At 72.9% G+C, this 45,672-nt stretch carries 51 protein-coding genes and 6 pseudogenes; 32 read left to right on the top strand and 25 right to left on the bottom strand.

Translation table 11 applies throughout. From position 1 onward, the window contains the following. Positions 1 to 79: 79 nt before the first annotated feature. Entirely contained in the window at positions 80 to 589 is a 510-nt protein-coding gene (locus ACZ7IF_RS28155) for a RidA family protein (RefSeq protein WP_470976762.1), read from the bottom strand. A 202-nt stretch (positions 590 to 791) separates the two neighbouring features. Here ACZ7IF_RS28155 and ACZ7IF_RS28150 point away from each other — a divergent pair, with 202 nt between their 5' ends. Continuing rightward, positions 792 to 2,027 carry an MFS transporter gene (locus ACZ7IF_RS28150; RefSeq protein WP_470976759.1) on the top strand — a complete coding sequence of 412 codons (1,236 nt, stop codon included), beginning with the start codon at positions 792 to 794 and terminating at the stop codon, positions 2,025 to 2,027. A gap of 155 nt (positions 2,028 to 2,182) precedes the next feature. Beyond that, positions 2,183 to 2,584: a hypothetical protein gene (locus tag ACZ7IF_RS28145; RefSeq protein WP_470976756.1), complete on the top strand. Its 402-nt coding sequence runs from the start codon at positions 2,183 to 2,185 to the stop codon at positions 2,582 to 2,584. Between the two features lie 70 nt (positions 2,585 to 2,654). Here the strand turns inward: ACZ7IF_RS28145 and ACZ7IF_RS28140 are convergent, their stop codons facing one another. Together ACZ7IF_RS28140 and ACZ7IF_RS28135 are read right to left on the bottom strand one after the other, a co-directional pair. After that, the gene (locus ACZ7IF_RS28140) at positions 2,655 to 2,927 is read right to left on the bottom strand and encodes a hypothetical protein (RefSeq protein ID WP_470976754.1); all 273 of its coding nucleotides are present in this window, start codon (positions 2,925 to 2,927) and stop codon (positions 2,655 to 2,657) included. Further along, entirely contained in the window at positions 2,927 to 3,163 is a 237-nt protein-coding gene (locus ACZ7IF_RS28135) for a hypothetical protein (RefSeq protein WP_470976751.1), read from the bottom strand. The genes ACZ7IF_RS28140 and ACZ7IF_RS28135 overlap by 1 nt, the downstream gene beginning before the upstream one ends. 232 nt (positions 3,164 to 3,395) lie before the next feature. Between ACZ7IF_RS28135 and ACZ7IF_RS28130 the strand changes: the two genes are divergently transcribed. Beyond that, the gene (locus ACZ7IF_RS28130) at positions 3,396 to 4,115 is read left to right on the top strand and encodes an HAD family hydrolase (protein WP_470976748.1); all 720 of its coding nucleotides are present in this window, start codon (positions 3,396 to 3,398) and stop codon (positions 4,113 to 4,115) included. A 187-nt stretch (positions 4,116 to 4,302) separates the two neighbouring features. Here ACZ7IF_RS28130 and ACZ7IF_RS28125 read toward each other — a convergent pair. Continuing rightward, positions 4,303 to 4,635 (bottom strand): annotated as a pseudogene (locus ACZ7IF_RS28125) (integrase core domain-containing protein); the annotation flags it as partial. On the opposite strand from ACZ7IF_RS28125, the pseudogene ACZ7IF_RS28120 reads away from it, so the two are divergent. Further along, positions 4,636 to 5,193 (top strand): annotated as a pseudogene (locus ACZ7IF_RS28120) (IS5 family transposase); the annotation flags it as partial. 233 nt (positions 5,194 to 5,426) lie between these two features. On the opposite strand, the gene ACZ7IF_RS28115 reads toward ACZ7IF_RS28120, so the two are convergent. The 4 genes and pseudogenes from ACZ7IF_RS28115 to ACZ7IF_RS28100 form a co-directional block, all read right to left on the bottom strand. Next, complete coding sequence (locus ACZ7IF_RS28115; RefSeq protein ID WP_362237157.1) at positions 5,427 to 5,849, bottom strand: TipAS antibiotic-recognition domain-containing protein; 423 nt, start codon at positions 5,847 to 5,849, stop codon at positions 5,427 to 5,429. Between the two features lie 153 nt (positions 5,850 to 6,002). Further along, positions 6,003 to 6,203, bottom strand: coding sequence for a hypothetical protein (locus ACZ7IF_RS28110; protein WP_470976915.1), 201 nt, complete (start codon positions 6,201 to 6,203; stop codon positions 6,003 to 6,005). A gap of 16 nt (positions 6,204 to 6,219) precedes the next feature. Beyond that, a pseudogene (locus ACZ7IF_RS28105) lies at positions 6,220 to 6,393 on the bottom strand (transposase); the annotation flags it as partial. Between the two features lie 45 nt (positions 6,394 to 6,438). Next, the gene (locus ACZ7IF_RS28100) at positions 6,439 to 7,077 is read right to left on the bottom strand and encodes a PadR family transcriptional regulator (RefSeq protein WP_470976744.1); all 639 of its coding nucleotides are present in this window, start codon (positions 7,075 to 7,077) and stop codon (positions 6,439 to 6,441) included. A gap of 174 nt (positions 7,078 to 7,251) precedes the next feature. Here ACZ7IF_RS28100 and ACZ7IF_RS28095 point away from each other — a divergent pair, with 174 nt between their 5' ends. From ACZ7IF_RS28095 to ACZ7IF_RS28070, 6 genes are all read left to right on the top strand, one after another. Further along, on the top strand, positions 7,252 to 8,190 hold the full coding sequence (locus ACZ7IF_RS28095) for an ATP-binding cassette domain-containing protein (protein ID WP_470976741.1): 939 nt from the start codon (positions 7,252 to 7,254) through the stop codon (positions 8,188 to 8,190). Then, entirely contained in the window at positions 8,187 to 8,996 is an 810-nt protein-coding gene (locus ACZ7IF_RS28090; protein ID WP_470976738.1) for an ABC transporter permease, read from the top strand. Before ACZ7IF_RS28095 ends, ACZ7IF_RS28090 begins: the two co-directional genes overlap by 4 nt. Positions 8,997 to 9,115: 119 nt before the next feature. Continuing rightward, on the top strand, positions 9,116 to 9,763 hold the full coding sequence (locus tag ACZ7IF_RS28085) for a DUF5701 family protein (protein WP_470976910.1): 648 nt from the start codon (positions 9,116 to 9,118) through the stop codon (positions 9,761 to 9,763). Between the two features lie 417 nt (positions 9,764 to 10,180). Further along, a complete protein-coding gene (locus ACZ7IF_RS28080) occupies positions 10,181 to 10,786 on the top strand; it encodes a helix-turn-helix domain-containing protein (RefSeq protein ID WP_470976735.1) in 606 nt (201 codons plus the stop codon). Positions 10,787 to 10,993: 207 nt separating this feature from the next. Beyond that, the gene (locus tag ACZ7IF_RS28075) at positions 10,994 to 11,569 is read left to right on the top strand and encodes an ImmA/IrrE family metallo-endopeptidase (RefSeq protein WP_470976732.1); all 576 of its coding nucleotides are present in this window, start codon (positions 10,994 to 10,996) and stop codon (positions 11,567 to 11,569) included. Further along, positions 11,562 to 12,776, top strand: coding sequence for a DUF6545 domain-containing protein (locus ACZ7IF_RS28070; RefSeq protein ID WP_470976729.1), 1,215 nt, complete (start codon positions 11,562 to 11,564; stop codon positions 12,774 to 12,776). The genes ACZ7IF_RS28075 and ACZ7IF_RS28070 overlap by 8 nt, the downstream gene beginning before the upstream one ends. Before the next feature lie 160 nt (positions 12,777 to 12,936). Here ACZ7IF_RS28070 and ACZ7IF_RS28065 read toward each other — a convergent pair whose 3' ends face one another. Together ACZ7IF_RS28065 and ACZ7IF_RS28060 are read right to left on the bottom strand one after the other, a co-directional pair. Next, the gene (locus tag ACZ7IF_RS28065; protein WP_470976726.1) at positions 12,937 to 14,268 is read right to left on the bottom strand and encodes an FAD-dependent oxidoreductase; all 1,332 of its coding nucleotides are present in this window, start codon (positions 14,266 to 14,268) and stop codon (positions 12,937 to 12,939) included. Between the two features lie 195 nt (positions 14,269 to 14,463). Then, on the bottom strand, positions 14,464 to 14,727 hold the full coding sequence (locus tag ACZ7IF_RS28060) for a hypothetical protein (protein ID WP_470976723.1): 264 nt from the start codon (positions 14,725 to 14,727) through the stop codon (positions 14,464 to 14,466). A 359-nt stretch (positions 14,728 to 15,086) separates the two neighbouring features. Here ACZ7IF_RS28060 and ACZ7IF_RS28055 point away from each other — a divergent pair, with 359 nt between their 5' ends. Beyond that, a complete protein-coding gene (locus ACZ7IF_RS28055; protein WP_470976721.1) occupies positions 15,087 to 15,458 on the top strand; it encodes a peptidase inhibitor family I36 protein in 372 nt (123 codons plus the stop codon). 192 nt (positions 15,459 to 15,650) lie between these two features. Further along, a complete protein-coding gene (locus ACZ7IF_RS28050) occupies positions 15,651 to 16,352 on the top strand; it encodes a 2-phosphosulfolactate phosphatase (protein WP_470976718.1) in 702 nt (233 codons plus the stop codon). A gap of 381 nt (positions 16,353 to 16,733) precedes the next feature. Here ACZ7IF_RS28050 and ACZ7IF_RS28045 read toward each other — a convergent pair whose 3' ends face one another. Further along, a complete protein-coding gene (locus ACZ7IF_RS28045) occupies positions 16,734 to 17,279 on the bottom strand; it encodes a GNAT family N-acetyltransferase (RefSeq protein WP_470976715.1) in 546 nt (181 codons plus the stop codon). A 307-nt stretch (positions 17,280 to 17,586) separates the two neighbouring features. Between ACZ7IF_RS28045 and ACZ7IF_RS28040 the strand changes: the two genes are divergently transcribed. Both ACZ7IF_RS28040 and ACZ7IF_RS28035 read left to right on the top strand, forming a co-directional pair. Beyond that, a complete protein-coding gene (locus ACZ7IF_RS28040; RefSeq protein WP_470976712.1) occupies positions 17,587 to 17,721 on the top strand; it encodes a hypothetical protein in 135 nt (44 codons plus the stop codon). A gap of 161 nt (positions 17,722 to 17,882) precedes the next feature. Beyond that, a complete protein-coding gene (locus ACZ7IF_RS28035) occupies positions 17,883 to 19,355 on the top strand; it encodes a hypothetical protein (protein ID WP_470976709.1) in 1,473 nt (490 codons plus the stop codon). Positions 19,356 to 19,363: 8 nt separating this feature from the next. Here the strand turns inward: ACZ7IF_RS28035 and ACZ7IF_RS28030 are convergent, their stop codons facing one another. Then, a complete protein-coding gene (locus ACZ7IF_RS28030; protein ID WP_470976706.1) occupies positions 19,364 to 20,188 on the bottom strand; it encodes a helix-turn-helix transcriptional regulator in 825 nt (274 codons plus the stop codon). A 138-nt stretch (positions 20,189 to 20,326) separates the two neighbouring features. Here ACZ7IF_RS28030 and ACZ7IF_RS28025 point away from each other — a divergent pair, with 138 nt between their 5' ends. Continuing rightward, on the top strand, positions 20,327 to 21,106 hold the full coding sequence (locus ACZ7IF_RS28025; RefSeq protein ID WP_470976703.1) for an NAD(P)H-dependent oxidoreductase: 780 nt from the start codon (positions 20,327 to 20,329) through the stop codon (positions 21,104 to 21,106). Positions 21,107 to 21,222: 116 nt separating this feature from the next. Here the strand turns inward: ACZ7IF_RS28025 and ACZ7IF_RS28020 are convergent, their stop codons facing one another. Further along, entirely contained in the window at positions 21,223 to 22,227 is a 1,005-nt protein-coding gene (locus tag ACZ7IF_RS28020; protein ID WP_470976700.1) for a LuxR C-terminal-related transcriptional regulator, read from the bottom strand. Between the two features lie 168 nt (positions 22,228 to 22,395). On the opposite strand from ACZ7IF_RS28020, the gene ACZ7IF_RS28015 reads away from it, so the two are divergent. Beyond that, positions 22,396 to 22,602, top strand: coding sequence for a hypothetical protein (locus ACZ7IF_RS28015; RefSeq protein WP_470976697.1), 207 nt, complete (start codon positions 22,396 to 22,398; stop codon positions 22,600 to 22,602). A 116-nt stretch (positions 22,603 to 22,718) separates the two neighbouring features. On the opposite strand, the gene ACZ7IF_RS28010 is transcribed toward ACZ7IF_RS28015, so the two are convergent. Then, positions 22,719 to 23,198, bottom strand: coding sequence for a GNAT family N-acetyltransferase (locus ACZ7IF_RS28010; protein WP_470976695.1), 480 nt, complete (start codon positions 23,196 to 23,198; stop codon positions 22,719 to 22,721). 114 nt (positions 23,199 to 23,312) lie between these two features. Here ACZ7IF_RS28010 and ACZ7IF_RS28005 point away from each other — a divergent pair, with 114 nt between their 5' ends. Then, the gene (locus ACZ7IF_RS28005; protein ID WP_470976692.1) at positions 23,313 to 24,341 is read left to right on the top strand and encodes a phosphotransferase family protein; all 1,029 of its coding nucleotides are present in this window, start codon (positions 23,313 to 23,315) and stop codon (positions 24,339 to 24,341) included. Between the two features lie 24 nt (positions 24,342 to 24,365). Here the strand turns inward: ACZ7IF_RS28005 and ACZ7IF_RS28000 are convergent, their stop codons facing one another. Further along, positions 24,366 to 24,626 (bottom strand): hypothetical protein, encoded by a 261-nt coding sequence (locus tag ACZ7IF_RS28000; protein WP_470976689.1) that lies wholly within the window; start codon positions 24,624 to 24,626, stop codon positions 24,366 to 24,368. Between the two features lie 431 nt (positions 24,627 to 25,057). Between ACZ7IF_RS28000 and ACZ7IF_RS27995 the strand changes: the two genes are divergently transcribed. After that, positions 25,058 to 25,234: a hypothetical protein gene (locus ACZ7IF_RS27995; protein WP_470976686.1), complete on the top strand. Its 177-nt coding sequence runs from the start codon at positions 25,058 to 25,060 to the stop codon at positions 25,232 to 25,234. Positions 25,235 to 25,243: 9 nt separating this feature from the next. Here the strand turns inward: ACZ7IF_RS27995 and ACZ7IF_RS27990 are convergent, their stop codons facing one another. Then, positions 25,244 to 25,552 carry a hypothetical protein gene (locus tag ACZ7IF_RS27990; protein WP_470976683.1) on the bottom strand — a complete coding sequence of 103 codons (309 nt, stop codon included), beginning with the start codon at positions 25,550 to 25,552 and terminating at the stop codon, positions 25,244 to 25,246. Between the two features lie 110 nt (positions 25,553 to 25,662). Here ACZ7IF_RS27990 and ACZ7IF_RS27985 point away from each other — a divergent pair, with 110 nt between their 5' ends. Continuing rightward, the gene (locus tag ACZ7IF_RS27985; RefSeq protein WP_470976680.1) at positions 25,663 to 26,184 is read left to right on the top strand and encodes an NUDIX hydrolase; all 522 of its coding nucleotides are present in this window, start codon (positions 25,663 to 25,665) and stop codon (positions 26,182 to 26,184) included. Positions 26,185 to 26,274: 90 nt separating this feature from the next. Continuing rightward, positions 26,275 to 26,541, top strand: coding sequence for a DUF6225 family protein (locus ACZ7IF_RS27980; RefSeq protein WP_125817431.1), 267 nt, complete (start codon positions 26,275 to 26,277; stop codon positions 26,539 to 26,541). A gap of 51 nt (positions 26,542 to 26,592) precedes the next feature. Here ACZ7IF_RS27980 and ACZ7IF_RS27975 read toward each other — a convergent pair. Continuing rightward, positions 26,593 to 27,379, bottom strand: a pseudogene (locus ACZ7IF_RS27975) (hypothetical protein); the annotation flags it as partial. A gap of 104 nt (positions 27,380 to 27,483) precedes the next feature. Here ACZ7IF_RS27975 and ACZ7IF_RS27970 point away from each other — a divergent pair. The 3 genes from ACZ7IF_RS27970 to ACZ7IF_RS27960 all read left to right on the top strand — a co-directional run bounded on the left by ACZ7IF_RS27970 (position 27,484) and on the right by ACZ7IF_RS27960 (position 29,812). Continuing rightward, the gene (locus ACZ7IF_RS27970; protein WP_470976677.1) at positions 27,484 to 27,963 is read left to right on the top strand and encodes a DUF2975 domain-containing protein; all 480 of its coding nucleotides are present in this window, start codon (positions 27,484 to 27,486) and stop codon (positions 27,961 to 27,963) included. Further along, positions 27,963 to 28,202, top strand: a complete 240-nt coding sequence (locus ACZ7IF_RS27965) for a helix-turn-helix domain-containing protein (RefSeq protein WP_470976675.1) — start codon at positions 27,963 to 27,965, stop codon at positions 28,200 to 28,202. The genes ACZ7IF_RS27970 and ACZ7IF_RS27965 overlap by 1 nt, the downstream gene beginning before the upstream one ends. An 83-nt stretch (positions 28,203 to 28,285) precedes the next feature. Next, entirely contained in the window at positions 28,286 to 29,812 is a 1,527-nt protein-coding gene (locus ACZ7IF_RS27960) for a serine/threonine protein kinase (protein ID WP_470976673.1), read from the top strand. On the opposite strand, the pseudogene ACZ7IF_RS27955 reads toward ACZ7IF_RS27960, so the two are convergent. Then, a pseudogene (locus tag ACZ7IF_RS27955) lies at positions 29,751 to 29,984 on the bottom strand (helix-turn-helix domain-containing protein); the annotation flags it as partial. The gene ACZ7IF_RS27960 and the pseudogene ACZ7IF_RS27955 sit on opposite strands and share 62 nt — an antisense overlap. Before the next feature lie 93 nt (positions 29,985 to 30,077). On the opposite strand from ACZ7IF_RS27955, the gene ACZ7IF_RS27950 reads away from it, so the two are divergent. Further along, entirely contained in the window at positions 30,078 to 30,584 is a 507-nt protein-coding gene (locus ACZ7IF_RS27950; RefSeq protein ID WP_470976670.1) for a GNAT family N-acetyltransferase, read from the top strand. Between the two features lie 103 nt (positions 30,585 to 30,687). On the opposite strand, the gene ACZ7IF_RS27945 is transcribed toward ACZ7IF_RS27950, so the two are convergent. Both ACZ7IF_RS27945 and ACZ7IF_RS27940 read right to left on the bottom strand, forming a co-directional pair. After that, positions 30,688 to 31,680, bottom strand: a complete 993-nt coding sequence (locus ACZ7IF_RS27945) for an alpha/beta hydrolase family protein (protein WP_470976667.1) — start codon at positions 31,678 to 31,680, stop codon at positions 30,688 to 30,690. After that, positions 31,677 to 32,600, bottom strand: a complete 924-nt coding sequence (locus ACZ7IF_RS27940; RefSeq protein WP_470976664.1) for a zinc-binding dehydrogenase — start codon at positions 32,598 to 32,600, stop codon at positions 31,677 to 31,679. Before ACZ7IF_RS27940 ends, ACZ7IF_RS27945 begins: the two co-directional genes overlap by 4 nt. Before the next feature lie 89 nt (positions 32,601 to 32,689). Here ACZ7IF_RS27940 and ACZ7IF_RS27935 point away from each other — a divergent pair, with 89 nt between their 5' ends. Continuing rightward, on the top strand, positions 32,690 to 33,619 hold the full coding sequence (locus tag ACZ7IF_RS27935) for a LysR family transcriptional regulator (protein WP_470976661.1): 930 nt from the start codon (positions 32,690 to 32,692) through the stop codon (positions 33,617 to 33,619). A gap of 28 nt (positions 33,620 to 33,647) precedes the next feature. Here ACZ7IF_RS27935 and ACZ7IF_RS27930 read toward each other — a convergent pair whose 3' ends face one another. After that, positions 33,648 to 34,274: an SRPBCC family protein gene (locus tag ACZ7IF_RS27930; RefSeq protein WP_470976658.1), complete on the bottom strand. Its 627-nt coding sequence runs from the start codon at positions 34,272 to 34,274 to the stop codon at positions 33,648 to 33,650. A gap of 161 nt (positions 34,275 to 34,435) precedes the next feature. Between ACZ7IF_RS27930 and ACZ7IF_RS27925 the strand changes: the two genes are divergently transcribed. From ACZ7IF_RS27925 to ACZ7IF_RS27910, 4 genes are all read left to right on the top strand, one after another. After that, complete coding sequence (locus tag ACZ7IF_RS27925; RefSeq protein WP_470976655.1) at positions 34,436 to 35,089, top strand: TetR/AcrR family transcriptional regulator; 654 nt, start codon at positions 34,436 to 34,438, stop codon at positions 35,087 to 35,089. 55 nt (positions 35,090 to 35,144) lie between these two features. Next, the gene (locus tag ACZ7IF_RS27920; protein ID WP_470976652.1) at positions 35,145 to 36,236 is read left to right on the top strand and encodes a PP2C family protein-serine/threonine phosphatase; all 1,092 of its coding nucleotides are present in this window, start codon (positions 35,145 to 35,147) and stop codon (positions 36,234 to 36,236) included. Positions 36,237 to 36,310: 74 nt separating this feature from the next. Beyond that, positions 36,311 to 36,862, top strand: a complete 552-nt coding sequence (locus ACZ7IF_RS27915) for a hypothetical protein (protein ID WP_470976649.1) — start codon at positions 36,311 to 36,313, stop codon at positions 36,860 to 36,862. A 177-nt stretch (positions 36,863 to 37,039) separates the two neighbouring features. Continuing rightward, a complete protein-coding gene (locus tag ACZ7IF_RS27910; protein ID WP_470976647.1) occupies positions 37,040 to 37,738 on the top strand; it encodes a DUF4232 domain-containing protein in 699 nt (232 codons plus the stop codon). On the opposite strand, the pseudogene ACZ7IF_RS27905 reads toward ACZ7IF_RS27910, so the two are convergent. The 3 genes and pseudogenes from ACZ7IF_RS27905 to ACZ7IF_RS27895 form a co-directional block, all read right to left on the bottom strand. Further along, positions 37,735 to 38,350 (bottom strand): annotated as a pseudogene (locus ACZ7IF_RS27905) (DoxX family membrane protein). The gene ACZ7IF_RS27910 and the pseudogene ACZ7IF_RS27905 sit on opposite strands and share 4 nt — an antisense overlap. Before the next feature lie 148 nt (positions 38,351 to 38,498). Further along, entirely contained in the window at positions 38,499 to 39,551 is a 1,053-nt protein-coding gene (locus ACZ7IF_RS27900; protein ID WP_470976644.1) for a hypothetical protein, read from the bottom strand. 97 nt (positions 39,552 to 39,648) lie between these two features. Next, a complete protein-coding gene (locus tag ACZ7IF_RS27895; RefSeq protein ID WP_470976641.1) occupies positions 39,649 to 41,265 on the bottom strand; it encodes an FAD-binding oxidoreductase in 1,617 nt (538 codons plus the stop codon). Between the two features lie 70 nt (positions 41,266 to 41,335). On the opposite strand from ACZ7IF_RS27895, the gene ACZ7IF_RS27890 reads away from it, so the two are divergent. Then, positions 41,336 to 41,965 (top strand): TetR/AcrR family transcriptional regulator, encoded by a 630-nt coding sequence (locus tag ACZ7IF_RS27890; protein ID WP_470976638.1) that lies wholly within the window; start codon positions 41,336 to 41,338, stop codon positions 41,963 to 41,965. A gap of 10 nt (positions 41,966 to 41,975) precedes the next feature. Here ACZ7IF_RS27890 and ACZ7IF_RS27885 read toward each other — a convergent pair whose 3' ends face one another. Further along, complete coding sequence (locus tag ACZ7IF_RS27885) at positions 41,976 to 42,401, bottom strand: subtilase-type protease inhibitor (RefSeq protein ID WP_470976635.1); 426 nt, start codon at positions 42,399 to 42,401, stop codon at positions 41,976 to 41,978. Positions 42,402 to 42,739: 338 nt separating this feature from the next. Here ACZ7IF_RS27885 and lanKC point away from each other — a divergent pair, with 338 nt between their 5' ends. Both lanKC and ACZ7IF_RS27875 read left to right on the top strand, forming a co-directional pair. Beyond that, the gene (gene lanKC / locus ACZ7IF_RS27880; protein ID WP_470976632.1) at positions 42,740 to 45,337 is read left to right on the top strand and encodes a class III lanthionine synthetase LanKC; all 2,598 of its coding nucleotides are present in this window, start codon (positions 42,740 to 42,742) and stop codon (positions 45,335 to 45,337) included. A 37-nt stretch (positions 45,338 to 45,374) separates the two neighbouring features. Further along, positions 45,375 to 45,521 (top strand): SapB/AmfS family lanthipeptide, encoded by a 147-nt coding sequence (locus ACZ7IF_RS27875; protein ID WP_401238381.1) that lies wholly within the window; start codon positions 45,375 to 45,377, stop codon positions 45,519 to 45,521. Positions 45,522 to 45,672: the final 151 nt, after the last annotated feature.

Genomic DNA, 45,672 nt, shown 5'->3' with positions numbered 1-45,672 from the left:
AAACCAGACGGCGCTCCTTCGGGGGTGCTTGCGTTGCTCCCCATCGCCCGCTTTTCCTCCCCCCCCCCCCCCCGCTCGGTCAGGAGCGCGGCGAGACCTTCACGATGGCCTCGATCTCCACGAGCTGCTCGGGGACCGACAGCTCGGAGACGCCGACGATGGTGTCGGTCGTGCGGTGCTTGCCGACGTACTCCTTGTGCAGCCGTGCCGCCGTGTCGAAGTTCTGGCGCAGGTCCTTGGTGAAGATCTTGATGCTGATGATCTGGCTGCGCGGCACCTTGTAGTGCGCGAGGACCTTGTCCAGGTTCTCGAACGACGTCCGCACCTGCTTCTCGAAGTCGCCGGCGCCCACGAAGTTCCCGGCCGCGTCGTGGGACACCTGCCCCGAGATGTAGATCTCGTCCCCGGCTCTGATGCCCTGCGAGTACCCGTAGGACTCCTCCCACGGCACTCCGAAGGTGAAGTGGTCCCAGCCGCGGCGTGCCTGGTCCTGCGCGCTGGCTCCCTGCAGGCCCGTGAAGGTGATCATCGTGGCCACGACCGCGGCCACCACGGCGCCAATGCCGAACCTGCGCCTTGACTTGGTCATTCCTCTTGTCCTTTCGTCCCCAGTGGAGCCCGGAGCCCTGACGCTGTCAGAGCAGAAGGGAGAACACCTCGAACGGGAATCGAGTGGACGTGAGTCGTGAGGGGCGGAAGCGGCCGGCGCCGCCGTCCGGGCCGTGGCAGGGCCTGGCCTGATCCGGTTCCCTTGGCTGCCGGGGGCGGAGCAGGGCTGGCAGCATCTGCGGATGCTCGGAAAACGTGGTGTTGTCCTGACCGTGGTGGCGGCCGCGTACGGCATGTCCTCCATGGGGGACCAGATGGCGATCGTCTCCCTGACCCTGCGCCTGCACGACCAGGGGCGCTCCGGCGTCGCCATCTCGGCCCTGGTCATCGCCGGTGTGCTGCCGCTGGTCGTGGTCGGACCGCTGGCCGCGCCGCTCGTCGACCGGGTCGAGAGCGGCCGCCTGGTCGTCGCGGTGACGGTTGTGCAGGCTCTGGTCAGCGCGGGGCTCGTGTTCGTGACCGACCTGGTCGTCACGCTCGTACTGCTGGTCCTGCTCGGTGCGGGACTGGCCCTGGCGTCCCCGGCCCTGCTGCTGCTGGTCCCGCGGATCGTCGGTGCCGACGACACCGCTCGCGGCTACGCCCGGCTCGATGCCTTCCGGTCCGCCGGCAACGTGGCCGGGCCGGCGCTGGCAGGTGCCCTGATCGCCGTGTTCGACGTACGGGTCGCGCTGCTGGCGAACACGGCCACCTTCGTGGGCATGGCGGTGGTGCTGTCCTGCCTGGGGGTGCGGCGCGAGCCCGTTCAGGGGCCGGGAGGGAGCTGGCCGGCGCAGGTCCGCGAAGGGGTGCGGGTACTGGGCGGGGACCGGTTGCTGCGTACCGCGATCCTCGCGCTGGCGTCGGCGATCGTGTTCACCGCCGTGCTGAGCGTGGCCCGGGTCTTCTTCATCCGGGACGATCTGAACGTGTCCGGCACCGGGTACGGCTTCCTGGTCAGCGCGCACACCGTCGGGATGCTGGCCTCCTCCACGCTGATCGCCCCGCGGGTCCCGTTGAAGTGGCAGCCGCGGGTCCTGGTCGGGGCCGGGGTGCTGATGGGGACCTCGCTCGCGGTCGGGGCCGCCGTGCCGGTGTTCGCCCTCGCGCTGGTGTCGTTCGCCCTGACCGGCGTCGCCAACTCCCTCCAGGGCCTGGCGATCCGCAACCTCATCCATGCCCGGGTCCCCGAGCAGGTACGGGGCCGGGCCTTCGCCACCTCGGGGGCGACCCTGAACGGAGCCAACCTGCTGGGGACCGCGCTCGGCGGGCCGGCCACGGCGCTGCTCGGCGGGGCCGGGGCCCTGGAGCTGGCGGGGGCGGGGACGCTGCTCGTCACCCTGGCGGGCAGTCCGGTGCTCCTGCGCAACCGCGTCGACGCGGATGTCCCGAAGCGGTCCCGGGCTCCGGAACAGGCCGCCGATCCCGCGCAGGAGTAGGCGCAGGAGCAGGTGGCCGGTTCCCGCTCCTCCGCGTTGACGGGTCGCCGAGGCGTCCCTAGCGTCGAAATTCGACCAGGAATGGTCGAGTACGTCGTGTCTCTGATCTCAGAGGGGGCCAGGCAGGCCCTGCCGCCCGTCAGAGGGGGAAACCCATGTCCAGCACGATCCTTCCCGGCAATCCCGTAATCCGAGAACTGGTGCTCCTGGGCGACTCCGCGCCCGGACGCCGGGGTGAGCGCACCATCGTCGCCCAGTCCCACTGCGAAATCGACCTCGGCTCCGACGAGGCGCTGGAGCGGTGCGTCCAGGCGTTACGCGCCTCCGACGAGCGTCTCGCCGAGCAGTCGGACGGCCCGTACGACTGGCAGCGGACCTGGGTGGAACGCAACGGCCAGGCCGGAGGCAAGGTCATCTTCGACGTGGCCTGGTACAACGAGGAGTTCTTCCAGCAGAAGAAGGACACCTTCCTCGCTCCCGAACACCTCGCGATGTACGCGAACATCGGCGCCGAGGACGGAGCGGTGCAGGTCACCCACTGGCACAAGGTCGACTGACGCACCGCCATGAGCTCGGGGTGGGCCGTCCGCCACAGCCGCGGGCGGCCCTCCCCGACCGCCGTCGGGGTCAGACCTCGATGTACGCGACGACCACCACGGTGCGCAGGGCGGTGACGAAGTACAGGACGCGGACGGCTTCGACTTCGTCGGCGTACTGGCGCAGCCGGGGGCCGAGTGTGTCTCCGGGGATCGGTTCGCCGGCGTCGGGGTCGACCGAGATGACGACCAGGGCACGGTCCAGGGCGTGGAGCTCGGCCTCGCTGGCGAGGCTCTCCAGTTGCTTGGCGGCGGCGTCGGAGAAGGCGATCCGCGCACGGCGACGGTCGTGCGGGGGCGCCATCAGGCGACGGCCGGGCGCTGAGCGACGAGACGGGCCAGCTGGGCTTCGCGCAGCTCCTCCCAGGGGCGGCATTGCGCCGGGTCGGGAAGGCCGTTGGCGGCGATGTCCTCCAGGGCGGCGGCGAACTGGTCGGCCTGGGCGCGGGTCTTCTCCGCGTAGGCACGCACCGCGTCGGCGGCCGCGGGCTCCAGCTGCTGCCGGGCTGCCGTGCCGCCAGGAACCGGCTGGTCGCTCATCATGGCCTCCCTCGCGTGGAACTAAGGTCTCCCCCAACGGTATCGGCCGAGCCGTCCCTGCGGGGAGCACTCCCGGCGACCGTACGGCCACCGCGTGGTGAACGAGTCACCGGTGGCTCAGCGACGACCTCTTACGCCAATCGGGTAAGGGCGGAGGGGCGCGCGCAGTGGGCGGACGGGGCGTGGGCAGAGGACGGAGAGGGAACCCCCACACACTTCGGAGGCGCTTCACATGTCCGTGCTCTTCTTCGACATCGGGGCCACTCTGGCGGATGCCCGGATGGAGCCCGACGGCTCCCTGACTCTGAGGCCACGGCCCCGGGTGGTGGCCGTCCTCGATGCCCTCCGCGGCGTACGCAAGGGCATCATTTCCAACCCCGGACCGGGCGACGGAGCGGCCGAACGGGCGGCGGCGGCCCTCGACGAGGCGTTCCCCGGACGCTTCACGGACGCGGGTCTCGTGCACTGGGGCGTGAAGGACGGCCGCGGGCTCTTCGATCTGGCGGTAGCGAGCGCCGGGGGCGTACCGGCCGACGGCTGTGTGTTCGTCGGCGAGGACGCCCGGGAACGGGGCTTCGCGCGGGAGGCGGGGATGCGTACGGCTCCCCATCCGGTGTTCGCCCTCGCCGCGATGGAGGACCGTCCCGTGCTCTTCGCGCGGATCGGCCTGCCGGACGGGCTCGGCCTGCCGGAGCTGGCCGCGGTGGCGGAGACGACCGAGGCCGTTCCCGTGCACGCGGCCTCGGAGCGGCTCGTGCTGGTGATGGCGAGCGCACTCGGCGCCGAGGTGCTCAAAGGTGCCGGGTTCACGGTGGACCTGCGGGAACCGGTGGAGGACAGGCCGGCCTTCCTGATCCGCGACGACCGTCCGGTCGCGGAGACGGGGCCGGTCGCGGGCTCCGCCGACACCGCGGAGTCGGCGACCGGGCCTGACGGGCGCGGCCTCCGGTAACGGACTCCCGTTCCCCGGGGTGATCGCCCGGCCGTCGAGGCGCCGGCCGGCCGGTTCCGGGAGCTCGGGCGGCAGGTCCGACGACCTCGTTCTCCACCCCCGAGGGCTCGGCCGGGACCGGCACCCGGCGGTGCCACACCCCGGGGGACACGCTCCTCGACGTTCGCCGGGCTGTGGACACGACGGCCTAGGTGTATTGACCCGTAGCGTTGTTCACGCGGCTGATGGGTGGGTGTCCGTCGAGTGCGGTGTGGCAGCGGTGGTGGTCGTAGGTGTGGAGGAAGTCTGCCAGGGCCGCTGTCCGCTCGTCGTTTGAGGTGTAGGGCCGCAGGTAGGCCCATTCCTCGAGCAGGGTGCGGTTGAAGCGTTCGACCTTGCCGTTGGTCTGGGGCCGGTAGGGCCTGATCTTCTTGTGGGCGATGCCGGTCGCGGTCAGGGTCCGGGTGAACAGCTTGGACTTGTAGCAGGCGCCGTTGTCGGTCAGGACGCGTTCGACGGTGATGCCGTGGGCCTGGAAGAACAGCATGCGGCCGGGGCCCGCAAGCAGGGTGAACTACAGAAAGAACCACCGGGTGGCGTGTTCACCGAGCCCGGGGATCACGGGCTGGGACGTTCGCGCGGCGGGTTCACCACCAAGCTGCACCTGGCTGTCGAGCACGGTCAGAAGCCCATGGCGATCGTGGTCACGGCCGGTCAGCGCGGCGACTCGCCTCAGTTCGAGCCCGTGCTGGGGAAGATCCGCGTGGCTCGCATCGGGCCGGGCCGGCCACGCCTCCGCCCCGACCGGGTTCGGGCCGACAAGGCGTACGCCTCCCGCAAGAACCACGCCTACCTGCGCCGACGCGGGATCCGCTGCATCATCCCAGACACAGCCGACCAAAGGCGCAACCGCCGGAAGCTCGGCTCCCGCGGCGGCCGGCCACCGTGATTCGACCCGGCCGACTACCGCGAGCGTCACGCGGTCGAGTGCGGGATCAACCGCCTCAAGAGACATCGCGCTGTCGCCACGCGATACGACAAGCTCGCCGTCCGCTACGAGGCGACCATCCTCGTCGCGACCATTAACGAGTGGCTGTGACCCGTGGTCTCACCCAGCGGGATCCACGTTCCACGCCGCGGGCAGATCGCTCCCGCAGAAGACGCAGACGAAGTCGTCCTCACGCACGATGTTGCCTCGGCACCAGCCCGAGACCCCGGTCTCTGCTTCCTCCTCCCAGGGGTTGCGACAGCCCTTGGGCCTGAACCCGCCCATGCATGTGACCAACAAGCGTTGCTGACTCTCGCTGACAAAGCCAGGCCCGTGTCGCCCGACTACGCCGAAGTCTCGGCCCCTGCGCTGGGGGCGAACCCGCTCCCCTGCTCGGCGAACACCTTGATCGCGGCGCCCAGGAACTCCACCATCCCGGGGTGGTAGGAATCGTGGAACGCCCTCATGGCCTCGTCCTCGGCATAGAAGAGCGACATGCCGACGTAAGCCTCCCTGGAGGGAGTGTAGAACCGGCAGACGATGTCGAAGTGCCTGCGGACGAGCTCCTGGATCTGCTGGTCCCCTGGCAGGGAGCCACCGTCCAGGAAAGCCGTGATCTCCCGGTACAGGACGTCCCAGTCCTGGTGGACCCGCTCCCTGTCCACATGTTCCCAGTTGTTGGTCCCTGCAAGGCTCTTCGCCTGCTCCTCGGCCAACGACCGGCGACACTCGTCCTCGTAACTGTTCCCCACGGCACCGGTTCCCATCGTTTCGTCACCTCTCCGGTGGATCCCCGAGAGGCCGCCGACATGTCGACATCGACCGACCGCTGATGATCAACTGCCAGTCCAGGCCGAACGGTGACACACAGCCACCGGGTCGGCAAACCATTTCTTGGACCCTCCGACGCTCCGTCCCGGTCAGCCGGCGGCGGAAAGGCGCAGCTCGAACGGCGAGCCGCCGGAGCGGGGCGTCCAGCCGCTCGACCGCGCGGCCCGGATTCCCGCGGCGACCTCGCGCGCTAGGACCAGCTCGGCCGGCACCAGGTCCGATTCCATGACGGCCGGTCGACCGGTCTCCACGACGAGTGCCGTCCCGGGTCGGGCCGCGTCCTCCACCACGCAGCCCAGGGTGTCGAGGTCCGTACCCGACGGGCACGTCCCGCCATGGAACACCGGTCCGGCCCCGGAACCGTATGCCGTCGATCAACTGCCGCCGAGGCCAGACGGGTGGCCGCCCGGCCCTCGTGCCCTTCGGCAACAACGGTTCCAGCACCGCCCACTGTTCGTCCGTGAGATCTCCCCGGCCCATGAACCGAGATCATTCACAGCTCAAGATCCACTTTCGATACACGGCCTAGTGGGCGTCCTCGGGGTGGGGTCCCGGTTCGTACGGGTTCGGCCGGCCTTCCGCGAGTACGCCCACGAAGGGTTCGCCCTCCCCCGCGAAGGTGTACGCGCCGCTCTCGATCCGCTCGATCAGGCCGCGTGTCCATGCCGCTTCGCTGTCGGCCGAGTGCACCCACATGTTCATGATCTCGCCGATGTGCCCGAGCTGTTCGGGGCCGCCCTCCGGCGTGTAGTACTCCGTGACCGAGGCGCGCCACTGCCGGAGCCTCTCGGTCCTCTCCTTGAGGAGCGCGACGGCCTCGTCCCGCGGCAGGTCGACGATGAATCCGATGCCGGCGGAGAGGACGTCCATCTTCTGGTCGTACGAGGTCAGCGCCTGGCGCAGCAGGGTGAGGTACTCCTCGGTGCCCCGGCCGGTGATCTCGTACTCGACGCGGGGCGGGCCGCCGGCGGTGCTCGGCGCGACCTCGTGGGCCAGCAGGAGGCCTTCCTTCGCCATCTGCTTGAGCGCGTGGTAGATCGAGCCCGGCTTGGCGCTGGACCATTCGTGGGCGCCCCAGAACTCCAGGTCGTTGCGTACCTGGTAGCCGTGCGCCCGTCCGTGCTGGCGGACCGCGCCGAGGACCAGCAGCCGGATCGCTGACATGGGCGTCTCCCTTCAAGACAACTTTGACTAGCTTATGGCCGCGCGCGTTGGACCTGACGGTCGGGCCATCGGGCGGCCGTCGGCCACGAGCCCCTGTAATCAAGTTTGACTAATCGGGGCCGGCATCGTACGGTTCCGGGGTAGTCAAGTTTGATCAGTGAATCGGAGGGTGTTTTGTCCGACCGCGATTCGGCGATCGTCATCGAAGGGCTGCGCAAGAGGTACGGCGACAAGCAGGCCCTCGACGGCCTCGACCTCACGGTCCGTGCCGGGACCGTCCAGGGGGTACTCGGCCCGAACGGCGCCGGCAAGACCACGGCCGTGCGCATCATGGCCACGCTGCTGCGCCCCGACGAAGGACGTGTGGAGGTGGCGGGGGTCGACGTACGGACCCGGGCGGGCGAGGTGCGCTCGCGGATCGGACTGCTCGGCCAGAACGCCGCCGTGGACGAGGAGCTCAGCGGCCGCCAGAACCTGGAGATGTTCGGCAGGCTCCACCGGCTCGGCGCGCGCCGCGCCGGCGCCCGGGCCGACGAGCTCCTGGCCCGGTTCGGGCTCGCGGACACCGGGGGCAAGGCCGTCGGGCAGTACAGCGGCGGTATGCGGCGGCGGCTCGACCTGGCGGCGTCCCTGATCGCCCAGCCGGAGGTGCTCTTCCTGGACGAGCCCACGACCGGGCTCGACCCCCGCGGCCGTACGGAGGTGTGGAACGCCGTGCGCTCACTGGTGGACGGCGGCACGACCGTCCTGCTGACCACGCAGTACCTGGAGGAGGCCGACCAGCTGGCCGACCGGATCGCGGTGATCGACCACGGGAGGGTCATCGCGCAGGGCACGGCGGACGAGCTCAAGTCCGCGACGGGCGGCGACCGCATCGACGTGGTGCTGCACGACCCGGCCCAGCTGGCGCGGGCGGCCGCCCTGCTGCCCGGCGAGGCCGTGGTGGACGAGGACCGGCGGCTGGTCAGCTCCTCGGTCGCCGACCGGATGTCCGCACTGACCCAGACCGTGCGGGCACTGGAGGCGGCCGGAATCGGGGCACGGGACATCGCGGTACGCCGGCCGACGCTCGACGAGGTCTTCATCCATCTGACGAAGGGGGACGCCGCATGAGTGCGACGCTCGGTGTGGGTGCACGGTCGCAGCTGGATTGGGCGGCCGCCGACTCGTGGACGATGACCAGGCGCGAGCTGGCGCACTGGGCGCGCCGGCCGGCTCAGGTGGTGGTCGGGCTGGTGTTCCCGGTGATGATGCTGCTGATGTTCGGCTACCTGATCGGCGGCGGACGGGGGGTCGACGGGGACTTCAAGGCCTACCTGGTGCCCGGCATGCTCACCATGACCATGGCCTTCGGCCTTGAGGCGACGATGCTGTCGGTCACCCAGGACCTCGGCAAGGGGGTCATCGACCGGTTCCGGTCGATGCCGATGAACTCCGGCGCGGTCCTCGTCGGCCGGAGCGTCGCCGACATGCTGCAGTCGGCGGTCGGCCTGGCCGTGATGACCGGGGTCGGCTACGCGATCGGCTGGCGCTGGCACAACGGGCTCCTCTCCTTCCTGGGGGCGATGGGGCTGCTGTTGCTGCTCAGGTTCGCGATGCTGTGGGCCGGCATCCACCTCGCGCTGATCGCGGGCAAGCCGGAACTGGTGCAGGCCGTACAGATCCTGGTCTGGCCCGTCGGCTTCCTCTCCAACGCCATCGCCTCGCCCCAGTCGATGCCTGCCTGGCTGGGCACGGCCGTGGAGTGGAACCCGCTCTCGGCGACGGCCACCGCGGTGCGCGGCCTCTTCGGCAACCCGGGCGGTGGCGACTCCTGGGCCGCCGCCCACGCGGAGCTGCTCGCGGTGGCCTGGCCGGCGGCACTGATCGCGGTGTTCTTCCCGCTGGCGGTGAAGCGGTTCCGGGACCTGAGCCGCTAACGATCCCCTCCCGGCATCCGACCTCTGACCTCTGTCCCCTGACCTCTGGCCTCCGGCCTCCGGCCTCCGGCCACGACTGTCCACTGCTTCGATCACGCACCGATGGAGTATCCGTGCCCCTGCCCGAAACCGTTTCCGGTGATGCCGCCACCGCGCTTCCGCCGCTCGCCGTCCAAGCCGAGCGCCTGATCGAGCTCGGGGTGCCCGAACTCGCCGGGATTTCCGCCGCCGAATTGCGGACCTTCGCGGGCGGGGGCGGCGACGATGTCCTGCTCGCCGTCCACCCGGACCTGGCACCCGCCTCCGCCCTCGCACCGCTGCTCCGCCGGGAGGGGAAGCCCGGTTTCGTCGTCACCGACATGCACGATGTCGACAGGTTCGCGCCCCACCAGGTCGAACTGCCCGACGCGCCCCTCTACCTCGTCGCCGGCCTCGACCGCGGCGACCGCATGGCCAACTGGAGCCCGGACGAGGCACTTCCCGCCCTCACCGAGGAGGGCCGCACCCCGCTCGTGCTCACCGAAGGCATCCACTGGGTCCTCCAGCAGCCCGCCGCGCTCGACCGCAACCACTGCTTCATGACCATCGGGTCGCGCCTGCTCAAGGCCAACGGCACTCTGGACGCCCGCACTCCGGCGATCTGGATCAGCAACGGCACCGGGCGGGACGGCCGTGAACGGCGCAACGCGCCCAAGGTCGGATGGTGTTGGTGGAACAACCGCCACACCTGGCTCGGCTTCGCCTCCGCCACAGGCCGCCGGCCGTAGCCCCGCGGAATGCATGCCGTGCGCCGCCCGCGGGCGTTGGCTGGGCAGCGGTTGTGCTGCCCATGACCAAAGTTGCGACCCTCCCCCGTGGGGATCGCTGCCTTCGGGCGGCGCACACTGCCATACGGAAGGCCCGTCGCGAGTGCGAGGGGCCGCCCCATTGGCGGCATGGGCAAGATCCTGCTGCACCATCCCCCGGGTGTCAACAATAGTTTTCACATACCTCAACTCGCGGGCTGCACCGAGCTCTTGTCCGCCACTTTGCGCTGGAATCGGCCGCCGGTGAGCCGGGGTCGGCACGGAGGGCTTTAGGCCCTTCCCTGTCAAGGCGAAAGCGGCGATGATCGTGGCACTCGCCGTCCCGGCCGCCCAGCGCGCCGGTGACGGCAGCCGATCGAGCCAGCAGGAAAGAGACCGATGAGCGGCACGGGGGACGAACTGGCGTCGCTGATCTCGGCACGTCTCGACTTCCTGTTCACGCACATCTTCCCGAGGGACGGCGGTCCCCAGTCGGAGGAAGCCGTCAGCCTCGCCACAGGTGTGCCGGTCACCCTCCTGAAGCGCCTTCGGGCGGGCGATCCCCTCATGGAAGGCGCGGACGACGACCCGTTCATCACCAGGCTCGAACACCTGCTGAAGACCCGGATGACCACCGAGGGCAAGCCGCACACGATCACGGACGTGGCGCGGGCGTGCGGAAAGTCCCGGACCTGGCTCTACAACCTGCTGGACGACAAGAGCAAGCCGAGCCTGGAGTCCACCAAGCTGCTCTGCAAGATCTTCGGGGTGGACCCGTCCTTCTTCACGGACGACCCCCTGGAGGCCCTGGCGCGGCATTTCGGCATCGAGGCGGGAGCACGGTTCTTCGTGCTCCCCGATGACGACGACCTGGTGCAGGAGACGAAGAGCCAAGTGGAACTGGTCGCGCTGCTACGGGAAGTCGGCGCTCCGGCAGTGCTCAGCCGCTACCTCGGTACCCTGCCCGGCTCCCTGCCCGCGGGCAGGCCCCACTCCGGGGCCTGACCCGGTGGTTCGACCCGCGCAGCCGGACTCGGGTGCGGGTGGGGCCGGAAGCGGCGGGCAGCCATTCGGGGCTCGCTCCTTTACGCTGCCGTGAGGTCACAGTGGGCCGGTCCATGGATGCGGGGCCGGCCACGAGTGATGCGGCAGACCTGTGAACGGGACGAAGTGCGCGTCTTGTCGCAGGTCTTGTAGGAGGAGAGGCCGTGCGTGGCGGGAATCAGGGCAACCGTCGGGATCGTCGCGGAGACGGTCCGGGAGATCCGCAGCCTTCGCAGGTTGCGCAACACCTTCTGCTCCCGACTGGGGCTGCCCGCGCATCCGACCATCGACGAAGTCGTCTCGGCCGTGTCCGACCACTGCGGGATGCCGATCCGGATCCTCCACCTGCCGTTGAAGTACCCCCTCACAGGAGGGCTGTTGCAGGGCCCCGGCGAACTGGTCGTCGTGGTCGACAAGGACTCGCCGAGCATCCTGCAGAACTTCGTGGTCGCCCACGAACTGGCGCACGCCTTCCTCGGGCACGATCCGGAGACGGCGGGACACGACCTCCGGGACGAGCTGCTCGCCAGCCTCGCGCCCGCGCTCAACCCCAAGGTGGCCCGCATGATGCTGGCCCGTACCTACTTCGACGGGGCCGCACCCGCGCACTCCCACGGCCAGAGTCCTCCCGAGCGGGAGGCCGAGACCCTGGGGCGGCTCATCGTCAGCATGATCACCAATACCGGCGGCAACTCGGCGACATCGGCGAGCTCTGCCCTGCGCCACAGGGGGACCGGTGTCTGAAGACACTGCGAACGTCGTCTACCTCATCGTCGCCGCGATCGCCTCGTGCACCACCCTGGCGAAGTTCGTCGCGTGGCAGCGGGAACGCTCCCCCGCCCTGCGGCTGATCGCCGTGTGCTCCGCGGTCGGGGTGGGCGCTTTCGTCTTCGCCACACCCGTGGTCTACCGCGGCATCGCCGGGCTCACCGGCGCGCAGAACCTCGCCGAGCTGCTGGTCTTCTTCTGCATTCTCGGCTTCTTCGCCCACACGCACGTCATGTCGCTGGTGTGGCGGCCCCTCGCCGAGCCCGCCTCCGAGCGGAACGTGCTGGCGTTCCCGCTCTGCGTCTACGTCCTCGTCTGCGTGGCCATGGCCGCGGGGTTCCTCGTCGGCGGACTCGACGATGCGCCGCACCCGCTGGACTTCAACATCGCCTACGCCCGGGATCCCGGCGCCCTGGTCATGCTGGCCGCGTTCCAGCTGGGCCTCGGCTACGCGTCCGTCTCCACCGCGCTGCGTTTCCGCCGTAACGCCCTCTGCGCCCAGGACGATCCGCGGCTGCGCCGGGCTCTCCAGCACATCGCCGTCGCCACCTGGTTCATCGCCGGATACGTGGCGTGCGTCGGACCGGCCACCCTGGCCGGCGCCTTCGGCCGGAGCGGTCTGGACCCCCTGCACAGCCTCGGGCCGGTCTCCGGCACCATCGGGGCGATCATCATCAACTGGGGCTTCTCGGGCGCCGCGATAGCCACCTGGCGCACGGACCGCCGGGACTACCTGGCACTGGCCCCCCTGTGGCAGCTGACTCGCCGCCCCGACCCCCGGATCGCGCTGACCGAGCCCAACCAGGTCACGCAGCTCGGCCTCGTCTACGTCCGGGACTGGCACCTGGTGACGCGCATGGCCGACATCCTCAGCGGGATCCGCAGCCTGTATCCGTACTTCAGTGACACCCCCATCGACCGGATCCGCGAGGCCGCCCCGGGTGCCGGCTGGTCGCAGGACGAAGAGCACGCCGCCGCGGCCGCCGCGGTCCTGCTGCGCGCGGTGGCGCTCGCCGAGAGCGGAGCCGGGACCGTGAGCGAGAGGGGCCGCCCGCTGCCGGGCTCCGGCCTGGAGCCGGCCGCCCAGCGCGCCCACCTGGTCCGCATGGCCCGTCATCTCGAACACCCCGACGTCCTGACGGCGGCGGGGGTGGACGCGGACGGGCGGCTGGTCCCTGGCTAAGGGCTGTCCCGTAATCCCCGGCGGGCGCACGACGCCGGCTACGGCACCTCGCCGCGTTGTCGGAACGCCCGAATACGCCCAGTACGGGGGCGCCCCTCCGCCTTGCGACGCACCGCATCCGACGCCGCGCGCCGATCCACCGGGGATCACGGGACAGCCCTTAGGGACGTCGTCCGCGCTGCGCTCGCAGCGCCATCGCGACGCGCCACCAGAACTCCGGTGTCCGCAGATCCGCCGGCCGCCGCCGCATGTTGACGACGTCGAGGAACCGGCCGTTCACCCACGCGTCCGTCGTGGAGGCCCGGGCCATCCAGTCCGCCATCTTCCTGGCCACCCGGTATCCACGCGGATACGGACCCGTCACGTGCGGCTGTGCCAGGTCGGAGAGGGTCGAGACCTCCCATGCCGCGTCCACGACGACCCTGACGTGCCGGAAGTAGGCATGGGCCGGCGCGTGGAGGTCCGCTCCCTTGCGCAGGTACGCGGCCAGGCAGGACGCGTGCAGGAAGGCGCTGGTCATCCCCTGCCCGTACACGGGGTTGAAGGAGGCCACGGCGTCACCCGCCACGAACAGGCCGCCCGGCAGACGGTCCAGCGCCCACCAATTGCGTCGCAGCGAATGCGACATGCTGTACGTCTCGACCTCGCCGATCATCGCGCACCGGTCGGCCACGACGCCGAACGGACCGGCTTCCATCTCCCGCATCCGCCGCAGGAACTCCGCGGGGTCACGGGAAGGGCGCTTCCCGGCGTAGGCGACGACGACCGCCATCCACTGACCGCCCTCCACCGCGGCCATGGCCCCCGTATCGGGCTGTTCCACGGCGCCGACGGCAGCTGCGGCGGGCAGTTGGTGTGCCACGCTCACTCCGGGCAGTTCCCCGCCGCGGCGGAAGCGGGCAGTGGCGTAGCCCAGGTCGATCCGCATGCGGTCGACCGGAGGTTCCGGCCACCCTTGCGCCCGCAGCCAGGACGTCAGCCTGCTCGACCGGCCGGTGGCGTCGACGACCGCGTCGGCGGGCACCACCGTCACGTCGGCCGAGTCCGCGGTGCGTACGCGGACGCCGGCCACCCGTCCGTTCCGGATGTCCAGGCCGCACGCCCTGCCCGCCATCACGCAGGCGCCGTCGTCCAGGACGGTCCGTCGGCGGATGTGGTCTTCGAGGAGGGTGCGGCTCACACCGATCAGCTCGTTGCCGGGAACGCTGATCTTGCGTGTTCCGTTCTCGAAGAGCTGGATCTCACTGCCCGACCCGAGGACCGCGCCCTCTGCCACCAGGTCCTTCGACAGACCGGGAAACCAGCGTTCCGCCTGTGTCCGGCCCATGTCGAGCAGCGCGTGGAGCTGCCCGCCCTGCGGCACACCGCCTCGCGGCCCCCTCGTGGCGAGGCCGTCGGGCTCGACGATGGTGACCTTCACGCCCTGACCGCGCAGGGCGCGTGTCGCGGCGAGCCCCGCGATGCTTCCGCCCAGGACTACTACGTGTTGCACGTGCTTGCTCCCCCTCCTCCGCCGGCCGGCCTACCCGTCCGGTGACCCGCGCACAAGGACTCCGGGTCAATCTAAGGGCGTTCCGGTTGACCACCAACGCGGGCGGGTGCCCGACCCGTTGGCGCGAGGGGCCGGCTGTCCCGGATGGGCGTCCGGTGCGGGGAGGGCTGCCGGCGGGCGGTGGTGGCGTACGCATCAGCTCCCGGAAGGATCGGGCAACCGGCGGAGTTCGAGAAGGGCCAACGCGATCTTCACCCCGGTGGCGACCGTCAGGGCCTGCAGAAACGGCATGCCCGTGAGCCACAGGGCCACCATCATCACCGTGAGAACCAGGAACGCGGGAAGCAGATTGGTCCGGGTGATCACGGCCTTCAGGTGCCCGGCCATGCTCCGGCTCCTGTCCGCCGTTCCGACGGGACGTGCGGTGAGGCCTTCCTTCTCCTCTTCGGCTTGCGGCATCGGCTGCGCTCCTTCCCTCGTGCTCGTCCCCCGCAACGAGCCTCCGGTGTGCCCGGGCCGACGGCCACTCCTGCCACCGGCCCCGCCGCCATCCGACGTACAAGTTCACCCGGACCGGGCCGGGCGGCGGCGCACCGAACCGCGGCCAGGTCGCAGCCAGGGCGCGCGGGAGCAAAACCCGCGCATTCAGACATCCCGCCATCGCCTGACGCGAAAATGCCTCGCCGGGCTCAGGCACGCACCCCATGCTTGGTGAGGCCCGGGACGGATCGGTCATTCTTTCCGGGCCACTGCCGCGCTTCCCCGTCCTTTCTCCGGGGCACCGCCCCGGTCCGATTGCCAAAAGGGGTACCTCTGTCATGCGCCGAGTGAGTTCCTTGGCCGCTGCCGGCCTGTCCATCGCCCTCGCCCTCGCCGCGGCACCCTTCGCCGCCGCCACCGAGAGCCAGCCCGCGGCGTACACCTGCAACTCCGGGAACTTCTGCATCTACAGCGACTGGAACGGCGGCGGAGAGCGCTGCGAGTGGTCCGGTGCCCAGAGGGCGAACACGGCGGACAACTGCGGTTTCATCCAGCGGGGAATCAATGTCCGCTCCGTCTGGAACGGAAAGAACAACCGGGTCCAGTACTACACCCAGACCAATTACAACGCACGCGTGGGATCCACGCCGGGTGGCGCGGGCGGAAATCTGATGGGCAACTACCAGATCCGGTCCTTCAAGAAGCAGTAGGGAATTCCCGGGCGTTCCGGAATTGCGGGAGCAGGGGATTCGCCTGAGACGGCTGTCCCGCTCCCCGGCCGTGACGGCTCGTGCCCCCGGGTCCGCCGGACCGCGGGAGGCAGGAGCCGTCCGTTCGGTTCGCCCATGTGACGCATGACACTGTCTGGGTGCTTCGGGCCGGGCTTGCGCGATCATGGCCGGATGGACGCTCGTTTCCTTGGTATCTCCGAACTGACCGGAGCACCGTCCGCGGCGGTCGTGGTCGACGTCATGCGTGCCTTCACGGTGGCCGCCTGGGCCTTCGCCCGGGGAGCGGAAAGGATCGTTCTCGCCGAGTCGCTGGACGAGGCCCTGGAGCTCAAGGCTCGCCACCCGGACTGGGTGGCGCTCAAGGACGGTCCGCCGGCGGCCGGGTTCGACGCCGTCAACTCGCCGGGCCTGCTTCGGTCCGCCGACCTGCGCGGACGGACCGTCGTGCAGAAGACCACGGCGGGGACGGTCGGTGCCCTCGCGGTCAAGGACGCGTCGCTGGTGCTGTGCGCCGGCTTCGTGGTGGCGGAGGCGACGGCGCGGCTGCTGCGCGCACGCGGGTGCGGCAGCGTCACGTTCGTGGTCACCGGCGAGGACGGGCGTGCCGAGGAGGATCTGGCGTGCGCTCAGTACATCGCCCGGAGGGCCACCGGGGCCGGAGCGGACGCGGCCGGCTTCCTCCGCCGCGCCGCGGAGTCGCGCGCCGCCGCCGAACTGGCGGAGGGCATACGCCAGGGATCCCATCCCGATGACGTCGCGCTCTGCCTGGAACTCGACCGGTTCCCCTTCGCCATGGTGGCGGCGCTGGAGGACTCGTACATGGTCCTGCGCCCGTCCGCGGTGCCCTCGCCTGCCGACGGCGCTTCGGTCTGACCGCCGTTCCCCGGTCGCCGCCGCCCGCGTCACATCGGAAAACCTCCTCCGGAACGGGCTCGGCCCTACGACCGTCGGCGGCCGCAGGACCGGCACCGCCCGTCGCCGCTCCCCCGGTCAGCGTCCGAGGGTGTTCATCAGGATGATGGCGACGAGGTTCAAGAGCACGACGGCGATCATGCCGCCGATCATGAACCAGGCCCTGCGCGATTCGTCCACGTCCGTCACTCCCGGCTCGGCCCCTCAGCCATGGTGACGCGATTCCCCGCAGGGCACACCTCGGGCGGGGGAAAGCCTCACGGGCCCGCCGCCGTCGCCGCCCGCCCTGGCACCGCCGAGACGAGTCGGACCGGCCGGCACTACCGGTACGACCCGTGCCGATCACGAGGGGCGGTCCAGGCCCCACGTCTGCAGGACGAACGGCCGGCCCTTCTCCTCACCCGTGATCAGCGGCACGTCGAGCAGCGCGAAGCCCGCCTTCTCCGCCACGGCGACACTGGCGGCGTTCTCGGCCTCCAGTTCCAGGATCACCTGTTCCGCACCCATCTGCTCGAACGCGTACGCGGCCATCACCCTCACCGCCCGTGCCGCCAGTCCCCGGCCGCGGTGCGCCGGGCCGACCGCGTAGCCGATCTCCATGCCCTCGGGGGCGCGCCGCAGCATGATCTCGCCGAGCGGCGCACCGCCGTCGAGGGTGATGGCGAGCAGGATGGTCGTGCCGTCCTTCCGCAGCTGCCGGTCCCGGGCCAGCCGTGCGTGGGCGGCCGCCTCGTCGAAGGGCGACACGATCGGCGTCCAGTACGCGATGTCGGGGTGGTCGAACAGCCCCGGCATCGCGGCCAGGTCCGCGTCCGTCCAGTCGCGCAGGACGAGCCCCTCCCCCGACAGCTCGATCCGCTCGGGCAACGACGACGTGGCACTGCTCATGGTGTGGGACCTCCCGGGGCCTGTTCAGGACGAGGCAAGATAACCGGGACGGGTCCCGGCCGCACTCGTATTTTCCTCCCGGCCCGGAAGGAACCCGTCGGCGTCGTTCTCGACCACGCGGGCATGAACGCTCCGGTCTCCGGCCCGGTCCTGCCCGGCGACGCGTCGATGTACGTCATGAGTCGCGTGCGGCATCCGGTGTGACAGCGGCGCCGTCGACGTCTGCCTGAACCGCGGCGGTGACCAGCACGGCGGCTGGGCGTCCCTCGGGCAGATCGCGACCGGCCTGACCACGACGCAGAGCAAGGTGCGGTTCGCCGACTTCGACGGCGACACCCATGCCGGCTGCTTCCTCTCGGGAACCGGCGACAGCGCGATGGTCTACCTCTTCAACGGCGGTGACACGGGAGGTGGCCGGACCTCCCTCGGCACCGTCGTCTGACGCACCGTCGAAATGCGCCGGGCTGCCGCCCCGGAAGCCGAGGCGGGAGTCGTGCCGGCCGGAGAGGCGGTCCTGGCCCGCTACGGGTTCGGCCAGGTCGATGCGGTGACGGTCCACCAGCGTGCCCGGCAGGGGCCGGCGGAAGGTGGCAGGATGACGCGGTGTCCGATGCTCTGTGTGAACCCTGGCTCCGCGGGATCGCCTTCAATCCCGCGGCGCCCTCCGACGTGCTGATACGGCTGGTGGACCGGGCGCCCGGTCAGGCCGCGCTGCTGATGTGCGAGGGCCGTGACCTGCCCGGCGCCGTCATCGACGCGGTCTTGCGCCACCCGGCCGGGGCGGCCCGCCTCGCGCTCGCCGGCAACCGGTACGTCGACCCGGCGCGGCTCGCCCCGTTGGCGACGGACCCGTCGGGGATCGTCCGCTGGCGGCTCGCCGGCGGCCCCCGCCCCCGCCCCCGGCGGGTCCGGCCGCTGCCGGACGACATCCTCGTCACCCTCCTGACCGCCCGGGACGGGGGCGAGGACGGCATGCTCACCGAGAACGAGATCATCGAGCAGCTCGGCTGGTCCCGGCAGATCCCGCTGTCCTTCCACCGCTCCATGGCCGGGCACGAGCACCCGGAGCTCCGGGCACGGGCCACCTGGAGGTGGCAGTCGCTCACTCCGGCGGAGCGGGCGGCGCTGCTCGACGACCCCGATCCCGCCGTGCGGGAAGCTGCGCGGGAGCAGAGCTGGGTGCTGGACCCGGAGCGGGTGGAGGCCGAGCTGCCGTCCATCGGCTCCCTCAGCCGGCCCCACGTGCTCGGCACGTGCGCCCTGTCCCCCGCGCTCGTCGAGCGGTGTTTCGCGGACGGCACGGTGCGGCCCCTGGCCTGGAACCGCCACACCCCGGCCGGTGCCGTCGCCCGGCTCGCCCGCCACCCCGAGGCGGAGATCCGGGAGATCGTCGCCGCCCGGCCCGGCCTGGGGCCGGAGCTGGTCGCCGAGCTGGCCGAGGACCCGAACCAGGGCGTGCGGATGCGCGCGCGCCTGCACCCCTTCCCCCGCACGTGGGCCGAGCACCGGGCGATCCACGAGGTCATCGGGCACGGCCCGGACTGCACCTGCCCGATCATCGAGCCGGACACCGAGCCCGGCCCCGACTGGTTCGCCGCCTGCGCCGTGTCCGGGGAGCCGGTACTGCGCCGGGTCGCGGCGAGTTGGCCCGGCCTGCCCGCGGAACTCGTCGGGGCGCTCGCGCGGGACGATGACGAGGAGGTGCGGATCCGGCTGGCCTGCCGCCATCCGCTGGCTCCGCCGCGCCTTCTGCTGGACGTCTTCGCCGCCCGCCCGGCCCACCGTCCGCACCTGCTGACGCTGCCCGCGTTCCCCCGCACCGGCCGGACCCACCTCATCGGACACCCGGACCCCGAGGTGCGCGCCCTGGCCGCGGCCGATCCCGCCCTGCCAGAGCCTCCGGTGGACGACCCCGACGAGTCGGTGTGCCGGGCAGCCGCCGCCAACCCGAGCCTGGGTCCGCAAGCGCTGGAGGCCCTCCTCGCCGGCCCCCGCACCGCGGAGGGCGCCGCGGCCAATCCGTCCCTGCCCGTCCCCCGTATGCACGCCCTCCTCGACCGCTGCCTGAAGGCGTAGCGCGGCTGTCAGGGGTGGGCGTCCGGACCGGCCGCGTCCAGGCCCGCGAGCAGGCGCAGACCGTCTTCGGCCGGGCTGCCGGGGGCCGCGGACAGCACCAGCAGCTCCCTGCCCGGTTCGCCAGGCAGCGCGAAGTTCTCCTGGTGCAGTTCCAGCAGTCCGACCAGCGGGTGGCGGTAGACCTTGCGCCCATGCGTGCGGGCGCGCACGTCCGCGCGGGCCCAGAGGCGGCGGAAGCGCTCGCTGCCCATCGCGAGTTCCCCGATGAGGGAGGCCAGGCGGGGGTCCTCGGGGTGCTGGCCGGCGGCCAGGCGCAGGTGCCCGACCACGTCGAGGGTGCACTGCTCCCAGTCCGCGTAGAGGCCGCCCTCGGCCTCCTCCAGGAAGAGGTGCCGGGCGATGTTCAGGCCCGGCAGGGGCCGGCCGAAGACGTGCCCGGCGAGGCGGTTCCCGGCGAGCACGTCCAGGCGGTGGTCCATGATCAGCGCGGGTGCGCCGGCGACCAGGCCGAGGACGCGCAGCAGTTCCGGCCGGACCCGCCCGCCCGGCGCCTTGGCGCGGCGCCGGCGCTGCCGGGCGAGCCGGTAGAGGTGCCCGCGTTCGGTCTCGTCGAGGCCGAGGACGCGGGCGAGCGCGTCGAGGACCTGCTCGGAGGGCTGGGTGGCGCGGCCCTGCTCCAGGCGTACGTAGTAGTCGACGCTGACCCCGGACAGGTGCGCCACCTCTTCGCGGCGCAGCCCTTCGACACGGCGGCGGCTGTCGGCGGGTATGCCGACGGCGGCCGGGGCGACCCGGGTACGCCGGGTCCGCAGGAAGCCCGCAAGATCGTCCATGCCCTCCAGTATGGCCCCGGTCGTGCGCGCGAGGGTGGTACTGCCGTTCCCAGGACGGCCGGTCCGATGGAAGGGCCGTCCCTGAACACCGGGCGCCGCGGCGCCCAGGATGGGGGCATCCGATCCGAAGGAGTTCCCGTGAAGACGCTGATCGTCCACGCCCACCCGGAGCCGAAGTCGCTCAACGGCTCGCTGAAGGACCTCGCGGTGTCCACGTTGGAGGGCGCCGGGCACGAGGTGCGGGTGAGTGATCTGTACGCGATGAACTGGAAGGCGGTCGTGGACGCCTCCGACTACGGCCCCCACGCCTCGAGTCCGCTGAGGGTGCCCCTGGACTCGGGCCGGGCCTTCGAGGCCGGGACGCTCACCCCGGACGTCCTGGCCGAGCAGGAGAAGCTGCTGTGGGCGGACACGGTCATCTTCCAGTTCCCGCTGTGGTGGTACTCGATGCCCGCGATCCTCAAGGGCTGGGTGGACCGGGTGTTCACGTACCGCTTCGCGTACGGGGTCGGCGAGCACAGCGACACCAAGTACGGCGAGCGTTTCGGTGAAGGCACCCTGGCGGGCCGCAGGGCGCTGCTGTCGGTGACCGTCGGCGGCCCGGAGTCGCATTACTCGGCCCGGGGCGTCAACGGCCCCATCGAGGACCTGCTGTTCCCGATCCACCACGGCATCCTCTACTACCCGGGCATCGAGGTCCTGCCGCCGTTCGTGCTGCACGGCACCGACCGGATGGGCGACGAGGCCTACGCGGAGGCCGCCGGGGCCTGGGAGCAGCGCCTGCTGACCCTGGAGTCGACCGAGCCGATCGCGTTCCGGCGGCAGAACTCCGGCGACTACGAGATCCCCTCGCTGCACCTGAAGGAGGGTCTGGAGCCCGCGGGCCGCACGGGTTTCGGGCTGCACGTACGCGGCTGACGGGCTCGGGCCGCGCGTCTGCCCCTGCCGGTCCTCCGGCACGTTTTGGCTTGAACTCGCCGTTTCGCGGGGTCGCGACGTGTCTGCCGCCGGGATCGCCGGCCCGGCGTGCCGCCCTACGGGAGCAGTCGCTCCGGAGACGTCGCCCACCAGAACGTCAGCTGGGGCACCGTCTCCAGGCCCAGCGCCTCGCGCAGCTTCGAGACCTGGGCCGTCACGGTGCGCTCGCTCAGCCCGAGGTTCTCCCCGATCTGCCGGTGGCTCTTGCCGGCCACGATGCCGCGTACGATCGTGCGCTGGATCTTCGAGGTCTTGGTGCCTTCGTCGCCCTTCCCCGCGCTTGCCTCGGCTTCGCCCGGCAGCCACGGGTCGGCCCGCTCCCACTGCTGCCAGAAGTGCGCGGCCAGCACGGCGCACACGCCGCGGTCCTGGGTGTACCAGGCGGCCGCCTGCTGGACGGTGCCGTCGTCGCCGTAGACCTCGAAGAAGGCGTGCTTGCGGTCCACGATGATTAACCGCAGGAAGTCTTCGCCGAGGGTGCGGACCTGGGCGCCGGCCCGCGTCATGGTGGCGACCCAGTCCCGCTGCGTCGGGTTGGTCCGTCCGCTGGTCCGGTAGATCGTCCGTACGGTCACCCCGCGCTGGGCCGCCTGCAGGTCCCGCGGCAGCGCGCCCTTGAGGACCTGCGGTTTGCGGTGGCCGGGCTGTGCGGTGAGGATCTCGGACTCGGCGGACTGGATGGTGCGTATCGTCTCCGCGTTGACCTCCGGAACGGTGCGGAGCAGGAGCGTCCCGACCGGGCCGGGGCTGTGGTGGTAGCGCTGCTGCTCGGCTTCGAGCTCGCGTACGTGTGCGGGGACGGCGGCCAGGGCCGCGGTGACGCCGGTGAGCGCCTTGAGGACGGCGTCGGTGAGCTGCGTCTCCAGGTAGCGGGACGGGGCGGGGACGTACCTGCCGGGTTCGTGGGTATTGGGGAAGAGGATGTCCCGCGCGAGGAGCGAGGCGAGTCCCGGCTCCTCGTCGGGCAGTTCCTCGCCCCGCAGGGCCCTGCGGTAGGTGCGCAGTTCCACCGCGGTCAACCGGGAGGTGTCGGGGGCGGCGGATATTTCCCGTTCCGTCATCAGATCTGTCTTCCTCTTCCTGAACTGCGGGTGGACGCAGTATCGCGAAGGTTGATCGCGCCCCTGACCCGGTACAGGCTTGATCCCGTGCCACAGGGCCCGTGGTGCGGAGAAGGCCCCGCTGCCCGCATCGTCCGCGGGGGCCGGGCCGGCCAAGGGAGGAACACCTTGACATCGATCAACATCCGGTCAACCATCACCGCCGTGCTGCTCGCGATCCTCGCGGTCACCGGACTCAGTGGTGTCGCGACGGCCAGTGAGCCGGCCGGCACCAATTGGGGAATCGCAGCCTTGGGAGAGGTGGAGCAGCAGACCGACGTCCCCGTCGTGTCCGCCCGTTCACTGATCCAGCCGCCGGACTCCGACTGGGGATGATCCTCCCGCGCTGCGGCGCACGCACCCGGTACGGCGGCAACCCCGCCCCGCCGGGTGCGACGCCGTTTCCGGGGGTGGTCCGCTACGAGGAGATCGTGCGTCCTCGTAGCGGAGCGTCAAGGAGCAGCCGTGGCCGACGGTGCCCCGCGGGGGATGGTGAACCTCAGCTCCGGACGCTCCCAGGGAACTTTCGGCGGTGTCGGGGCGATCGTCCCCACTCGCTCCGCGCCCAGGCGCAGGTAGAACCGCTCCGCGGGCGGATGGGACACGACGCGCACACCGGTCAGCCCGGCTTCCGCTGCCTGACCCACCATGTGCCCGATCAGGAGTCGGCCCACCCCCAGTCCTTGCGCCTCGTCCGCGACGAAGGCCAGGTCCAACTCCGGCGGCTCCAGGACGAGGGAGTAGAAGCCCATCGTCCGGCCGGTTGTGCCGACGGCCACGAAGACCCGGTGCCGGGCCACGTATTCGGGGGTGACCCGGTAACCGGAGATGATCGAGGCGTACTGCCCCCGGTAGGCATCGGACTGCTGGATCAGTGAGGTGAGGCGCTCCGCGTCCTGCGCGACGGCACGCCTGATCGTTATGGACTGCATCCACTGAAGTATAGGGGTGCGCAGTGGGTTGGACCATTACCGGCTCGGTCGGTTCCGCCGGTTCGCGGCGCATCGCCCGGCTGATGGTCCACGGTCGGACGGAAGGATGAACGCATGTGGCCACGACTGCCGTTCGGGAACGAGCTGCGGGCGGAGCTGGGGACACCCGGACGCTCCCGCAGGCTGGGCAGCAGCCCTCGGTCGCGTGTGTGGCGCGTCGTGTTGCCGGACGCGACGGTGGTGGTGAAGCAGGTCGTCGACGGTCCTGATGCCGATGAGCGCTACGCCCGCGAGGTGACGGCGCTGCGGCTCGCCGCCCGGGGGGAAACTCCCGTGGTGCCCGCGCTGCTGGCCACCGATCCCGGCGAACGGGTGCTGGTGCTGGAGCATGTGGAGCACCGGCCCCCGGCCGGGGACTGGATCGTGGGTTACGCGGGCGCGTTGGCGCGGCTGCACGCGACCGCGTGTCCGGAGGACGTCGGGGCGCTTCCGCGGTGGCAAGGGCCTGGCCGGGCGGATGTCGACGCCTTCCTGCGGCTGGCCGTCGCTCTGGACGTTCCCGTCATGCCTCACGTAGCCGGTGAGCTCCACGACCTCGTGGAGCGGCTCGGCCGGGCGGGCGGGCACGCCCTTCTCCATGGGGACCCCTGTCCCGGCAACGACCTCCACACCGCCACGGGGGTCAGGTTCGTCGACTTCGAGCAGGCCTCACTGGGCGACGGCTTGATGGAGCTCGCCTATCTGCGCATCGGCTTCCCGACCTGCTGGTGTGTCACTTCGGCCTCGGAGCCGCTGCTGCAACGGGCCGAGAGCGCGTACCGCGACGCGTGGCGCACCGCGACCGGCTCCGAGGCCCCGGGTGACCTCACTGACGCGTGCGCCGGCTGGCTGCTCCGCGGCGACGGGCTGGTCGAGCGGGCCCGCCGCGAGGGCGCCGACCACCTGGCCCGCATTCCGCACCGCGACTGGACGTGGGGCACGGCGACGGCCCGGCAGCGGCTCGTCCACCGGCTCGGTGTCGTCGGCGAGATGGCGGCCGGCCACAGCGCGCTCGGCGGCTTGGGCGGCCTCAGCGCGGCCATGCGCCGACGCGTTCTCGCTCGCTGGCCCGGGCTCCGGCCGGTTCCGGCAAGGCGTCCGTAGCGGAGCCGCCGGGGCGGGGGGTCGCTACCCGAGCCAGACGATGTCCAGGACCGACAGGCGGCGCAGTGGCCGGTTGATCCAGTAGACGACGGACAGCGCGTCGGCGGAGGCGATGCGTACGTCCTCGCCGTCGGGGTCGCCGATGTCCCACTGGTGGAAACCCCACGGTCCGGCGGACGCGGCGTCCAGGATGTCCCAGGCCGTCTCCTCGGCGTGCTCGGGCAGGGTGGTGAGCACCTTCGCGGCATGCGGGGACAGTCGGATCGTGTACGGCGGGCTGGTCATCGGGCCCTGCTCCGCGGTTCGTTCAGGTCGTCCTCCTCGACAGCGGCCCGGCCCGGCCTGGGTGGACCTCCGACAATCTATCGGCTGGAGGGCGGGTGCCTCACGGCATCCGCCCCTGCCCCCGTCCGACGGCTGCCGCCCGCGCACGCCCGTCACCCGGGCCGGTTCAGCGCGGCACGGGGTCGCCCCTGGAGGTTGCCTTCCCCACGGGGCCAAGGGCACGGGGCCCGGGGGCCCGACGGAGTACGCAAGACCAGGCAGCGCCCGGATGGGCCGGCTGCGCCGCATGTCCTCCTGTCTCCCCCGTGCGGGGGAGGCACAGTCGCGACCTGCGGAGGATCCCCGGCGACCGGGCCGCGGGCGACGATCAAGACGTACGCATTGCCGTCACCGTCACCGTCACCGTCACACATCCGGATCGGAGCCCCATTGTGCTGAAGTGGACCCTGCGCGCCGTCGCCGTCCTCGCCATCGCCGCCGCGATCGCCGCCCCGGTGGCCGCGCCCGCCCCTGAAGCCGCCGCCGCCCCGCCCGCCGTCCCCGTCACCTCACCGGCAGCCGGACCTGACGCCCTGGGAGCCGAGCTCCCCTCTGCCGTCCACGGCTGAGGGGCTCGCCTACGCGACCCAGCAGGAGACGCCCTGGCCCCGGTGCCGGGCCGTGCCGGCGAAGGCGGCCAGGGCGCTCAGGATCGTTTCGGCGGTCTCCGTCTCGACCACCTCGCCGTCCTCCGCACGCTGCGCGGCCCACGAGACGGCGGCGTCGTTCAACGCGGACGGCTCGGCCCCGGCCGGTGTGCCGGACAGCCGGGGCGAGACCGCGAACACGGCACATCCGCGATCGTCCTGGCCGGCGACGGCACGGGGTTCACCGGCATCGCCGGGTTCCTCGAAGCCGCCGCCGGCGAGAAGGGATTCCCGCTCCACCGCGGCCTCTTCGGGGTCGAAGGTGCCGGAGGAGAGCGACTCGGATGCTCCTCGGCCTTATCCTCGACGGCCTTGAGACCCGTGCTCCCGCACCACGAGGGGAATGACAGATGGCGAACGGCGATCCGGCCGCGTTCCACCAGATCAAGATCCGTGTCGCGGGCTTGGTGGTGGACGGGCGGGACGTGGCGCTGATCCGGCGCACGAACAGCCGGGGGACGGCCCACTATTCCCTGCCGGGCGGCAACGTGGAGCCCGCCGAGCCGCTGCCCGACGCCCTGCGGCGAGAGCTCCGGGAGGAGCTCGGGCTGACTGCGCAGGACCTCGCGGAGGCGCCGCGCTTCATGTGGCTGCTGGATGCCATGGTGAGCCGGCCCGGCTCCACACCCCCGCGCAAGCTCCACCTCGTCTACCAGGTCCGCCTGAGTCCAGGAGTCCGTCCGAAGCTGAGGGCGTTCGAGGACGACGACGCGGTTGGCCGCGGGGAAGTCGTCTGGCTGCCCTTCGACCGGACCCGGGACCTCGCCCTCTTCCCGCCCGTGCCCATCGCCGATCTCGGGCTCGCCGAAGGCGTCGACACCGGATCGGCCCTGCTTCCCCCCTTGGACGACACCAACTACGAGTGGGTCTGACCGGAGCCGGTACGCAAGACGCAGGACCGGGCCCGTGGCATCCGGCGTGGCATGTTCCAACGTGGGAGGAGCCGTCACTACCCTCGGCGCATGGCAGACACGTTCGATCACGCTCCCGCGGTCTGGACCGCGAGGCAGCTGCGCTCCGCCCTGGCCGATGTGCCTGACGACGCCCCGATCAGCATCGGCGTCGCCGGCACTCCCGGCGACTTCGACGAGTACGACGAGTTCGTGCTCGTGGGCGCCGAACCCGTGGAAGTCGACCCCGGCGACGGCGAGGATCCCGGCACGCCCCAGGTCGAGTTCACCCTCTTCGCCGACGCCAAGGCAGGGCTGTACTACCTGGACATGGAGTGACGTCGGCCCGGTCCGCAAGCGCGGCCGGGGGCCCCGGCCGCGTCCTGCGGATCAGGCCGGCCCCGTGTTCCACGGCCATGCGGACGCGCGGCCGGCTTCGATGAGGCCGGCCGTCCGGAAGGCGGCGTCCGTGAGGCCGCCGGAGTGTGGCGGTGGGGGCCCGCGGGGCCGTGGGCCGGCCGGTATCCCGCGAGGTTCCACGTGTAGACCGGGACGTCGGCCGGGACCGGTTCCGCCGGCCCTGCGGGGCCGTGGGGCGCCGCCTGCTCGTCGGTGACGATCAGGACCCGGTCGTCCCGGTAGGGGGTCCGCACCGCCTTCGTGGTGTCGGCGCCGCCCAGGCTGTGGAAGGCGGCGTCCATCGGTCCGTGGAGCCGGCCCGCCAGGGCCTCCCACGTCATGCCCGCCTCGGCGAGCCGCTCGGAGCCGCCCGGCCCGGTCACCGCCGCGCGCCGCTCGTCCGCGGCCGCCCCCCTCAGCTCCCGGTGCCGGGTCGGCAACTGGTCGGAGCGAGTACAGCCGGCGTACGGCGTCGGCGACGCCGCGCTTCACGGGCCGCGGCACGCTCCGCCCGTAGGCCGAGGTCCAGTGGGCGAGCAGCTCGCCGGGCCCGTCGGCGTGCTGGAGCACCGAGTCGATCACGGACCGGTTGGACGGGCCCGCGGCGCTCCCGGCCGCGCCGCCGGGCCCTCACGTACGCGGCGGCGCCCACCGGGGACGCCGTTCGCATGTCGCCCTCGCCGCGCAGCCACCGCAGCAGGCCGGCCGTCCAGTCGGGGCCCTGGACGGCGAGTTCGCCGAGCGCATCGCGGGCGCGGTCGCGCCGCCCAGCCCACGACGGCCGTCGGGCCGCGCACCACCGACTGACGCGGGGCCGGGCCACCTTGCCTGACCTATTGAAATTCGATAGATTCACATCGTGATTCGATAGAAGGAGGGGCCATGGGAAAGCTGACGGTGCATGCCCTGCGCGCGGTGCTCGTGGTGATGCTCGCCGGCACGGTGTTCGTGCAGGCGTTGATGGTGTGGGCGTTGGCCGCGGACCCGGAGGAGGGGACGCTCCCGCTGACCCCGCTCCGCGTGATCGTGATCCTGGGAGCCGTGACGGTCCAGGCCGTCCTCGTCTGCGTCTGGCGGCTCGTGGCGATGGTCCGGCGCGGCACCGTGTTCTCCCATGCCGCGTTCCGGTACGTGGACGCCGTGATCGGCGCGTTCGTGGCGGCGGACCTGCTGGTGTTCTCGGTCTTCCTGGTGGCGGGCCCGCAGATGGAGCCGCCCGGGGTCCTGTTCCTCGGCGGGATCGGCATCGGGATCATCGGTGTCGCGCTCATCGTGCTGGTGCTGCGGATGCTGCTCGCCCAGGCCGTGGCGCGCGACGTCCAGGCAGCGCACATGCAGGCGGAGCTGGACGAGGTGATCTGATGCCGATCGTCGTCGACATCGACGTGATGCTGGCCAGGCGGAAGATGTCCGTGGGCGAGCTCGCGGACCGCGTCGGGATCACCCCCGCCAACCTCGCCGTGCTCAAGAACGGCCGCGCCAAGGCGGTGCGCTTCTCGACCCTCGCCGCGCTCTGCGAGGTACTCGCTTGTCAGCCGGGCGACCTGCTGCGCTGGGAAGCCGAGGACGCGGCGGACGTGTCTGCTGCATCCTGGGCCTGAGCCGGATCGGGGGGTACGGCGGGCCGGCCGAGGCCCGCGGGGCGCCCGCGGTCCGCGACGACCCTGCGTTCCAGGAGGAACAGGTGAGTTTGAGCGGGCTGCGGGCGGGGGACCCGGAGCGGATCGGCGAGCTGACGCTCGTCGGCCGGCTGGGCGCGGGCGGTATGGGTGTCGTCTACCTGGCACAAGGTCCTGACGGCCGGCTGGTAGCCCTCAAACGGCTGCGCGAGGACCTCGCCTCGGACGCCGGGTTCCGGGCGCGGTTCCGGCGTGAGGCCGCGACGTTGCTGCGCGTGCAGGGCGCGTGCACGGCAAGGGTGCTGGCGGTCGAGGTCGAGGCGAGCACCCCGTACGTCGTCATGGAGTACGTCCAGGGCCCGACGCTGTCGGAGTACGTCGGTGAACACGGGCCGCTGCGCGGTGACATGGCGCGGTTGTTCGCCGTCGGTCTCGCCGAGGCGCTCGTGGCGATCCACCGGGCCGGCGTCGTCCACCGGGATCTCAAGCCCGGGAACGTCCTGCTGTCGGAGCAGGGCCCGAAGGTCATCGATTTCGGCATCGCGCAGGCCGCCGACGCGACGGCGCTGACCCGCACCGGTGTCGCGGTCGGCACCGTGGGCTACATGGCGCCGGAGCAGGTTCGCGGACAGGCCGGGCCTCCGGCCGACGTGTTCGCGTGGGCGCTGACCGTCGCCTACGCCACCACCGGGCGGCCCCCCTTCGGCACCGGACCGGCCGACGTGGTGCTCTACCGGGTCCTGCACGAAGAACCCGATCTGGACGGTGTCCCCTCCCGCCTCAGGGCGCTGCTGACGTCGGCCCTGGCACGGTCACCCGAGCGGCGCCCCGCTCCGGCGCGCCTGCTCTGCGAGCTGACCGGCGGCGAGGGTCCCGGGGCGGACCTCGACACCGAGGCCGTCGGCACGGTGCTCGCCACGGCGTGGCGGATGCCGGAGGCGGCGGTACCGAAGCGGCGCGCCGCACGGACCGCTGCCGCGGCGGTGCTGGCGCTCCTCGTGACGGCCGGGATCCTGTGGGCGGTACTGCCCGGCAAAGGCCGCACGACGGCATCGGGGACGACCGCTCCTTCGAGCCGGGCGGCGAGCACGGCCCCGTCCTCGCCGCGGAACACGTCAGCGCCGCCCGCCGCTTCGGGGACGAGACCCGCGTCCGCTGCCCCCGGGCCGACGGCGCCGTCACCTCCGGCGCTGGCGGGCTCGATCACCAACACCCACAGCGGGCTGTGCGTCGACACCAACGGCCCGCAGCGGCCCGGGCTCGACGTGGTGCTCCGCGCGTGCGGGAATTTCAGCGGTCAGATCTGGCGCCACGACGAGACGCGCATGCGGCTCACGAACACTCCCAGTGGCCTGTGTCTCGACACGGACGGGAAGCCCGCCGGCGGGGTCACGGCAGTGCTCAACCCGTGCGGCGACTTCAGCGGCCAGCAATGGCGCCACGACGCCGCCACCGGGCGGTTCGGCAACCCGGCCAGCGGGCTGTGCCTGGACACGAACGGCCCCCCGGCCCTCGACCTCGGCCTGGTGCTCAACCCCTGTGGGAACTACACCGGCCAGTACTGGCGGATGTGGCAGAAGCGGGAAGGGTGACCTCGTGGGCCTCGCGGAACGCCCGGCTGAACCCGGTGGCGCTCTGGAAGCCCCAGCGAGCCGCGACCGCCTGAACGGACCGGCCGCTCAGCTCCTCGCACGCGAGGTCGGCGTGGGCGCGCTCCAGCCGACTTCGGCGGATACGTGCCGCGATGGTCAGGGGCTCGTCGCCACACCAGAGCGCCCCTCCCCCGGGAGGGGCGTTCCGTGTCATCGGCTCCTTGATCGGTGGCGCGCCGTTCGGCGTGCCGGGGAGAATGCGGGCATGCGCATAAGAGCCGTACGCCCGGACGAGCTGCCGCTCCTCCAGGACATCGAGAGGGCCGCCGGGCAGTGCTTCTGGGACATCGGCATGCCGGAGATCGCCGACGACGAACCACTCCCTCTCGGTGAACTCGCCCGCTACCACCACGCCGGGCTGGCCTGGGTCGCGGCCGACGACGCCGACGCGCCGGCCGCCTACCTGATCGCCGACCGGGTCGACGGCAACCTCCACGTCGAGCAGGTCTCGGTGCACCCCCGCAGCTCGCGTCGCGGTGTCGGCCGGCTGTTGCTGGAGCATCTGGCGGACCACGCCTCGGGCGAGGGGGCACCCGCCCTGACCCTCACCACGTTCACCCGGGTGCCGTGGAACGCTCCCTACTACGCACGCTGCGGTTTCCGGCTCATGGACGACGGCGGCCTCACTCCCGGTCTGCGGCAGATCCGCGAGCTCGAAGCGGCCCACGGCTTGGACCGGTGGCCGCGGGCCTGCATGCGCCGGGTGCTGTGACGTCCCGGTGAGGCGGACTGCGCCACCGCCGTGAAGGTGCTCCGGCAGCTGATCCGCAACGCCGGCGGGACGGCCGGCTGACGGACCTGCCCGGTCGGGCGGTTCAGGTCCCCGTCGCGGTCAGGGTGCGCGTGAAGTGGTCGGCGAGGTGGGGCAGCCAGTCGGTGCGGACGTTGCCGAGGAGGTGGTCGCCGTGCGGCACGCAGAGGTGGGTGCCGTGCGGTGCCAGGCGGGCCAGGGGTTCGCCGTTCGTGACGCCGGGGATGACGTCCGCCTCTCCGTCCACGACCAGCAGGGGGGCCGTGATCCGCGGTGCCAGGGCGGAGAGGTCCACGTGCCGTGCGAAGGCGCGGGCGGCGTCGGCGCCCCCGGTGCGGCGGGTCATGATGTCCCGCACCGGCGCGGGCAGTTCCTCCCAGTCGAGGCGGAAGGGCCCGCTGACGGTGGCGACCGCCGCCACCCGCGGCTCCAGGGCCGCGGCGCGGGCGGCGAAGTAGCCGCCCAGGCTGAGGCCGACGAGGCCGACGCGTGCGGCGCCGAGCGCGTCGACGACCCGGCTGACGACCTGCTCGTACTCCGGCTGGAGGGTCGTCGCGTCCGCGAGGACGCCCTGGCCCGGGCCGTCCACCGCGAACACGGCCAGGCCCCTGGCCAGCAGCGCGGACGCCAGGTCGAGGAACTCCTCCTTGGCCGAGTCCAGTCCGGGGACGACGACCACGGTGGCGGGCGCGTCGTCCGGGCCTCGCAGCCAGCCGGCGAAGCCGTCGCCGCTCACGCGTCGCGCACCGGGCTCCAGCAGGCCGAGGGCCCGGCCCAGGGCCTCGTCCGCGGCCGCGGCGGCACGGCCCGCCCGCGCGTGGGGCGCGAGCGTGGCGAGGTGGAACCACCGGGCCGCCATCAGCAGGTGTTCACCCGCGGACACGGACGAGGCCGCCCGGTCGGCGCGCGTGAGGTGGGTGTGCGCGGTGCGGGCGAGGGCCGGTCCCCAGTCGTCGACGGACGTGAGGGCGTCGGTGACGCGCCGGTACTCGTGGGGGTCGACTCCCGCGCCGGTGGCGCGTGTCCACTGGGCGGCTGCGAACTCGTGGGCGTTCATCGTGCGGTTCCTCCGGTCAGCAGGACGGCTTTGCCTCGGATGCGGCGTTCTCGCAGGTCGACCAGTGTGTCTGCGGTCCGCGTCCAGTCTGCGGTCCGGCCGGTCTCGGGGTGCAGCCGGCCTTGTTCCACCAGGCGCACCAGTGCCGCCAGGTCGGGGCCGTAGGGGGCACCCGCGTAGTGGAAGTGCCGGATCGTGACGCGTTCGGGCCCGTTCAGCAGGTCGAAGAAGTCGAGGGTGACCGGGGTGCGGCTGGCCTGGCCGAACCAGACGAGGGTGCCGCCGGGGCGCATCCTGGACAGTGCGGCCGGCAGGGCGGTGCCGCCCGTGGACTCCAGTACGACGTCGAACGGCCCTTCGGCCTCGGTGACGTCGTGCACCACCCGTGCGCCCAGTGCCGTGAGCCGCTCGCCGCGCTGCGGCGTGGCCGTCACCGCGGTCAGCTCCGCTCCGGCCCCGACGGCCAGCTCGGTGACGTAGTGGCCGACGCCGCCCGAGGCGCCGGTCAGCAGGACCCGCTGCCCGGCCAGGGAGCCCGCCGTGCGCAGCAGGCGCAGGGCGGTGATCCCGGCGAGCGGCAGGGCCGCCGCCCGGGCGCTGTCGATGGTGTCCGGGAGCACCGCGAGGGAGTGGGTGGGCACGGCCGCGTACTCGGCCCAGCCGCCCTGGGCCGGATGCCCGACGACGCGGGTGCCGGTGCCGGGGCCGGAGCCGTCCGCCGCGGCCTGGACGACGAGGCCCGCGATGTCCTTGCCGGGCAGCCAGCCGGGCCTGGGGTGTTCGAGGAGGAAGGTCTCGCCGCGGTTCGGTGCGAACGCGTCGACCTTGACCAGTGCCTCGTCCGGCTCCGGGACGGGCTGGGGGGCCTCGGCGAAGGCGACCGGTCGCGTCGCGTCCCCGGTGGGAATCAGTCTTTGCATGCCGAGGATGCAACACCGGTGGCCGCCCGCTGATCCAACAACCGGCGCGCGAGGCCGACAACCGATGGTTGTCGCCTATGGTGAGGGCCATGGATCTTGATGTGGCGCAGGTACGTGCCTTCGTGCGCGCCGCAGAGGAACTGCACTTCGGGCGGGCGGCCGGGATGCTCGCCATCTCGCAGCAGGCGCTGTCCAAGCGGATCGCGCGGCTGGAATCCCTGCTCGGCACCCGGCTGTTCGAGCGCGGCGGCACCGGTGTCCGGCTCACCGATGCCGGACGGCGTTTCCTGGCGCCGGCCCGGCACGCCGTGGCCGCCGCCGACACCGCGGTCGCGGCGGCCGCCGGGACCGGCCGGCCGCTGCGCGTGGACGTCTGGGGGCACCTGTACGCGCCGATGCGGACGCTGGCCCAGGTCGCCGCGGGGGCCGGGGAACTGGTGCCGGGGCACGGCCGTGATCTGCCCTCGGTCGCGGCGGCACTGCTGGACGGTGACATCGACGCGGCCTTCGGCCGGGTCCACCCTCCGCTGCACGGCGGACTGGCGCACCGGCTCATCCGCCTCGAACCCGTGGACGCCGTACTGGGCACCGCCCATCCCCTCGCTTCCTCGGCGGCGCTGCGGCCCGGGCAGCTGCGCGGCAGCGTGCTGTGGGCACCCGGCACGCTGGACCGCCTGGACTTCCTCCACCAGTTCGCCGACCGGTTCGGCATTGCGGACCGGGCCACGAGCATCAACCTCGGGCTCGGCCACTTCCTCGCGGAGGTGGCCGGGGACCCGCGGCGGTTCTCGCTCGTGCCCGCCGACGTCCCCCTGCCGGACGTCCCCGGCCTGCGCTCCGTCCCGCTGGTCGACCCCACTCCGCTGTACGCCTGGTCGCTGCTGTGGCGCACCGGCGACGAGCACCCGGGGCTCGGCCGCCTCACCGCGGCCTGCGCCGCGGAAGCGGGGCGCAGCCGTTGGCTGGAGTACGACCCGGCGCGCGACTGGATGCCCGAACCGCCTACGAGCGGGCCCTAGGGGGTGCCCTCCGCGGCCGCGGAGGGCGTCACGGCCGGTGGTGGTGGGCGCGGGCCTCGGCGGTGGCCTTCAGGTCGTCCAGCCATGCTTCGAGTCCCTGGCGGAGGATGGCGGTCGCGGTGGGGACGTCCGCGTCGACCTGGGGGCCGGTGTGGGTCTCCTCGGTGCTCACCCGGATCCCGCCCGGGGTCTCGGTGAAGTTCCACACGTGGACGCCGTCGATGTGCAGCCCCTTCCCGGTCGCGGGGCCCGTCCAGCGGACGCAGGAGTGGTGCCGGAGCTGTTCGACGGTCGAGGTGATCTCCAGGCTGGTGGCCGGCGTCGGGTTGGGAGGTACCGGGGTGGTCCAGCGGAAGGCCGAGCCCCGGTGGAGGGGGCCGTGGTCGAGGCGTTCCGCGGTCGTGACGGGAGCCTGCCAGGACGGCCAGCGTTCCACGTCGGTGTGCAGCTTCCAGACCGTGCGGAGCGGCGCGTCGACGAGGACCTCGGCCCGGTGCCGGACTCGGGCGCCCGGGTCGACGCCGGCCCCGCGGCAGGTGAGGGGCTCGCCGGGGCGGGGGCCGTGGGGGTTACCCGCCGCGGCGGGTAACGCGGTGGCGCCGATGAGGGCGACGGCCGGCGGGAGGGTGAACAGGGCGGCGCGGATGCCGGACACGGTGTTCTCCTTCGACGTTCGGTGGCGAGCATGGCGAGCGGGAGAGGATCCAATGTTCGTTAGACGTTATAACCACACGGAAGTGAGAGGCAATAGGTTGCGTGATACCTTCTAACTCGCCGGGCGGACGGCACGGCGGGGGACGGGAAAGGCGGCCGGCCATGGCGGGAACGAGCGCGAGGACCCCGCGGGAGCGCTACCGGGCCCAGGTCCGCGCGGAGATCAAGGAGCGCGCCTGGGAGCAGATCGCCGCGGCGGGGGCGTCCGCGCTCTCCCTCAACGCGATCGCGAAGCAGATGGGCGTGAGCGGGCCGGCCCTCTACCGCTACTTCGCCGGCCGCGACGAGCTGATCACCGCACTCGTCCGCGACGCCTACCGGAGCCTCGCCGACACCCTCCGGGCGGCCGCCGCGGCCGGCGCCGGCCTGACCGGACTGGCGCACACCCTGCGGGACTGGGCCCTGGCGGACCCCCAGCGGTACTTCCTGCTCTACGGCACACCGGTCCCCGGCTACCACGCGCCCGAGGACACCACCGCCATCTCCGCCGAGATCATGACCACCCTGCTCCACGCCTGCGCGACCCCCGCTCCGGCCGCGCCCGCGACGCCGTTCACCGCCCACCTGGCGGAGCACCGCGACTGGGCCGGCGGCCACTCCGCCCCGCCCGAGGCCCTCCACCGCTTCCTGGCCTTCTGGACCCGCCTGCACGGCATCCTGTCCCTGGAGCTCGCCGGTCACTTCGCCCCGATGGGCTTCGACCCCGCCCTGCTGTTCGCCGCCGAACTCGACGGCCTCGGGACCCCCGGGGGCTGACGATCCCCGGCCGCACGGAGCGCTATGCCCTCATTGCGTGGATATCCTGTGAACTGTGATCGAGTCCGGACGGCCGCGGCTCCGTCGGCGCCCCGGCCCGGGAAGGCTTGTGCGGCTGTCGCCGGTCATCCTGACCGTCGTCATCGCCAGCCTGGCGTACACCACTCCGCCGGAGATGGCCTTCAGCCGCCTCCTGCCCGCCGCCCCGGCCCTCGCCGCCGCCATGTGGCCGGTACTCCCTACCGTCCTGCTCGGTACGGTCTGCCTGATCCTGATGATCGGCCTCAGCCTCGTCTTCCCCGACCTGGGGACGTGGTGGACGGCCGCCGGGATCATCGCGGTCACCGTCGCCGCCGCGTACGGAAGCCACCTGCGGCTCCAGCGCGAGCGCACCCTCTTCCAGGTGAGGCTGGTCGCCGACGCGGCGCAGCAGGTGGTGCTGAGCCCCATGCCCCGCCGCTTCGGCGACGTGGCGATCGAATCGCTGTACCTGGCGGCCGCGGCGGAGGCCCGCATCGGCGGGGACTTCTACGAGGTGGCCGACACGCCGTACGGGGTGCGGCTGCTCATCGGTGACGTGCGGGGCAAGGGGCTGCCCGCGGTGGGGGCGGCCGCGGCGATCGTCAACGCCTTCCGGGAGGCGGCCTACGACGAGACCGACATGGTCGACGTCGCACGCCGGATGGACGCCAGCAGCACCCGCTACAACGCCGCCTTCCCCGCCGACGGAGCGACGGAGCGCTTCGCCACCGCCCTGCTCGTCGAGATCCCGCACGAGGGCAGGCACATCGACATCCTCAACTGCGGACACCCTCCGCCGCTCCTCCTGAACCGCGGGGAAGTCCGTGTCCTCGAACCCGACGCCCCCTCGCCGCTGCTCAGTCTCGCGGAGCTGATCGGCGATCACTACAGCGTCGACAGCTTCGAGTTCGCCCCGGGCGACCTGCTGCTCCTCTACACCGACGGGATCGCCGAGGCCCGCGCCCGCGACGGCGAGTTCTTCCCGCTGACGGCCTGGATGCGACGGCAGCCCCCGACCCCGCCCCGCGAACTGCTCGCGGCCCTCCACCGCGACCTCCTCCGCTACAGCAGGGGACGGCTCGACGACGACGTCGCCGCCCTCGCCGTCCGCCTGAGTGAACCCTGAGGTCCGCCCCCGCGGCGGTGCCGGAGTCCGCCACCACGGCGGCGGGCCGCCCCCGGGCCCGCTACCCTGCGGACATGGTGTCCCCCTCCCGTCCCGGTCGTACGCGCCGTGTCGCGCTGGCGGTGGCCGCCGCCGCGGCCGCCACGGCGGTCGGGGTCTGGCTGTACCAGGACCTGGCGCGGCAGGGCGACTTCGACTCCGATCCGCGTCCCTGCTCGCTCGTGTCGGCGCAGACGGCCCGGCTGGTGGCGGGGCCGGCGGAGGGGGTGGAGGCCGAGTCGTCCTGCACCTGGGCGGGCCCCGGACGTGACCCGCAGCCGGTCCTGCAGGTGCGGGTGACCCGGCTGGGGACGCCGCAGGCGCGGGAGAGCTTCCGGCGGGTCAAGGAGGAGTCGGAGGGGAAGACGGGCCCGATGACGGCGGAGCTGTCGGACTTCGGCGACGAGGCGTTCTCACGCATCCGGTATCCCAGCGGGGGCAGGGTGACCAGCGAGGTCTGCTTCCGCCAGGGCAACGTGGTGGTCGCGGTCCGGTACGCACCGGTCGACGGCGACATCGACCCGTCCCACGCGGGCGCCTACGAGGTGGCCACGGAGGCGGCGGCCCGGCTCGGCAAGGGGAACTGACTCCGGGGCCGCGTGGGCGACCCCTCGGTGCGCCCGTGGCAGCACCTCGGCTCCCCGGGTGAGGGCGGCCGCCGGCTGGCAGGCCCCGACGGGGCGAGAGCGGTACCCGGCCGACTCCCCTGGAGGGGCCGCCGGTTACGGTTCCCGAACGTACGCACCACACGGGGGAGTTCCATCATGCGCATCCACCGGAGCCGTTCCGCGGCCCTGGCCACCTTCACCGGGCTCGTTCTCGGCCTGACGGGCTGTGAGGGCGGTGCCACGAGCGGGGCGCTCAAGGCACCCACGGCGAGCCCGAGCTCGGGCACGGCGGCCTCTGACGCCGCTCCGACGCCGACCCCGACGCCGACTCCGACGCCGTCCCGCACCGAGACGCCGGCGGCCGCCGCGAGCCCTGCCGAGGCGGGCACGGGCGGCAGCGGCGGGCCGGGCACCGAGGACAGCTACGCCTACACCCACCCTTGCTCCGCACGGGACATCACCGTCAAGCTGACCTCGCCGCAGGGCTTCCCGGCCACGGTCCGCGTCATCACGGTGACCAACAACGGCTCCACCACGTGCGGGCTCGCCTTCCACCCCGCCGTCGGCTTCAGCGCCAAGGGCACCGCCCTCGGCATCCAGGCGACGCCTCCCGACGGCCTCGGCGGTGCTCCGGCGCACCCGGTCCGGCCGGGGGCCACCACGTACGCGGCCGTGGACCTCAACCCGTCGGGCGGCAGCGGACCCGTCGCCGACGAGATCGTCATCCTGGCCGACCCGGACCACATGCCGAACGCGGTCAGCGTCAGGCTGCCGCTCGCCGCCCCCGGCACCGTCTCCCGCCCGAAGACCGGCCTGTACCACTTCACCGCCCACGACTCGTTCAAGACCCTCTAGGGAGTGTCCTGCTGCTGCCCGTGCGCCCGTTTGGCGACGACCGCGGCCGCCGCGACCGCGCTCGCGGTGAAGGCCAGTGCGAGCATCCACCGCTGGTCGAAGGTGTGCCCGGTGGCGTGGTCGAGGGAGTAGCGGCCCGCGCCGGCGAGGCCGATGGCAGCCGCTGTGAATCCGAGGAACGCCGGGTACTCGTATCCGCCGGCCTGTGCGAAGAAGCCGGCCGGAGCATGGACGGACACCGCGCCGGCCATGGCGCCCGCCGCCGCGGCGCCGGCGGCCGGGGTCGCGAGCCCTAGGACGAGCAGGGCCCCGCCCCCGGTCTCGCCGAGTCCGGCGGCCAGGGCGCTCTGCCGGCCGGGGGTGAAGCCCATGTGCTCCATGGCGGCGGGGGGGTTCTTCCCCCCCCCCCCCCCCCCACCCCCCCCCCCCCCTCCCTCTCCCCCCCCCCCCCCCCACCCCCCCCCCCCCCCCCCCCCCCCCCCTCCCACCCCCCCCCCCCCCCCCCCCGCCGAACCAGCCGAACAGCTTCTGGGTGCCGTGTGCCATCAGCACGGCCCCGGTCCCGGCGCGGAGGGCCAGCAGCGCGAGGTCGCGTCGGTTGATGCAGTTCATCGAAGTCTCCCTGGGACAACGGGGCCGGATGCCGGGAACATCCGTATCCATTCCGGGCGACGACGCCCCGCGTACGGGAACAGGTCCGCCGAACGGGCGAGCGACCGGGGGGGGGACCCGCCGCGGCCCGTGCCGGGACGCGTTCCGCTCACGCCGTCGCCGTGGCCGTGGCCGCGCCCTCCGGCGAAGGGGTGCCGGCGGGACGCGTCCGAAGCCAGTACGAACGGGCCGCGACGGTCAGGGCGATGCCGTAGACGGCGAAGGCGGCCACACCGATCCAGCCGACCAGCAGCGCGTCGCCCGCGGAGTGGAAGTCGCCACGCCGCATCGGCGCCACTCCGGACGTGGCCAGGGCCAGGTATCCGACCCCCACGACGCCGTACGGGGCGAGGGTGGCGGCGCCGAGCAGGGCGGGGGTGAGCGGGAGCCAGCGCGGCACGCGGCGGCCGCGCAGGAAGGGGGTCCAGCGCGGGAAGACCTGCCCCCAGGGGCGGACCAGGCCCCAGAGCAGGAACACGCCGAGGGCGGCCAGCAGGGCGGTGGGGTCCAGGCCCCAGGACTCCAGCGTGAGGAAGACGCCCGAGGCGCCGTTGCGCTCGGATACCGCGAGCACCTCCGCACCGGTGGTCCCCGCGAACGTCCCGCCGAACGCCCAGAGCAGCTTCATCGCCGCGTACGGGACGAAGGCCAGCGTCCCCGCCCAGGCGGCGAGCAGGACCGGGCGGGGTGCGGCGGACGGCGCCCGTGCGGTGGTGCCGGCGGGCGGCCGGCCGGACCGGGCCGTGGCCGCGAGCAGGACCGCCCCGACGGCCGCGAGGGCCTTGTTCGCAGCGGAGGCCCGGCTGTCCACCCCCTGACCGAACATCAGCGTGATGACGTCCATCAGCAGGCTGAACGCGGTGGTACCGGCCAGGGCGCAGAGCACCCAGAGCAGCGCCCGGACCACCGGCCGCAGCCCGTACAGCACCACCGCACCACCGGCCGAGGCCGACAGCGCGCCCAGCGCCGCGACCGCCCACCCCGGCCAGGAGCTCCCCGGGCCGCCTCCGTGATAGGGCAAGGAGGTCCCGGTCAGCGCGCACGCCAGGCCGAAGCCCGCGTACGGCACCGCCCACAGCATCGTCGCCGGGGCCGCCCACCGCTGCCACCGCTGCCACCGGGCGCTCCGGAGCGCCTCCGTCGTCCGTTCGGTACTGGTCATGTCCCGAACCTCGCACCGAGCACGGCGGCGCGGCGTCACCCGGCGGAACCATCTCCCTCCCCCGGCCGGGGGAGGCGGGGCGCGGCGCGGGACCCCGTCAGTCCACGAGCACGCCGGGGTTGAGGATGCCGCGGGGGTCGAGCGCGTCCTTCGCGGCCCGCAGGGCCAGTGCGAAGGGTTCGGGGCGCTGGAGGTCGTAGCCCGGCCGGTGGTCCCGTCCTACGGCGTGGTGGTGGGTGATGGTGGCGCGGTGCCGGTGCAGGACCTCGCCGGCGACGGTCTTGAGGCCGTCCCAGAGGGCGACTTCGCCGCCGGGCCGTCCTGCGGCGAGGACGGTGAAGTAGGGGGCCGCGCCGTCGGGGTAGACGTGCGTCAGGCGGCAGTTGACGGTGGCGGGGTGTCCGGTGGCCTTGAGTGCCGCCGCGCCGACCTCGGTGCGCACCGCGTCGATCAGGCCGGGGACGCGGTCCCAGGTGGCGGCCGTCTCGAAGGTCTCCGCCACCGCGCCCATCCGGACGAGGCCGTCGCGGAGGTAGGGCATCCGCAGGAAGGCCGCGCGCCACGCGCCCACGGCCGCGTCGCCGGCCGGTGTCCCGTCGGCTCCCCGGTCCGGGCCGGTGCTCCCGCCGCGGCGGCCGCCGTGGGAGCGGGCCAGCTCGACGGCGCGCGCGAGCCGGCCGTCGACCGGTTCGTGCGCGGACTCGAAGCCCAGGACGAGGACGGAGCCGCCGTCCTGGGCGGCGCCCGACAGGGCGGCCTCGCCCGGGTCGAGGAGGCGGCAGTTGGCGGGTGAGAGGTCGGACTGCGCGAGGTCGCGCACCGCGCGGAGGGCCGCGTGGAAGTCCGTGAAGGCGACGGCCGCGGAGGCCTTGTGGCGGGGGCGTTCCTGGAGGCGCATCCATGCTTCGGTGATGACGCCGAGCGCCCCTTCGGAGCCCAGGAAGAGGCGGTCGGGCGAGGGGCCCGCCCCTGAGGCGGGCAGGCGCCAGGAGCCGCTGGTGCCGGCGGGGGTGACCACGCGCATCGACTGGACGAAGTCGTCGATGCGGGTGCGTCCGGTGGCGTAGTGGCCGCCGGCCCGGGTGGCGAGCCAGCCGCCGAGGGTGGAGAACTCGAAGCTCTGCGGGAAGTGGCGCAGGGTCAGGCCGTGCGGGCGCAGCTGGGCCTCCAGGTCCGGCCCCAGGGCGCCGGCCTGGATGCGCGCGGCGCGGCCCGCGGTGTCGACCTCCAGGACGCGCCGCATCGCGGTCAGGTCGAGGGACAGCACCGCCCGGTGGGCGTCGCCCCGGTACTCGACTCCCCCGCTGACCGAGGAGCCGCCGCCGTAGGGGACGACGGCGGTCCCGTGGCCGCCGGCCCAGTCCAGGAGGTCGGCCACGCCCTGCTCGTCGGCGGGGCGGGCGACGAGGTCGGGGATGCGGCCGGGCTGCCCGCGCAGGGCGCGCGCCACGTCGCGGTAGGCCTTGCCCATGGCGTGGGCGGCGCGGTCCGCCGGGTCGGCGGTGACCAGGTGGGCGAGGCTGGGGGGCGGCTCGACGGCGGGGGCCCCGATGCGGAGGTCGCGTACGTCGGGGACGGGCAGGGGCCGGGCCAGGGTGCCGGGGAGCAGTGCCCCCATCGCGGCGCATTCCGCGTCGTCGGGGTGGGCGTCGGTCCAGCCCCAGCCCCACCAGGAGCGGGTGCGGGGGGCCGGGCGAGGGGTGGTGCCGTCCATGGAGGTACTCCAGAGGTCGCCGTGGCACAAATTTACCTTGCGGTAAATTACCTACTGGTAAGATCGATTCATGGCAACCCCTTCTTCAAGAGCCGGCACCAAGGGAGTCCCCCGCGAGCACCGCGCCCGCCAGATGCTGGACGCCGCCACGGAGGAGTTCGGCACCCGTGGTTACGCGGCCGCGTCGCTGCCCGCGATCGCCGCCCGGGTCGGCGTCACCAAGACGCTGCTGCACCAGTACTTCGGCACCAAGGAGGACCTCTACACGGCCTGCCTGGTCCCGGTCGGCGACCGGATCCTGGAGGCCGTCCGCGCGGCCATGGGGCCGGACGGGACCACCCCGCAGACCCCGCTGCGCGTGCTCGACGCGATCTTCACCGCGCTGGAGGGGCAGCGGGAGGCGTGGTTCGTGCTCTACGACACCACCCTGCCGCCGGACGGGGAGGCCGCGCGCGTGGCCGCCGGCTACTGGTCGGCCGTCGACCGGCTGGCCGCCGCCGGCACCGCCGAACTGCTGCGCGGTGCCGGATCCGCCGATCCGCTGGACGCCGACGCGCTCATGTACGTGTGGCGGGACCTGGTCGCCACCCTGGTCCGCTGGTGGGTCAAGCACCCGGAGCAGACCCCGGACGCCATGACCCGGCGCTGCGCCCGCCTGTTCGCGGCGGCCGCGGCCCTCGCCCCGGACGGCGGCCGCTGATCCCGCGGCGTCAGAAGGCGTAGAGCGCGTTGCCGTTCAGGGTCGCCGACATCTCGCAGGGGTTGGGGAAGGTGTGCTGCCACGAGATGCGGCTGCCGCGCCAGACGCCGTCCGCCGTGACCGTGACGGGGGCGTACTGCCGGGGGCAGGGGCGGTCCGGGGCCGGGGCGGCCAGCAGGCGGTCGAGCTTGCCGCCGGTGGCGCCCAGGGCGTCGCACGCGGCCCTGGGGTCGGGGTGCGTTCCCTCGGCGGTGTAGGCGCAGCTGAGGGTGGCGGCCCGCAGGACGGTGCCCGCGGCGGCGTCGCGGCCCTGGATGACGCTGAAGACCATGGCGGACGGTCCGTGCGGGGTCGCGGGCGCGGCCTGCGCCACGCCCGTGGCGCCGGCGAGGCAGAGGAGGGCGGCGGCGGAGACTGCTGCTAAGCGGTGACGCACGACAGGACTCGCTTTCGATTCAAAGGTTGAAACTGGCCCTATCTCTGCTATCCAGCGGCCAGTTGGGGGTGACATTGTCAGATATGAAAGGCCTCCGCACGTCGAGGATCGATTTACGGACGCCAGGTTCGGATATCGGATCCCTGGTGGCGGCGGCGAGCGGTTCACCACGGGGCCGTCCAGGGTGACCGGATCGGTGCGGCCGCGGGGCGGCACGCGGGGCGGGCGAGAGCCGGGTGACCCGTGCGTACTGCACGTCGGGCTGGTGACAAACGCGACTGTCGCCGCTTCCTCGCGGCGTGTCACCTTTGCTCCCGTCACCGACCGAGGGAGCAGGTGTGAGCAACGGGCACGCGGCGTACTGCGACGCCGACCGCTGGTTCTACGACGCCCCGTACCGGCGTGCCGGAGAGGGCTTCCCGGCGGCCGTCGCCCCCGTACCCGAGGGCTGGCGCTCGCACCGCAGCGGCGACTGGCTCGCCCTGCGCCCCCTCGGCCTGCGACTGCCCTCCCAGGGCTGGAAGATCCACGTGTCGGCCTGCCTCGACAACGCGGAGTCCGTCCTCGACCGGGTCCACGCCTACTGCGTGGAGCGGCGGATCGCCTTCAAGTTCGTGCCCAGCCGGTACCTGCTGCACCTGCGCAACGCCAAGTACGCGGACCGCGCCGCGAGCGGCAAGTTCCTCACCGTCTACCCCGCCGGCACGGACGCCTGCCGGGGCGTCGCCGAGGACCTGGACGCCCTGCTGGCCGGCGAGCCCGGCCCGTACATCCTCAGCGACCTGCGCTGGAACGACGGCCCCGTGCACCTGCGTTACGGCAGCTTCACCCTGCGGCACTGCTACGACGAAAGCGGCGAGCTGGTCCCGGCGATCGAGGAGCCGGGCGGACGGCTGGTGCCGGAGGTGCGCGGCCCGGTGTTCCGGCCTCCCGCCTGGGTGGAGCCGCCCGGATTCCTCCGGCCGCACCTGGAGCGGCGCTCCGCCGTCACCCTGGAGGGCATGCCCTACGCCGTGGAGCGGGCCCTGCACTTCTCCAACGGCGGCGGGGTGTACGCGGGCCGCGACACCCGCACGGGAGAGCCGGTCGTCCTCAAGGAGGCCCGCCCCTTCGCCGGGCTCGCCGCCGACGGGGCGGACGCCGTTGCCCGGCTGCACCGGGAGCGCAGGGCGCTGGAGCGGCTGGCCGGACTGGACTGCGTACCCGCAGTCCGCGGGGCCTTCACCGTCGGGGACCACCACTTCCTGGCGCTCCAGTACCTCGACGGCAAACCCCTCAACACCTACTTCGCCCGCCGCCATCCGCTGATCGAGGCCGACCCCGGCCCCTCGGAGCTCGCCGCCTACACCGACTGGGCACTGAAGATCCACGCCCGGGTGACGGAGGCCGTCGACGCCGTGCACGCCCGCGGCATCGTCTTCAACGACCTGCACCTGTTCAACATCATGGTCGCGGAGGACCCGGCCACCGGCGAACCCTCCGTCGCGCTGCTCGACTTCGAGGCCGCCGCCCACGTCGACGAGGGCCTGCGCCAGACGGTGGCCAACCCGGCCTTCGTCGCACCGCCCGGCCGGCGCGGCTTCGCCGTCGACCGGTACGCCCTGGCCTGCCTGCGCCTGGCCCTGTTCCTGCCGCTGACCAGTCTGCTGGTGATGGACCGGGGCAAGGCCGCGCACCTCGCGGACATCGCCGCCGAGCAGTTTCCCGTACCCCGTTCCTTCCTCGACGAGGCGGTACGGGAGATCCTCGCCGGTCCGGCGGACGGCTCCCCCGGCGGGCGGGCACCCGCCCCCGCCCTGCCGTACCTCCCGGCCCGCCCCGAGGACTGGCCCGCCGCCCGCGCCTCCCTCACGGCCGTCCTGCGCGCCACCGCCACCCCGGACCGCGAGGACCGCCTCTTCCCCGGGGATCCGGCCCAGTTCGCCACCGCGGGCGGCGGAACGGCCTTCGGCCACGGGGCCGCCGGGGTCCTGTACGCACTCGCCGAGACGGGCGACGCGCCCTGGCCGGAGGCCGAGGAGTGGCTGCTGGCCCGTACGCGGGACCCGGAGTCCGGCACCCCGCTCGGCTTCTACGACGGCCTCGCCGGACTCGCCTGGACCCACCACCGGCTCGGCCATCACGACCGGGCGCTCGCCCTGGTGGAGCGCCTGCTCGACCAGCCGTGGCAGTCCGCCGGCCCGGACCTGCACGGCGGCCTCGCCGGCATCGGGCTCGCCCTCGACTCCCTCGGCACGGCCACCGGCGACGGCACCCTGCACGGCGCCGCCCTGCGCTGCGCCGAACTGGCCCACGCCGCCGCCCCGGGGCTCAAGCGGACGGGGCTGCTCTACGGCCACAGCGGGATCGCCCTGCTGCACCTGCGCCTGTACGAGCGCACCGGGGACCCCGAACTGCTCCGGCGTGCCGGGCACTTCCTGCACCGGGACCTGGACCACTGCGTGACCAGCGCCTTCGGCACGCTCCAGGTGGACGAGGGCTGGCGCACCATGCCCTATCTCGGCGCGGGCAGCGTGGGCATCGGCGTGGTCCTCGACGACTGGTCCTGGCACGCGGCGGACGACCGCTTCGAGAAGGCCCGGCCCGAGATCGTCCAGGCGGCCCAGGCCACCTTCTACGCCCAGCCCGGCCTCTTCCGCGGCGCCGCCGGAATGATCCTGCACCTGTCCCGGACCACCACCCCCGGCCCCGGCACCCGTCCCGGGGACATCGGCCGGCAGATCGAGGCCCTGGCCCGTCACGCGCTCCCGTACGAGGGACGGCTCGCCTTCCCCGGCGAGCAGATGATGCGCCTGTCCATGGACCTGTCGACCGGCACCGCCGGCGCCCTGCTGGCCCTCGGCAGCGCCGCCACCGGCGGACGCGTCCACCTGCCGTTCCTCCCGCCGCCGCGCACCGCGGCGGCCCCAGAGCCGGTCCCCACCGGGGGGCCGTGACCCATCGGAGCACACCAGCGAAGGAAAGGAACCAGCCATGACCCTTCTCGACCTGCAGTCCATGGAAACCCCGAAGGAAGAGAACACCGAGGCCGCGCAGCTCGGCGGCGGCGGTGGGGGCGGCAGCCGCGCCAGCCTGCTCCTGTGCGGCGACAGCAGCCTGAGCATCACGACCTGTAACTGATCGGGTCCCGGGGGGGGGGGGGGGGGGGGGGGGGGGGGGGGGGGGACACCCCCCCCCCCCCCCCCACCCCCACCCCCCCCCCCCCCCCCCCCCCCCCCCCCCCCTTTCCCCCCCCCCCCCCCCCCCCCCCCCCCCCCTCCTTCCCCCCCCC

The sequence above is a fragment of the Streptomyces sp. NPDC037421 genome (genome assembly GCF_055602105.1).
Note: the sequence above shows the minus strand (reverse complement) of the source record. Positions and strands in the feature narration are given on the sequence as shown.

Coding starts and splice junctions, on each gene's coding strand:
- ACZ7IF_RS28000 (WP_470976689.1), bottom strand. CDS start 24,626: ATGACCAGCCCGCCGTACACGATCCGACTGTCCCCGCATGCCGCGAAG.
- ACZ7IF_RS28020 (WP_470976700.1), bottom strand. CDS start 22,227: ATGACGGAACGGGAAATATCCGCCGCCCCCGACACCTCCCGGTTGACC.
- ACZ7IF_RS28010 (WP_470976695.1), bottom strand. CDS start 23,198: ATGCAGTCCATAACGATCAGGCGTGCCGTCGCGCAGGACGCGGAGCGC.
- ACZ7IF_RS27900 (WP_470976644.1), bottom strand. CDS start 39,551: ATGACCAGTACCGAACGGACGACGGAGGCGCTCCGGAGCGCCCGGTGG.
- ACZ7IF_RS27890 (WP_470976638.1), top strand. CDS start 41,336: ATGGCAACCCCTTCTTCAAGAGCCGGCACCAAGGGAGTCCCCCGCGAG.
- ACZ7IF_RS28140 (WP_470976754.1), bottom strand. CDS start 2,927: ATGGCGCCCCCGCACGACCGTCGCCGTGCGCGGATCGCCTTCTCCGAC.
- ACZ7IF_RS28030 (WP_470976706.1), bottom strand. CDS start 20,188: ATGGACGATCTTGCGGGCTTCCTGCGGACCCGGCGTACCCGGGTCGCC.
- ACZ7IF_RS28100 (WP_470976744.1), bottom strand. CDS start 7,077: ATGTCAGCGATCCGGCTGCTGGTCCTCGGCGCGGTCCGCCAGCACGGA.
- ACZ7IF_RS27980 (WP_125817431.1), top strand. CDS start 26,275: ATGGCAGACACGTTCGATCACGCTCCCGCGGTCTGGACCGCGAGGCAG.
- ACZ7IF_RS28055 (WP_470976721.1), top strand. CDS start 15,087: ATGCGCCGAGTGAGTTCCTTGGCCGCTGCCGGCCTGTCCATCGCCCTC.
- ACZ7IF_RS27985 (WP_470976680.1), top strand. CDS start 25,663: ATGGCGAACGGCGATCCGGCCGCGTTCCACCAGATCAAGATCCGTGTC.
- ACZ7IF_RS28045 (WP_470976715.1), bottom strand. CDS start 17,279: ATGAGCAGTGCCACGTCGTCGTTGCCCGAGCGGATCGAGCTGTCGGGG.
- ACZ7IF_RS27970 (WP_470976677.1), top strand. CDS start 27,484: ATGGGAAAGCTGACGGTGCATGCCCTGCGCGCGGTGCTCGTGGTGATG.
- ACZ7IF_RS28060 (WP_470976723.1), bottom strand. CDS start 14,727: ATGCCGCAAGCCGAAGAGGAGAAGGAAGGCCTCACCGCACGTCCCGTC.
- ACZ7IF_RS27925 (WP_470976655.1), top strand. CDS start 34,436: ATGGCGGGAACGAGCGCGAGGACCCCGCGGGAGCGCTACCGGGCCCAG.
- ACZ7IF_RS27940 (WP_470976664.1), bottom strand. CDS start 32,600: ATGCAAAGACTGATTCCCACCGGGGACGCGACGCGACCGGTCGCCTTC.
- ACZ7IF_RS27965 (WP_470976675.1), top strand. CDS start 27,963: ATGCCGATCGTCGTCGACATCGACGTGATGCTGGCCAGGCGGAAGATG.
- ACZ7IF_RS27935 (WP_470976661.1), top strand. CDS start 32,690: ATGGATCTTGATGTGGCGCAGGTACGTGCCTTCGTGCGCGCCGCAGAG.
- ACZ7IF_RS27950 (WP_470976670.1), top strand. CDS start 30,078: ATGCGCATAAGAGCCGTACGCCCGGACGAGCTGCCGCTCCTCCAGGAC.
- ACZ7IF_RS28115 (WP_362237157.1), bottom strand. CDS start 5,849: ATGGGAACCGGTGCCGTGGGGAACAGTTACGAGGACGAGTGTCGCCGG.
- ACZ7IF_RS28050 (WP_470976718.1), top strand. CDS start 15,651: ATGGACGCTCGTTTCCTTGGTATCTCCGAACTGACCGGAGCACCGTCC.
- ACZ7IF_RS27910 (WP_470976647.1), top strand. CDS start 37,040: ATGCGCATCCACCGGAGCCGTTCCGCGGCCCTGGCCACCTTCACCGGG.
- ACZ7IF_RS28150 (WP_470976759.1), top strand. CDS start 792: ATGCTCGGAAAACGTGGTGTTGTCCTGACCGTGGTGGCGGCCGCGTAC.
- ACZ7IF_RS27895 (WP_470976641.1), bottom strand. CDS start 41,265: ATGGACGGCACCACCCCTCGCCCGGCCCCCCGCACCCGCTCCTGGTGG.
- ACZ7IF_RS27945 (WP_470976667.1), bottom strand. CDS start 31,680: ATGAACGCCCACGAGTTCGCAGCCGCCCAGTGGACACGCGCCACCGGC.
- ACZ7IF_RS28005 (WP_470976692.1), top strand. CDS start 23,313: ATGTGGCCACGACTGCCGTTCGGGAACGAGCTGCGGGCGGAGCTGGGG.
- ACZ7IF_RS28130 (WP_470976748.1), top strand. CDS start 3,396: ATGTCCGTGCTCTTCTTCGACATCGGGGCCACTCTGGCGGATGCCCGG.
- ACZ7IF_RS28080 (WP_470976735.1), top strand. CDS start 10,181: ATGAGCGGCACGGGGGACGAACTGGCGTCGCTGATCTCGGCACGTCTC.
- ACZ7IF_RS27875 (WP_401238381.1), top strand. CDS start 45,375: ATGACCCTTCTCGACCTGCAGTCCATGGAAACCCCGAAGGAAGAGAAC.
- ACZ7IF_RS28155 (WP_470976762.1), bottom strand. CDS start 589: ATGACCAAGTCAAGGCGCAGGTTCGGCATTGGCGCCGTGGTGGCCGCG.
- ACZ7IF_RS28135 (WP_470976751.1), bottom strand. CDS start 3,163: ATGAGCGACCAGCCGGTTCCTGGCGGCACGGCAGCCCGGCAGCAGCTG.
- ACZ7IF_RS27915 (WP_470976649.1), top strand. CDS start 36,311: ATGGTGTCCCCCTCCCGTCCCGGTCGTACGCGCCGTGTCGCGCTGGCG.
- ACZ7IF_RS28090 (WP_470976738.1), top strand. CDS start 8,187: ATGAGTGCGACGCTCGGTGTGGGTGCACGGTCGCAGCTGGATTGGGCG.
- ACZ7IF_RS28145 (WP_470976756.1), top strand. CDS start 2,183: ATGTCCAGCACGATCCTTCCCGGCAATCCCGTAATCCGAGAACTGGTG.